Consider the following 55,565-nt stretch of genomic DNA (forward strand, 5'->3'; position numbering starts at 1 on the left):
TGCAATCAGTGCGGCCTTGCAAGACGGGGTGGACTATAGGCGCGGCACGGATGGTTCCCCGTCTGGCAGCGTGACCTTTACGGTTTCAGATGGCAACGCGACGGACACCGTCAACTTTGTCTTCCGGCAAACCAGTTCCGGCCCTGTCACTCTTTTGGCGACCGAAAAAAATGACGTTCTCATTGGCGGGGCCGGGCATGATTATTTTGTGTTCTCGTCCGACTCCGGACATGACGTCATCACAAATTTCGATCCAGTCCGCGACAAGATTGTGCTCAACGGATTGGCAAGCGTGCCCCAAGGAGACCACTGGTTCAGCGAATGGGCGCACGATGCTATCGTCCCGCAGGGTGAGGACACCCTCATTCACCTCGACGGAACGGACACCGTTCTGCTGAAGAACGTGAATGCAGCCAATCTTCATGCCAATGATTTCATCATTTACACTCCCGTCTAACAAAGGCGGCGTGCAATAACTGTTTGGTAGTCTCGGCCGTCGAGAGGTAAGGGTGGTGGCATAGTGGCTTTCCGTACAGCCACGTTTTTCAAGCCACAATGTTCACAAGTGCCGGCGGCATGGTCTCAGGTCTTCGTCGATGAAAGCTGCACACCCTTCGATTCCAGGCCATACGCCACGTTCTGAACTCGGCGGCGCGCTTCGCGCATGCCGGACCGCGTTTATCGGTGTGGGCGTGATGAGCATGGTCATCAACGTGCTGTACCTCACCGGCTCCTTCTTCATGCTCGAAGTCTATGATCGGGTGTTGCCGAGCCGGAGTATTCCGACCTTGGTGGGCCTGATCGTTCTGGCGGGCGGTCTCTACGTCGTGCAGGGCGTGTTGGACCTTATTCGGAACCGGATTCTGGTCCGGATCGGATCAACGCTGGATGAAATGCTCAGCCAACGCGTTTACGACGTGGTGGTGCGCTTGCCATTGATCGCCGGCAATCGTGGCGAAGGTCTTCAGCCGTTGCGAGATCTGGATAACATCCGTTCTTTCCTGTCAGGAATGGGACCGGGAGCCCTGTTCGATCTGCCGTGGCTGCCGCTTTATCTGGCGATCTGCTTTGCGTTTCATCCCTTGATCGGCATTACCGCGCTTGTCGGGGCTGTGTTGTTGATCACTTTGACTGTGTTGACCGAATATCTCAGTCACGAGCCGATGAAGCGGACCGCGGGCCTCGCCATGCGGCGGCAGGAGCTTGCGCTTGGCAGCCGGAGAAATGCCGAGGTGCTGGTCGCCATGGGAATGGCCGGGCGCGTCGGCCGTCATTGGGACCAGTCCAACCGTGCTTACCTCGCCAATAATCAGCGCGCGAGCGACGTTGCAGGCGGCCTGGGCTCCATCTCCAAAGTGATGCGGATGACGCTGCAATCCGCCGTCCTCGGCGTCGGCGCGTATCTTGTGATCAATCAACAAGCCACTGCGGGCATCATTATCGCAGGCTCCATCCTCAGTGCCCGTGCACTGGCTCCAGTGGATCTCGCGATTGCGCACTGGAAAGGGTTCGTCGCAGCGCGGCAGAGCTGGCGCCGGCTGAACGGCCTGTTGGGCAAGATGCCGGAACAAACCGTTCCAACGTTGCTCGAACCGCCACGTGCGAAGCTCTCAGTCGAGGGACTGACCATTGCGCCTCCCGGTGACCAACGCGTCGTGGTCCAGGACGTGACATTCGCAGTGGAAGCCGGGCAGGGCGTTGGCGTCATCGGTCCCAGCGGGTCGGGAAAATCCTCTCTTGTTCGCGCACTGGTCGGCGTATGGCACCCCATGCGGGGGAAGGTGCGCCTGGATGGCGCGGCACTCGACCAATGGTCCTCTGAAGTTCTCGGCCGCTACGTCGGCTATCTGCCCCAGGACGTCGAGCTCTTTGCCGGGACGATCGCCCAGAACATCTCGCGCTTTGAGGACGATCCTGATTCCGAGACGATTATTGCCGCGGCGAGAGAGGCCGGCGTGCACGATCTCATCACCAGTATGCGGGATGGCTACGATACCCAGATCGGCGATCAGGGCAGCGTTTTATCGGCGGGGCAGGCTCAACGCGTGGCGCTTGCCCGCGCGCTTTATCGCAATCCGTTTCTCCTTGTCCTCGATGAACCCAATTCAAATCTCGACAGCGACGGCGATATTGCCCTGAACCGGGCCATTTCATCCGTGCGTGCCCGCGGCGGGGTCGTTGTTGTCGTCGCGCATCGCCCCATCGGCATCGAGAGCGTTGACCTCGTTCTGGTGCTCAAGGACGGCCGGGCCCAGGCCTTTGGGCCGAAGGAAGCGATCCTTGGTCAGGTTCTGCAGCGGCCCGTGGCCGCGCCGCCTCCGATCAAGATCGTCTCTGAAGCGGGAGGATCAAAGTCATGACGCGATCCAGCTTGGCGACAACGGAAGACAAGGTTCGTGGCTTTTGGGGCACCCTGTTTGCGCCATTGGAGCGCACCTCGATGTTCAAGAGTCTGGATCAGCCGGGCTCGCGAAAATCCATCCGTCTCCACCTCATCGCGGGCCTTACGATTGTGGCGCTGCTAACCTTCGGCCTTGGAGGCTGGGCGTCGACCGCTCAGATATCAGGCGCCTTGATCGCGCCAGGCTCGATCGTGGTCGATTCCAACGTCAAGAAGGTTCAGCATCCGACAGGTGGGGTGGTGGGCGAAGTTCGTGCCCGCGACGGAGATCGCGTCAAAGCCGGCGATATCGTTGTCCGCCTCGACGACACCATCACAAAATCGAGCCTTGCGATCGTGACGAAGGGCCTGAACGGACTTTGGGCGCGCAGCGCACGGCTTCTGGCCGAACAGGACGGTGCGGAACGGATCACGTTTCCTCCGCAGCTCATGGAGTCCTTTGGCGATCCGGAGGTTCAAACCCTGATCGGAAACGAGATCAAGCTGTTTCAGGTCCGATCCTCGAGCAGGGTTGGTCAAAAGAACCAACTCAGGGAACGCATCAGTCAGCTCAAGGAGGAGATTAGCGGGCTCGACGCGCAGGAAAATGCCAAGTCCCGCGAGATCGATCTGATTCAAAAAGAGCTTGTCGGCGTCCGTGATCTGTATTCCAAAAACCTGGTTCAGCTTTCGCGATTGACGACACTCGAACGCGATGCCGCTCGCTTGGACGGCGATCGCGCGCAGTTCATCGCGCAAAAGGCTCAGGCCAAAGGCAAGATCACCGAAACGGAATTGCAGATCATCCAGATCGACAAGGATCTCTCCAGCGAGGTCTCCAAGGAGATGCGGGAGATCAACGACAAGATCGGCGAATACGTCGAGCGAAAGGTCGCTGCAGAAGATCAATTGCGCCGCGTTGACATCCGCGCACCCCAGGACGGCATGGTGCTGCAATCGACCGTCCATACGGTGGGCGGCGTGATCACTGCCGGTGACACCATCATGCTGATCGTCCCGGACACGGACAACCTTTCAGTGGAAGCCAAGGTCAATCCTCAGGATATCGACCAGCTGAAAATCGGGCAGAAGACCCTGCTGCGGCTATCTGCCTTTAATCAGCGCACAACTCCTGAATTGAACGGCACAGTCAGCCGTATTTCCCCCGACACGACGACTGATCAGCGAACCGGGCAGAGCTATTACACCATCAGAGTGTCGATGCCGCCCGAAGAAGTCGCCCGGCTGGGCGACGTAAAACTCATCCCGGGAATGCCGGTGGAGGCGTTCGTACAGACCGGCGAACGCACCATGCTATCCTATCTGGCGAAGCCGCTGAGCGATCAGCTCATGCGCGCCTTTCGCGAGAAGTGACAGAGGATTGGTCACGGGCTGACATGGTTCAAACGCAATGAAGCGACTTAAGCAATACGCGCGGCGTTTTGGCTATGCGCGGCTTCTGAGCATTCTCCTGCTGATCGTCCTGCTGGGCGTTCGCGTGGCTGATCCGCTGCCGTTGGAGGAGTTGCGTGTCCGGACCTTTGACATGTACCAGATCCTCCAGCCGCGCGTAACGACGCAGCGTCCGGTAGTGATCGTCGATATCGACGAAAAAAGCCTTGGCAAGCTCGGGCAATGGCCGTGGCCGCGGACGCGCGTGGCAGATCTTGTCAAACAACTGACGAACCTCGGTGCCGCCGCGATTGCGTTCGATATCGTGTTTGCCGAACCGGATCGCCTGTCGCCTGCGCTTGCAGCCGATACATTCGCCAACCTGGACGAGGACACGCGCACGAAACTGCGCGTGTTGCCGAGTAACGATCAGGTTCTCGCCAATGTCTTGAAGGCGTCACCGGTTGTTCTGGGTGAATCGGGTCTTCCTCGGGCGATGCCGCAGGTCGCGCTCAAGCTTCCTTCGACCGGCCTTGCGACGCTGGGCGGCGATCCTCGTCCGTTCATGCTGAACTTCCCAGGTCTGCTGCGAAATATCCCGGTGCTCGAAGAAGCGGCTCCCGGACGGGGCTTGTTCACGATCCGCACCGAGCGCGACGGCATTGTCCGCCGCGTCCCGATGATCATGCAGGCGCAGGGCGAGCTGATGCCGTCGCTGACCTTCGAGATGCTGCGCATCGTCACGAAGTCCGGCACCATCCTGATCAAATCTGACGAAGCTGGCGTGAAGAGTGTTGCTGTGCCCGGCTTCGAGGTCCCGACCGATCGTAATGGACAGCTCTGGGTTCACTTCAATCGTCACGATGCCGCGCGTTATGTTTCCGCAGTGGACGTTCTGGAGGGGCGGGTCGGCGCGGATATGATCTCCCGCAAGCTGATCTTGATCGGAACGTCGGCGGTGGGGTTACTCGACGTGAAAACCACACCGGTTGATCCGGTGATGCCAGGTGTCGAGGTGCATGCACAGGTGCTCGAGAGCGCGCTCACGCGTTCCGTTCTGTCTCAGCCGAATTACGCGCTCGGGGCGGAGCTATTGGCGGCCATTCTGTTTGGCATCGCGATCATCTGGCTCGCGCCAGTGCTGAGCGCCTTCGCACTGCTTGCCTTCGGCGCGGTGATTGTCTGCATCATGGTTGCGACGTCGTGGTATTTTTATACCCAATACCGAATTCTGATGGACTTCACGTTTCCGCTGCTGTCGAGCACGGCAATTTATCTCGTTCTGGTCTTCGGCAGTTACTTCCGGGAGCAGGCGCAACGTCGCCGCATCCGCTCAGCCTTCGGCCAGTATTTGTCACCAGCACTCGTGGAACAACTCGCCCAGTCGCCAGAGAAACTTGTTCTGGGCGGCGAGGAGCGGGACATGACCATCATGTTCAGCGACGTGCGCGGCTTTACCAGCATTTCGGAGTCGTTCAAGCACGACCCGCAGGGGCTGACATCGCTGATGAACCGCTTTCTGACGCCCCTCACCAACGCCATTCTCGATCGTAAGGGGACCATCGATAAATACATGGGGGACGCCATTATGGCGTTCTGGAATGCGCCGCTGAACGACAAAGCACATCAGATCAATGCCTGCGAAGCTGCGCTCGACATGATTGATCGTATTGAAGTGTTGAACGTCGAACGCGAGCAGGAAGCCAAGGCAAACGGCAAGCCGTTTATTCCCATGCATGTCGGCATTGGCCTGAACACAGGCACCTGTGTTGTCGGTAACATGGGATCCGACCTGCGTTTCGATTATTCGGTGTTGGGCGACGCCGTCAATCTGGCGTCGCGTCTGGAAGGACAGTCGAAATCTTACGGCGTTCCGATCATTGCCGGATCAAAAACCGCACTGGTTGCCAAGGACAAGTTCGCTATCCTCGAACTCGACTTCATCACGGTGAAGGGCAAGAAAGAGCCCGAGGTGATCTATGCCATCGCGGGGCGCGAGGATATGGCCCAGTCGCCTCACTTTCAGCGGCTGCGGAATCTCACCATCGAGATGTTATCTTGCTACCGCAACCGGGATTGGGACGGGGCGCTCGCAGCTATTGCGAAAGGCCGCACGGCCGATGAAACGCATAGTCTAAAAGCTTTGTTTGATCTCTATTCCGAGCGGATTGCTGCGTTCCGGGAGACGCCTCCGCCCGAAAATTGGGATGGCGTGTTTGCGCTGACCACAAAGTGAGCAAAACCGGCCGCTATCTCCTGACGTGAACATAAGCAAGGCGTTTTTTTGGTGAATGACGGCTTGCATCACGCTGGTGAAGGCGACGGACACGTGCAATTCTCGTGACGGGTTCTTTTGAGTTGTTTGATGCCGATGACAATGTCCGTACATTTCTGGGGAGTTCGTGGGAGCATCTCGTGTCCCGGCCCCAATACCTTGCGTTATGGCGGCAATACGTCATGCGTCGAAATTTGCTGTGGTGACCATCACCTCGTCTTCGATGCCGGTTCGGGATTACGCATACTCGGCAACGCGATGGATCGAGAGGACAGAATTGCCGATATCGATCTGTTTCTCAGTCATTGCCACATCGACCATCTGATTGGTCTGCCGTTTTTCGTGCCTGTTTTTGAGAAGGGCAGCCGTCTGCGCCTATGGGCCGGCAACCTGAAGCCGGCTGGCGGGGTCAGGCAAACGGTGCGAAAACTGATGAGCTATCCGCTGTTTCCGATCGAGATCGAAATGGCGCAGGGGAAAATCGAATATACGGATTTCGAACCCGGAGAGAGCTTGAAACCCCGGCCGGGAGTCGTGGTGCACACCGCTCCGCTGAAACATCCCGGCGGCGCGACCGGGTATCGCGTCGAATATGGCGGACGGGCTGTCGCCTACATCACGGACACCGAACTCAATGACGACGTCATCGATCCAGGCGTGCTGGCGTTGGCCAAGGATGCTGCGCTCCTGATCGTGGACTCGACTTACACAAACGCTGAATTGCCAGACCATGTGGGATGGGGACACGCGAGCTGGCAGCAGACGGTGAAATTGGCGAACGCAGCCGGCGCCGAGAAACTCTGCCTGTTTCATCACGATCCGGAGCATGACGATGCTGAAATGGATCGCATTGCAGCCGCCGCCGATCAAGCGCGTCCGGGCACGATCGTGGCCAAGGAAGGCCTGTCGATCGAAATCTAGGCGCCCGCAGCGACAAACTTGGGCGTGGACTCATAAATAGCCCTCCCGATGCGGGGTGATGTCCGCTTGGCCCCCGAGATCGGATATTGGGGGGAACGAAAGCATGTCCGCGAGGGGCCAATAGCAGACATTATTGTCGCAGATGGCTTAGTCGAGTATGCTCAACTCTTGGTTCTATCGGGCAAGGATAGCTAATGTTCGGCTGGCTGCGGAGGGCTCCCGCGCCTCCCACGGAGGAGCAGCGACACGTGTGGCAGGCGTTGTCTGAGTATCCGCCTTATGCGCCACCCGAGTGGGATCCGGACAACAAGTCGATGCATGATGCGTGTGTCGAGTATCAGAACTACTTTTTTGATAGCAAGCCACTACGGCTCGAAGCGTTGCGCACTTTTCTTGCGAAGTTCGATATCGCGTTAGGTTTCGACGATGCCGGCATTTTGGCCCTATCCGAATGGATGCATAGGTACGCGGACTTGCTTGTCCGCGATCTTACAGACCATGCTACTGGGGAAGCATACCACGGTTTCTCGACCCCGTGGACAGGCGCGCTGGCGGGCCTCAATCCCATATTCGATATCGGCGTATATCATGCCGAATGCCTTTGGTTGCGCCGGACAAAGCTCAAATGGATTGTGGGTAGGGGCCCTCAAAAAACTATATCGACGCACTTCATTTCCGGTCTTCCAGGCACCGGCAAGTTATTCGACCCAATATTCGACGCATACATGAACTGCTGGAGTATCTCCAACGCAAGAAAAGAAGTGCGAAAACGCTTCCCGGCTGTACACGCCGACGCTGCGTTGGAGATAAAGCGCGACAGGTTTTATCGTCTCATCCTGTCCCAAACTCCACCGGGCCGCAGAAGCCGCAAAACGTAGCTGCGGACGCCGTCGTCGCGGGGCCATCTGGTAACTTTGCGTCGGCCACATTACTTTACCTCGCCGGAATATCCGAAGAGACCACTATGTTTCGTCGGTTGCATCGCGATGCCAAGCGTTGTCGGCCATGGTCCGCAGTGGGTCATTTGCGGCCCGTCTCTCGCGACGAATTTCCATTCCATGTCCGCGTTCGTTCGAAAGCCGACCTGATTTTAATGCCGCGATCACCACATACTCCTCTTCTTCCTCACCGAGGAGTATGCCATGCGAGACCTAGCAAACTTGACCGCGGTACGCGTACCCTGGAACAAAGGCAAGGTAACCGGCGCGGAGCCGCCGCTTCAGCCCAAACATGTCTGGTCGATCCGGACAAAACTCCAGATCGAGGGTCGCGTTCGCGACCTCGCCATGTTCAATTTGGCGATTGATAGCAAGCTTCGAGGTTGTGACGTCGTCACCATAAAAGTCGAGGATGTCGCTGCCAACGGATATACGGCGAACCGAGCGACGGTCCGACAGAAGAAGACCGGTCGGCCGGTGAGGTTTGAATCGAGCGAACAGACCCGTCAGGCGGTCGATGATTATTTAAAGGTCGCCAAGAAAAGGCCGGCCGAGTTCTTGTTTACAGGGCGCCGTGGTCCTGCACGCAGCATGACAACACGCCAATATGCGCGCCTCGTTTCTGGGTGGATTAGCCGCGCTGGACTGGATCCGAGGCTTTTCGGCACACACTCGCTCCGGCGCACCAAGGCTACTTTGATCTACCGCCGCACTGGCAATCTAAGAGCCGTTCAGCTGTTACTCGGCCACACCAAGATCGAAAGTACGGTTAGGTATCTCGGCATCGAGGTGGACGATGCTTTGGCCATATCAGAACAAGTCGACGTCTGAACTATCTGGGCAGGGCGGACATGCTCTGCCCAGCCTCCAGCCGCCGATTAGGGCCACTAGGCGACATCTTTGGTCGCATTTGATATGAAGAGGCCGCCTGCCTTTGTCATAGAGGTTCGTATGATAACCGATCGAAATGCACTGTCCGTTGAGGTGGAATACGTCATTGACGGGAATGACACGAAAATTGTGTTGGTGGTCGAGACGAATTTGCAGCTCGACCCTCCCGAGGTTGATTTTGATAAGGCGGCAGTAAATGCACTTTGCTCTGATCTAGAACGACATCGCTCATCAAATCCATACATCGACGCTGTGCGGCTAGTCAGAAAGCGGCCCGGACCGGCGGAGCCGCTGAAGCTGACCGGAACGTTGGGGATTGGGACCGCACGCATATTGGAGCCGTAGGGTTACCTTGGAGTTTGCTGGTGATGATATCCGATGATGAGCTGGACCGCAGGATTCTTGAACTCGCGCATCCCACCTTCAGCCGGAAAGTTTTCCGCATCGTTACGGAGATCGGTCAATCTCTCCCGGAGGGCGGCGAGGCGAAATACCATCGGGTGAGGGACCGCGTGCTGGCGCTGGTGGCCGAGGGAAAGATGATCGGCGAGCGGGACTTAACCGACTGGAAATTCGGTGAAGTCCGACGGGGCGACCCGGCAGGGTAAGACGACTCCGAACTCAATATAGTGCGATGGTCATTCCGACCGGATGTTCGTTTTGGGCCAAACAGCGACATCACCGGAATTCAAAGGTCAATGATGGGCGAGCATGCGACCTTCGGCAACTCGCGCCACACCGCAGGCTCGTGCAACTCTATGCCAGAGCAGCCCTCATTAATTCGTTGTGACGGGTCTCGGTCGTCTCATCCGCCGGGAACATGCATTCAATGCGCAGTTCCTGTGCCGCGACCGTCTGCGGGGTACCCACAGTCGTTACCATTGAGAAGTAGTTCAGAAATTGATCGTCCTTGACAAAGCTCATGGGGATCACAGGCATGAAGCTCAAAGCCACGGGGTTCTTCCACTCGCTGTTCACATCGGGATAAGCGAGCAATGCCGTGAGCAGTTCTTTGGTCTTCTCGTCCACGACGCGTCCGATCGATTCCCGATAAACACGTTCGAACAAGCTCTTCGCAACGTCATCCCAATTGGCGATGAAGGAACGCATGCCTTTGGGGTCAAACATCAGATGCAGCATGTTTCGCGGGCCTTTGCGAGAAGCCATGTCGATGAAACAATTAAAGAAGCGAGGCGTGCATTCATTGGTCATGAGCACGTTCCAATATCGGTCCATCACCAATGCAGGAAACGGTTCGTGCTGCCGCAAGATGCGCTTCAGAGCGTCCGTTACGCTTTTCATTTCAATAGAGTCCCAGGGACTATCGGAGAAAATTGGAGCATAGCCGGCCGCCAGTAGCAGGGTATTCCGATCTCGCAACGGAATATCGAGAGCCTGAGCAATCGCCGTCAGCGTCGAGCGGCTCGGAACGCTCCGTCCACTCTCGACAAAGCTGATTTGCTTTTGGGATACGCCGGTGTCGAGTGACAAATCGAGCTGGCTCTTCCCACGTACATCGCGCCAATGACGCAATAGTACGCCAAGTTCGCTTGTCGTCTTTCTGAGATTCGGCGATTTCATCAAATCCACCTTGCTATGAAACCATCGAACGATTGACCGTTCCCCGTTCCGGGCATCGGCAGGGTAACAGCGGCAGCCACCCACTGCAGGCGCGCATGCCTGCAGTGGGTGGCGAGTTCGTCCATGGAACGGTACATCAATTATTCCACGTATAGGCTTGGAACGGAGCGTCTAACGCCGGCTTTGTGACGCTGCCCGTGTAGTTCGTTATGGTGGAGGCGGCAACGACCGCTATAACTTCAAGCACGAGATCTTTCCCGAAGCCGGCGTCGGTGAATTGGTCAACATCCCGATCGTCGAGTCGTCCGCGCTTCTCAATCAGGGTCCTCGCCAGGGTCGAGAGCGCCGCATACTGGCTGTCTTTCGGCGCACGACCCTCGCGAATAGCGCTCACATCTGTCGGATCAAGTCCTTCCTTAAGCGCGAGCGCCGTATGAAACGCGACTGCCCAGGAGCAGGCATTTGTTACAGCGTTGGTGAGAAGAAGGGTTTGAATCTGCGCTTCCGTGAAACTACCGCCGTGAACCCTCTGGAAAAGGCCCACTAGGCTATTGATCAAGACGGGGGACGTTGCCATCGCACCAGCGATGTTCGGAACCATGCCAAATGCAGCCTTCAGACTTTGTAGCGCGGGCTTTGACTGCTCGGGCGCCGATTCGATCGTATAGATGGGAAAGCGTTCCATTTTTTTGACCTTTCATTAGCGTTGAGAGACCGAACAAGCCCGTGCATCGAGAATGTCTTCTCTCTTGTTGGACAAGAAAATGAAACGTGCGAGCGATGAACTCAATTACATGAGATGTAATATCTTTCGAGATGGCCAGATCTTGCTTCACCGCCATGACGAACCGTCAGCGGCGCACGCTACCGCTAAACCCCCACGTTCCAGAAAACTTGCGATGCTGCCTCTGACGCACGACTTCCGAGATGGGGCATTTGCAGATGTTTCCGGCGGGGCATGCGATGTCTGCTCTCCCTCTAGAAGCGGACAGCTCGGATTTATGAGTACGCACTCTAGCTATCGTCCAGCTTGTTCAAATCGCGCACCGACTGCATCAACGGTTCAAAGTTCTCACGAGCATCGAGTGCATCGAAGAGCTGGCCGGTGTCGGCAAGCAAGGCGCGAGAGCGGGCGATGGCCAGATCGATATCATCATGCGGCGTGGTGGACAGCCGGCCGTGGCCCGGTAACAGGAGCTTCGCGTCAAGACCTCTCAGCTTCTCGAGCGATCCGATGTAGTCGCTGATGCTGCCTGACCCAAAGATCCCGCCCATGACGCCGCCAGCCATCAGGGTGTCAGCAGCAAAGAGCAGTCCACGATTTTGATCGAACAGACTGATGCATGCCGATGTATGCCCCGGCGTATAGAGAACTTTGAGCTGAAAATTGCCAAGATCGATGATGTTGCCTTCTTCGAGCCAAATGTCGATGTGAACAGCCTCGTTGGGTTCGTTGAACATCTTCCGCAGCATTGCGAAGTCATCGCGAAGGGCAATCTTGTTGGCGGCGAGGCGATGGGTTGCGATGATGGTCCGGCCCTTAAAGAGGTGTGCCGCACCGATGTGATCCAGATGTTCATGGGTCAGAATGACCATGTCCAGGTCTTCGGGCTTGCAAGAGAGGCGGGCGAGGCCCTTTTCGATGTAGGAATAAGTCGAAGCGAGGCCCACATCGATCAGCACAGTTCGAGAGGTGCCCTTGATGAAATAGGCGTTGGCCGCGCGGCTCTTGAAGCGGAATTGGTAGACATCCTCCGCAGCCTTGATCAGGGAAAAGAGATCTTCGTTCAGTATGGTTTCGAATTCGATTCTCTGATGAGTGTTCATTTCCTGATTACTCAAGAACGACCGGCTTGAAATTGGCATTGTTGGAGGCGCGCAAGCGTTTGCTCAGAGCATCCATGATCATCAATGCAAAGGCAGGCTGCTGACTGACCAGATAGACAAAGCGGGCGTGGTTGATCTGCATCACCCGCGTGTGGTCGGCGGCCGCAACCGCAGTGGCGGAGCGGGGAGAGGCATCGATAACGGCCATCTCGCCGAAAAATTCGCCCTTGCCGAGGGTGGCGATGACGTTCGACCGATCGCCGGTTACTTTGATGATGTTGACGCTGCCGGCAAGCACCACAAACAGCTCGCGCCCGACCGACCCTTCCTCGAAGATCACCTGCGAGGCTGCATACTCATTGATGCACTTTTCAATGGCCATGGCACCCGTCCCGGGGCTTTACGCAATCGTAGAGCACCCAGCCAGATTTCGCTAATGTTTCGCATGCTGCAGAGGCGAACTGAGGTTAAACGCTCCCGTTGCCCGCCGGACTTCACCGCTTCAGGGTAGCGGGGTAGGCCCAAGTCAGGTGCCGCTTGAGTGGAATGTGCCCAGAGTCTCACAGAAGCCAACAGATGGCTGGGGGAGCCCAAGGGGCTCCTCAACTTTGCGCCGTCGATCCCTGAACAGGCGGCGCCCTCGGGACGCGGTCGTCTTCGATGTTTCCGTCAACGGGCGTACATAGGAATTATGACAGTGCCGGCGGCTTCCTATGAAATACTTATGTTACCGGGAGCAGTGGAGCGAGTGGCTCGCCGTGATCTATATTGAGGTGCCTGGTGAGGGGCCCTTCACCTTGAAATTGCATCCCGGTGCCGGGGACCGTTGTTCAGAAACGTCCGGACCGGCATAATACAGCTATTCGAATATCCCTTATCTATCATCAGGTTGATTCCCATGGATGTATCAGGTCTCATCTCCGGTGCGGGTGGCTTTATTGCATCTGCATTCGTCGTTGCCGGATATACGATGCGAACGATGATCCCGCTTCGCATCTTCGGGATCCTCACCAACGTCTTCCTGATCGCGTACTCACTTCCGCACCACCACTACGCCATCATGGCGCTGCACCTCATTCTGCTGCCACTGAATATCTATCGGTTGCGCGAAATGCTGTTGCTGGTCCGCGAGGTCAAGAAGTCGGTGAACAGCGATCTATCCATGGCCTGGCTGAAGCCATTCATGACCGAGCGGAAGTGCAGAACGGGAGAAGTTCTGTTCTACAAGCACGAAAAAGCAGAGGAGATGTTCTACATCGTCAACGGCCGTTTTCGCCTCGTGGAATCGGGGATCGAACTGCCGACCGGAGCCATCGTTGGCGAGCTTGGCATGCTCTCTCCCTCCAACAAGAGAACGCAGACCCTTGAATGCATCGAGGGCGGCCTGGTGTTGAGCGTGACTTACCAGAAAGTGGAAGAGCTTTACGTCCAGAACCCTGAATTCGGATTCTATTTCCTTCGCCTGGTCAGTGCGCGATTATTCCAGAACGTGGGTCGGCTTGAGGCTCAACTTGCAGAGAGCAGTGCGCAGGCATCGTCGTGAAGGTCAGGGTCAAAGTTCCGCCATCTCCTTTCAGGCTGCTAAAAGAGCGCTATTTCGGCGAGGAGACGAGAAATCCGTGGGTGGCCCGGAATGCGCTGACGTCGTTGTCTGCGCGGCTGCCGGCGGATGTGGTCCCGATCGTGTCCCAGGCAGTCCATTCCTTGATTGAGTATCAGGATCCTGACTATGCGTTGCTCTATATCGAGCGTATCGAACGTTACATCGGACCAAGAGGGCCGCTGCTGCCGACGCTTGGAGAGCTTGCGAGTCTTTTATCGCAACGAATGCAGTTTGCAGATCCAATTCGGATCGCGCAGCTCAAGCTGACTGAGATAGGCGGTGCCTCAGCCAAGCCGGATCGCAACTCATCCATACAGGTTGAGAGATTTCGCTGGGACGAAATCATTCAAATGCTCCCTTCGGTCGCGGCAGCGAAAGCGCAGAATGTCTTTGCACGCTTGCGGTTGGCACGTTTGTCCAACAGAACCGTAACGTTGCGTTTCCGTGGGACCGGCTATTTTTCCCTTCTTCGATTGCGCGGGCTTACCGCGCTGCGGATCAGCCGACCTTTTTCGCAGCGTTTCAAGGCTGAACGGACATGGGTGGAGCGCTGGCTCCATATGGTCGATCGTACATTGGTGAAACAACCGGCCGCGGCAGCCGAAGTCGTCAAAACCGCCATGCTCGTCAGGGGCCATGGAGACCAGTATCAACATAGCCTGTCCAAATGGAACGTTATTATCGACAGTCTCGTGAAGCCCACCTGCGATGACACATTGCCACTGCAAAACTTGTCAGATGCGGTAAGGGACGCACGTCAGGCCGCAATGGAAGAGGCGGGAAATAGCCGCCTTTTACATGTCATCGAGCATATCAGGGCGGAGGCGAGGCGAGGGAGCGGCGCAGATACAGGCTCCGGCTTCGGAAGTTGAGCCGCGGAATGCGTAACGACATTACTTCCAATGTAACGCTCCTCAGATGGCCTATATTCCATAATTGCTCTAGAGTTCGCCGCGGCTTGGGACAGAGTCGCGACGCTGCGGTGTGGTGGAGATCAATAAAATGATGCGATTTTTTGGATTAGTTTCTGCTTTGACGCTCGTTCTTCTGGGAAGCATGGCTGCCGCGAGTGCCGCCGACGACATCAAGCTGAGCAACAATCAGCGCATTTCCTGCGGGCGCGGCCTCACGGCTGGTAAACTGCAGAACATCAACTGCAAGTCCTACGCCTATATCTTCAATTCCCGTACCTCGGAATTCTACCGTTGCCAGCTCAACGTCGCGGTGACGCGTGACAACAAGGAGGTTTTGAAGGTCGATACCGACGGCGGATGCACGCTCAAAGCCCGGATCTTCGCCGAGGATTCATCCTACGCGTTCGACGCCACCGAAACAGAGCCACCGAACACCAATGCCTTCTTCGGTTCGGGAGGAACGGCCATCTGGGTGAGCGACACAACCACACTGAAGGCGAGAGGGTGCATGATCATCAACGTCGGAATAGCTCCGGACGTCTTGAAGTGTGTCGATATGACGTTTGGAAAGTAGCCCCTCGCAAGGTCGGGGAGGAGAACTAAGGCGGGTTCAGTTCTGCTTCAACACAAGTATGACGACCAACACCGCTAGCCCGAGTACGACCGCGATACCGATCGCCCATGTCGTGACCCGAACGCTGCTGGCCAATTCGCGAGAAGCCTCGTTCCTGGCGATCTTCAGGTCCCGCGTCTTGTCGTCGTGCTCATGATCAGTCACGGTTTCTCCTGACCTTGACCATATCAACCCATCTGTCGGCGATCGCGATTGCCCAAACCAGCAGCGCGCCCAAGGCAACGATCAACCCGCAAAGCATAAACGAAAGATCTGCCGCACTCATCAACGGATCCATCGGAAACTCTCCTTCGAGGCCGCCCGCCTGCCGTTCACAAGATAGTCATTTCACCGAATAATGGCAGAGGCGCGCGAAAAACCCGGAATAATTGTTCGCTCTCCGGGTTTTGATCAAACACTTGCAAGCGCAGCTATAGTCTCATCACTCAGCTCATTTGAATCGAGGTCATTATGCGGAACGTAACTTTGGCTCTCCTGACACTGGCCGGGCTGCTGGCCTTCAATCAGGAAAAGGCGCACGCGGAGAAAGACTATCCGTATTGCATGAGTCACGTGATGGGCTGGGGCACCGGTATGGTCGAAGAATGTATGTATTCGACCATGGAGCAGTGCCGCGCGGCCGCAACTGGTTTGAACGGAATGTGCGACCCCAACTGGCGGCTTCAGTATAGAAGCGGCAATCCGGAGGCGCCGGTGAAGCACCCGCGGTCCCGCCGCCAAAGCTGAGCAATCCGGGCTTGCGGCCGCCAGGGCCAAAGCGGGGCAAACGAACCCGAGTTACTATCTTGAGAGGTGTGCCGCGGCTGGTAGCGACCGCAGGCGCACCTGCTATTCGTCTGTCCAGCCGAGAAGCTGCCTGACCAGCAGCGGACCAGCGACCAGCAGCAGAAGAACGATTGCAATGATGTCGAGCGCAGTGCTTTCCATTGTGCGCGACCGTTAATTTGTCTCAGGTCCGCGTGAGGAATTCGACGCCGATGATCGCGCCTTTGCGCCAAACCACCCGGCACCGGGTGGTCTTCCTGACGTCCTTGGAAAGCGCAAGATCGAGCTTGCTTGCAGTCAAACCGGAGTCAGAGAGCTGAAGGCGCGCTCCGCCGGCGGACAGATCGAGGATGGTGCAGTTTCGCTTCGCGAAGCCCCCATCGAGCGTGACCCACGCGTCGTGTTGCGTCCTGTGACGAGCTTTTCGGCTTTCTCGTTTGAAAACAGCCATGAGGTGCCTCCGTTTCTGATGCACCTCTATAGCCGCCAGAACTTTCGGAAAATTTGAATCAAAGCTCCAGACAAAGGGGCTTGTTGCAACGAACAATTAACCAAGGGCGATCGAGGGCGGATCTAAGGCTCTCTGATCGCAGGGCGATTTATCCGCGCTCAAATTGCAGGGGAGTTCGCCGCCGGAGCGCCGGCCTTCCTGCCAGCATCCGCGTGCAACCAACACTCACAGAACGAAAGTGGCAAACCTTCCGCTTGAGAGAGTGGCGAACTCATTGATTTCATTGAGGTTTGGCGGAAGGGGTGGGATTCGAACCCACGGTACCCTTGCGAGCACGCCGGTTTTCAAGACCGGTTCCTTAAACCACTCGGACACCCTTCCAAGTCGTTGGATTGTATAGCTAAACCCTAAAGAAGGGGGAGGCGGCCCCGTGCCGTCATCTTTGCTAGCCAACTTCCGACGTGCTTCTTTATTGCAGCACGTGGAGCTTCGTCAACGCGCCAACGTTTTCGTGCACAGACGGTCTGAAGGCGGATGGCTCGAACGGTTGCGCTATGACCCACACGCGGTCGGCCCGGCCGGGCGGTGTGGGTAGGGGGATGTCGCCCAACCGGGCCTCGCCGCTATGACCTCGAAGCGGCACAGGACAAATTCTGCCCAAGTTGTCCGTTCCATCATTCAATGGAATTAAAGGACTTTGGGATGAAAGGACTTTACGGATAGGTGAGCCCGCTGCCGACGTTCATCGCCGCGTGAAGATGGCGAGCCACAACCGCGTCGCGGCTAACGCTTATTCATTCGCGCGTTCCTTCGTGCGGTCCTTGGCTCTCTGCTCGAGCATCCGGAGTGCTGCTGCAGCTTCATTGGCTGCCGCTTGAAGATCGCTCGCCGATACGATCTTGAGCCCTGCAATATCCAATGCTTCCAGGATGGATTTTGCGGCCTCTAGTCCCATCACCCGGCCTTCATCTTCCGTGACGGGTTCAACGGCCGGAAGATGAGCAATAATGACCTTGGCAGTCTCGTTCATCGACGTGCCCCGCATTATCAGTTGGTCACAATAAAATTGGGCGCCTCAGCGCATGACGAAAATATTGAAATCAGAAATCGCAGCATGCAGTTGGTCGGGGCGGTTCGTGTTTAGCTTAAGAGCAGGAGCGCGCCGCCCAGCGCCATAAGCATAAGACCCAACCAATTCTCTTTCGCGTAAAAACCCGCCGCCGGCTTAGGAGGCTCCAACGTCGGCTCTCGCACCGCCGTAGACGTGTGCCTGGCGTCGCTCAGGCGGCCACGCCAAATCGGCAGAGCCACCATCAAGAGAAGACCCCCAAACACCAGCAGCGCGCCGAGCAAGGTGAGTCCCATTCAGTCCTCCGCACGACGAACAACACCGTCTAAGCACGAGAAGATCGAAATGTTCCATGAGGTCCAGTTGATTGATGACCGCGGCTTTTTGATTTGCCTTGCCAGATGTCCTGTCTAAACTTCGGATATGACTTGTTTTTTGGCCGGCCGCTTTCGCATGCACAGGGGTAAACATCGGCCGACAGATATCCCCAAAATCAACCCTTGGTTTACTACGTCTGGCGGCGCGCCATTTCCTAAGGCCGCGCGATAGGTTAGTTCTTAGCGTAGGAAGAAGTGATCTCTTAGCCTTAGCGTCGCGGTAGGCGGGCGGGCTTTGGGATGTTATTGGTGTTTTATGGGGAAGAGTGCCAACGGGTCGGGCAAAGGTGTCGCGCGCGCCGTGACGGCTGGCGTGGTGTGTCTGTTCGTCGCGAACTGCGCATCCTCCAACAAGTTTGCCAGCCGCGTCGATCCGAAATACGGCGTCTCATCCAGTCCCAGAGTGGTGGAATTCGGCGAGCCCGTTCCCAAGGGGGGCGGCACGTATCGCGTCGGAAAACCTTACGTTGTTGCCGGGCGAACCTATGTCCCGGAAGAAAACGCCCACTATCGCGCCGAAGGGCTTGCATCCTGGTACGGGGATGACTTCCACGGTCGCCTGACCGCCAACGGTGAAGTGTTCGACATGACGTCGCTGACGGCCGCACATCCGACCATGCCGCTTCCGAGCTATGCGCGCGTCACCAACCTTGCCAACGGCAAGTCCGTCATCGTTCGCGTCAATGACCGCGGTCCGTATCACGGCAACCGCATCATCGATGTCTCGAATACCGCGGCCCGGTTGCTCGAATTCCGCAACAACGGCATCGGGCGCGTGCGGGTCGAATATGTGGGACGGGCACCTCTCGAAGGGTCCGATGACCGTCAATTGATGGCGACGCTTCGGACGGGCGAACCGGCACCCGCACCATCCAATGTCAGAATTGCGTCCGCGCGTCCGTTCATTCCGGAAGCCGTATCGACGACCCGTGGCGTCGCCGCGGGCGATGTCCCGATGCCGCAGGGACGCCCTTACAGCCTCGGCCACACCGCGGAGGACGCCACTGCATCCAATCGCATGTCGGAAGTGTCGGCATCGGCGCGTGTCCGGGATCGGCGCTACAGCCAAACGATGGCATCAGCGACCAGCGAAGACGCCGTTGACGCGGCACCATCGGTCAAGCCGGTTGCCGCCTTTGCACCGGTCGCTCGTGACGGAAGCGCGAGCCTGATGTCCGCCCGGGGCCTCTACTAACTGATCGAACCGGCACTGACGTTTCTCAGCTCCTTGTCAGAGACTCCCGCAACGCTTCGAATCGCAATCATCCAGTGATCGAAAGCCGAGGCACTTTCTGACTCCGCGGCGATCGCGAAGCTCACATTGAACGAAGGATCTGCTGCGATGTCGCTGCTGACCTGGGGTGACAAGCAGGTGCTGACACTCGACCCGGAGGGGCCGGAGATCGACAACCCGCAACATGCAACTGACCTTATCGGTGAGGCGGCGTTTTTCGGCGCCGCGATGATCGCCGTGCCGGTCTCCCGCCTCGGATCTGCATTCTTCCAGCTCCGCACCGGTCTGGCCGGCGAGATCGTTCAGAAGGCAGTCAATTACCGGCTGCAGCTCGCAGTAATTGGCGACATCTCGGAGCACCTCGCGGCCAGCAACGCATTTCGCGACTGGGTGCGAGAGGCGAATGGCGGCCGAGATATCTGGTTTGAGCCGAGCATGGACAGCCTGGCGGCACGGTTGCACCACCACGTTGAAACCTGACAGAGGTTCGCCTCATTCATCCAGGCGATGAGCTTGCCGTTCAGTTTGAGACTTCCTTCAAGAAGTCGATCAGCGCGGAGTTCACTTCGGCCGGGCGCTCCTGCTGGATCCAGTGACCAGCCCCGTCGATGATGAGTTTGCGCTTCAGGTTCGGCAGCACACGCTCCATTTCACTGACGCGCTTGCCACCGATAATGCCGGTGATGACGGCATCCTTGGCGCCGGCGATAAAGATCGAAGGCTGCTCAATCTTCGCGTCCTGCCAGGGCGCCGTCAGGTCCCAATTCCGATCGAGATTGCGATACCAGTTCAGGCCGCCGCGAAAGCCAGAGCGCGTGTAGTTTTCGACCACATGGGCCTGATCTTCCGGCGTGAGCCATCTGGCCAATTTGCGTTCGATCGTCGTGTCACCGAGAAAGCCGAAGCCTTCCTTCAGGAAGAGGGTATCAACGCCGTAGGCAATGGCGCGCATGCTATAGTCGACGTCGCGCTCGAACTCTTTCTCCGCGACGCCCGGTGTCTGGAAATACTGCCAATAAAAGTTGGTGATGCCGTTCTTGGCGAGCGCCTCCATCGGACGTTCACGTCCCCGGAATGGAGGCGGAACGCTGAGGCCACCCACGGCCTTGAAGATATCGGGCCTGAACAAAGCCGCGTGCCAAGCCACCGGAGCACCCCAGTCGTGACCGATGATGATGGCCTTGCTCTCGCCGAGAGCGGCGACCAACGCCACCATGTCGCCGACCAGGTGGAAAATCGAATAGGCCTCGACATCCTGCGGTGCGGACGTTCGCCCGAACCCGCGCATGTCGGGGGCAACAACGCGGAAACCCTCAGCGGCGAGGGCAGGGAGTTGATGTCGCCATGAATGGGATAGTTCCGGCCAGCCATGGCAGAGCAACACCAGCGGACCGGAGCCCTGCTCGGTGACGAACATGTCAATACCGTTGGCCGAGATCATCCTCGATGTGGACATCTAGTCTCCGTCGCGTTGAACTGGATTGGAACGTCAGAAAAGGCCCGCGGGATAGCCGAAAACACCGCGTTGTTTGCCATTATGCCAACTGTTACAACGCCGTCCTTAGGAATCGACGCATGGCAGCCATTTCGCTCCTCTCCCGGATCTGCAGCCGCCCGATGGGGCGCGCTTGGCGCGTGGTCGCGGTTGGTCTGCTCTTGGGCGCAGTGGCGTTTGGCAGCACCGTCAAAGCGGCCAACCAGAGCGTTCAGGGTGCCAAGAAAGAGGAAGGCGGCTTCGACAGCGGTGCGCCGACCGCGATTCTGATCGAGGCGAAGTCCGGCAGCATCCTGTTTGAAAAGAATGCGGACGAACTCCGCGCCCCGTCCAGCATGATGAAGCTGATGACGGTCGAAGTGGCCTTCGATGCTCTCAAGAAGGGCGAGATCAAGCTCGAGGACGAGTACAAGATCAGCGAGAATGCCTGGCGCAAGGGCGGAGCGCCCTCCGGCGGCTCAACGATGTTCGCAGCCATCAACAGCCGGGTGAAGGTCGACGATCTCCTGCACGGGGCCATCATCCAGAGTGGCAATGACTCCTGTATCGCACTCGCCGAGGGCATCTCGGGCAACGAGCGAGATTTCGTGGACCGGATGACCAAGCGCGCACGCGAGCTCGGGCTGACCAAATCCACGTTCGGCAACGTGAATGGCCTGCCGGATCCCGGAAACAAAATGACCGTCCGCGAGCTTGGTATGCTCGCTCGCCATATCATTTTGACCTATCCGGACTTCTACAAACTGTTCGGCGAACGTGAATTCACCTGGAATAAAATCCGGCAGCAGAACCGTAATCCGCTTCTGAACTCGCTCGAAGGCGCCGACGGCCTGAAAACGGGCTACACCAAGGAAGGCGGCTACGGCATGGTCGGCTCGGCCGTGCAGAACGGCATCCGGCTCATCGTGGTGGTCAATGGCCTGGAAGACTCTGAGGATCGGGCCTCTGAGGCAAAGCGACTATTAGAGTGGGGCTTCCGCAGCTTCGAAATCCGGACGCTGTTCGCACAGGACCAGACGATCGGTTACGCCAAGGTGTTCGGGGGAGACAGCGGCTCGGTCAAACTGACGACATCCGAGCCGGTCAAAGTGATGGTGCAGCGAAACGGTAACGACAAGCTGCTCGCGCGCATGGTCTACAACGGCCCGGTCAAGGCGCCGATCCGGGCTGGTCAGGAAATCGGGACATTGAAGGTATGGCGCGGTAGCCACCTTGCGCTCGAAATGCCACTTTTCGCGGGTGACGCGGTCGACAGAGGTTCGACCACGCGCCGCGCGCTGGATGGCGTCAGCGAACTCGTCATTGGACTGTTCAGGGCGGGCGTCGAGAAGCTTTAAGCATGGCCAATCTCGCGAAAGGATTGAGAGCAGCACGCGGACGCTTCATTACGTTTGAAGGCGGCGAGGGCGCTGGCAAATCTACACAGATCAAGCTGCTGGCCGAACGTCTCAATGCCAGTAAAATACCCGCCATCACGACGCGCGAACCCGGCGGATCGCCCGGCGCCGAAATCGTTCGCCACCTGCTGCTGTCCGGTCTCGCCAAGGCGCTGGGAGCGGAAGCGGAATCCTTGTTATTCGCCGCCGCACGTGACGATCACGTCACAACAGTCATCAAGCCGGCCCTTGAGCAAGGCAAATGGGTGTTGTGTGATCGTTTCACCGATTCCACGCGCGTCTATCAGGGTGAACTCGGCCATGTGGACCCGCAGCTCATTCGCGCGATGGAGCGGGTCACGATCGGAAATCTGAAACCCGATTTGACGTTCATCCTCGACGTGCCCGTTGCTGTCGGCCTGAAAAGAGCGATCGAACGGCGCGGAACGGCAACGGCTGATCGCTTCGAAGGCGAGGGCATCGAGTTTCACGAGAAGCTCCGCAATGCCTATTTGGGGATCGCGGCGAACGAACCCAAGCGATGCGTCTTGATCGACGCGAACGCCGACACAGAAACCGTCGCATCCCGTATCTGGACTGCGTTACGGGATCACCTTTTTTCTGCGGCAATCGCAGGCGATAACAGCAAGACATGAGTTCGAAATCGGCCGAAAGAGAAATATCCACGCTCGCTCCTCGCGAGACAAACGTCCTGTTTGGTCATCGCGAGGCGGAAGCCACGCTGCTTGGCGCATATCGCAGCGGGCGGATCCCTCATGCGTGGCTGATCGGGGGGGCTCAGGGAATCGGCAAAGCGACGCTGGCGTATCGGATGGCGAAGTTCGTGCTGGCACACCCCGATCCGTCGTCCTCGTTCGTCCAGAGTGCAACAACGCTTGCGGTCGATCCGGATCATCCGGTGGTGCGTCAGGTGGTCGCCGGCAGTCATGGCGGTTTGTTGACGCTGGAGCGAACCGCAAACGAGAAGGGCACACTGCGAACTGTCATCACGGTCGATGAATCTCGCGAAACCATCGGCTTCTTCGGCTCCACCGCCGCCGTCGCTGGCTGGCGCATCTGTGTGGTCGACACCGTCGATGAGTTGAACGCCAACGCGTCCAACGCACTTCTGAAGATTCTGGAAGAGCCGCCGGCGCGCGCGCTGTTTTTGTTGCTCAGTCATGCCCCGGCCCGCGTGATGGCGACGATCCAGTCGCGTTGCCGCAAGCTGCCGCTGCGGCCTCTCAGCACCAACGACGTCATGGCAGCGGCGTCCGAGGCGGCCGGTCTTGATGCCAGTGATCCGGGCCTGCGCCAGGCCGCTGCCGAATCCGACGGCAGCGTGTCACGGGCACTCACATTGCTGGGTGGCGATGCGTTGGGTCTTCAGCAGCGCACCCTCGAACTCCTGAACGCGTTGCCGCGTGTCGACCCGCGAGCGCTTCATGCGTTGGGGGACGCATTGGGTCTCAACGACCGTGTCGGGTTGAGGGCGTTCGTCGACACCATCGACCGCTGGCTGACGGGACATCTGCACGCGCCGGATGCCGGCGCAAACCTGCCGCGCCTTGCACGGCTTGCCGAGGTATGGGAAAAGATCAACGGTGCCGCGCGCGAGACTGAAGCATTCAATCTTGAGCGAAAACCTTTGGTATTTTCGGTATTTGGCATGCTCGCTGATGCGACCGCAGGTTCCCCGTCGCAGGTTCGATAACTGGACATTTGCCGGCTTTACAGCGCCGCTTCGAGTGAAAGCGATGTCGTCGGTATTGGTATGAAATTCTAAGGAAGCGTGATGGCCAAAAAGAAAAAGACAGCGAAGAAAACGACCGCGAAGAAGCAAAAAAAGGCCGTCAAGAAAGCCGGCAAGGCGGCGACGGTAAGCGCGTCGAAAAAGAGCGGCGGCAAATCCGCGGTGAACAAGAAGGCCGCCAAGAAGACGGCGGCAAAAAAAGTGTCGTCGAAAAAGACCGCGGCCAAAAAAGCAGCCACGAAGAAAACCGCGAGCAAGAAGACAGCGAGCAAGGCGACCGCGACCAAGAAGGCTGCGACCAAGAAAAAAGCGGGCAAGGTTGAGACTCGACCGTCCAAAACGGCCGCCAAAGCAGCAACGCCGGAGAAGAAGCCCGCAACGAAGCCGGTTGAAAAATCGAGGAAGGTCGCAGCCAAGGCGATCGAGACATCACCCGCGGTTCCGTCGGAGACTCCGGCCGTCGTCACCACGCCTGAAGTGAAGGGCGCCGAAGCGCGCGCGCAAAATACGTTCTACATCACCACGGCGATCGCCTATCCGAATGGCGCCCCGCACATCGGGCACGCCTATGAGGCAATCGCGACCGATGCTCTGGCGCGCTTTCAGCGCCTCGATGGCAAGGATGTATTCTTCCTGACGGGAACGGACGAACACGGCCTGAAGATGGTTCAGACCGCGCAAAAGGAAAATATGACGCCGGCCGAGCTTGCGACGCGCAATGCGGCGCGGTTCAAGGAGATGGACCAGCGCTTGAACATTTCGTTCGATCGCTTCATCCGCACGTCGGAGAAGCAGCATCACGAGTCCAGCCAGGAAATCTGGCGCCGCATGGTTGCCAACGGCGACATCTATTCCGACACCTATGCCGGCTGGTACTCGGTCCGCGACGAAGCCTATTACGCCGAGGATGAAACCACCGTCGGCGAGGACAACGTGCGGCGAGGGCCGCAGGGAACGCCGGTCGAGTGGGTTGAAGAGAAGAGCTATTTCTTCGAGCTCTCCGCCTACGAAGAGAAGCTGCTCGCGCTCTATGAAAGTCAGCCTGATTTTATCGGTCCGGACGTCCGCAAGAACGAAGTCATCAGCTTCGTCAAAGGCGGACTGAAGGACCTGTCGATTTCGCGCACCACCTTCGAGTGGGGCGTCAAAGTGCCCGGCGACGAAGAGCATGTGATGTATGTCTGGGTCGATGCGCTCACCAACTACATCACCGGCGTCGGCTTCCCCGATGAGTCCGACAAGAACTGGCGGTACTGGCCGGCTGACGTTCACATTATCGGCAAGGACATCATCCGCTTCCATGCGGTGTATTGGCCTGCGTTCCTGATGTCGGCCGGCATACCGATCCAGAAGCGGGTCTATGCGCATGGCTTCCTGTTCAACCGCGGCGAGAAGATGTCGAAGTCGGTCGGCAACGTCGTCGATCCGTTCAATCTGGCGGATCAGTACGGCGTCGACCAGCTTCGTTACTTCCTGCTGCGCGAAGTGCCGTTCGGCCAGGACGGCAACTACAATCACGAGGCTATCGTTGCGCGCACCAACGCGGATCTCGCCAACGACCTCGGCAATTTGGCGCAGCGCTCGCTGTCCATGATCGGCAAGCAATACAGCGGCGTGCTGCCGGAGCCGGGCGCCTTCACCGACAATGACAAGGCGATCCTTGCCATGGCCGATGGCATGCTTGCGCCGGCGCGCGAGGCCATGAACACACAGCAGATCCATCAGGCCTTGAATGCGATCTGGGCCGTGGTTGCGGAGGCCAACCGCTACTTCGCGGGAGAGGCGCCTTGGGCGCTCGCGAAGACCGACCCGGCACGGCAGCGGACGGTGCTCTACGTCACGGCGGAGGTCGTCCGTCAGATCGCCATCATGGCTCAGCCGGCCATCCCGGAAGCAGCTGGCAAGCTGCTCGACATTCTCGGGATCGGGCAGGACGAGCGGGACTTTGCCGCGCTTGCAACCCGGATCAAGGCAGGCAGCCAACTGCCTCCACCGGCACCGGTTTTCCCGCGTTACGTCGAGCCTGCGGACGACAAGGGCAAAGCCTGATGCTGGTTGATAGTCACTGCCATCTCGATTTCCCCGACTTCGCGGACGACCTCGACGGGATCGTGGCGCGCGCGGAGGCCGCCGGCGTCGGGCGCATTGTGACGATCTCGACCCGCGTCCGGCGCATCGACACGCTGCTGGCGCTCGCGCAGGGATATCCCAATGTTTACTGCTCGGTGGGGACGCATCCGCATCAAGCGGATGAGGAGGATGGCATCACGGCCGACGAACTCATCGCGCTGACCAAGCATCCCAAAGTCGTAGCGCTTGGTGAAGCAGGGCTCGACAATTTCTACAAGGATGGTTCGCCGGAGGCGCAGGAGCGGGGCTTTCGCGCCCACATCGCGGCGGCGCGGGCGACTGGCCTCCCGCTGGTGATCCATACCCGCGAGGCGGACGAGGGCTGCGGCCGCATCCTGGATGAGGAGATGGCCAAGGGTCCGTTCAAGGCCGTCCTCCACTGCTACACCGGCGGTCGGGATCTCGCGATGAAGGCGATCGGCCACGGCCTGTCGATCTCCTTCACGGGAATCCTGACGTTCAAGAACTCGCAGGCCATCCGCGACATCGCCGCCGAATTGCCGGCCGATCGCATCATGGTCGAGACCGATGCACCGTTCCTCGCGCCCGGCAAGCACCGTGGCAAACGCAATGAACCGTCATTCGTGGTGGAAACCGCGCGGGTGCTGGCCGAAACGCGCGGCGTGTCGCTTGAAGAAATTTCACAACAAACGACCGAGAACTTCTTCCGTTTGTTCAACAAAGTACCCCGTCCGGACGCAAAGGCCGCATGACCGTTACGCTCACCATTCTGGGCTCCGGATCCTCAGCCGGCGTGCCACGGCCAGCGCTCGGGTGGGGCGCCTGTGATCCGAACAACCCGAAGAACCGCCGCCGCCGCTGCTCGCTGCTGGCCGAGAAAGCGGGCGCGGAAGGCATCACAAGGGTTCTGATCGACACGTCACCCGATCTGCGCGAGCAGCTGATCGATGCCAACGTCGATCATCTCGAAGCCGTCTTCCTGACCCACGAACATGCCGACCAGACCCACGGTATCGACGACCTGCGCTCAGTGGTGCTGCATCAGCGCAGTCGCATTCCTGTTTTCCTGAACGCGTCGACCGCGAAGGACATCCTGCTTCGTTTCGCATACTGCTTTCAGCAGGCGCCCGGCAGCGATTATCCGGCGATCCTGAGCAATCACTGGATCGAGGCGGGCCAAACCAAGACCATCGACGGGAAGGGCGGCTCCCTCGCCTTGACCGCGTTTCTGGTTCAGCACGGCAACATTCCTGCGCTCGGCTATCGCATCGGTGATGCCGCCTACACGCCGGACGCCAACGATATCCCTGAGCAAAGCTGGCCGTCGCTGGAGAACCTCGATCTCTGGGTCATAGATGCCTTGCGCTACACCGACCATCCCAGCCACTTCAGCGTCAAAGACGCGCTGTCGTGGATCGAGAAGTTCAAGCCGCGCCGCGCGGTGCTGACGAACCTGCATTCCGATCTGGACTACGACGAATTACGCGCGAAGCTGCCGCCGGGCATCGTGCCAGGATACGACGGCATGCGGTTGACACTGGATATCTAGAGCTTCAAAACCGAAGCTCTAGATATTTGTTTTGACGCGTTTTCTTCACGCGAACCGGTACCCACTTCGCTTGAAAACGCTTCCAAAGCTAGGCGGAAATCGCTTTCGCGGAATCAAGCTCTGCCCGCAGCGTGAACTTCTGAATTTTTCCGGTCGAGGTCTTGGGAATAGGGCCGAACACCACGGCTTTCGGCGATTTGAATCCCGGCAGCCTTGCTTTGCAGTAGCTCAGGATGTCCGCCTCGGTCGCTTCGGCACCTTGCTTGAGCTCGATGAAAGCGCAGGGCACCTCGCCCCATTTGGCGTCGGGCTTCGCCACCACGGCCGCGAACAGCACCGCCGGATGCTTGTACAGCACATCTTCGACTTCCACCGACGAGATGTTCTCGCCGCCGGAAATGATGATGTCCTTTGAACGATCCTTGATGATGACGTAGCCGTCCGTATCGAGCACGCCAAGGTCGCCGGTGTGAAACCAGCCCCCAGCGAACGCCTCCTGCGTCGCCTTTTCGTTCTTCAGATAGCCCTTCATCACGATGTTGCCGCGGAACATGACCTCACCGATGGTTTCGCCATCCCGCGGCACTTCCTGCATGGTCTCTGGATCGATCACAGTGACCGCTTCCTGAAGCGGGTAGGACACGCCCTGCCGGCGCTTGAGCTGCGCGCGCTCCTCCGCAGGAAGGTCATCCCAGCCGGGCTGCTCGGCGCAGACGGAGGCGGGGCCATAGACTTCGGTCAACCCGTATACGTGGGTGATCTTGATGCCGATCCTTTCCGCACCCTCCAGGACCGCCACAGGCGGCGCCGCGCCTGCGATAAGTCCTGTTACAGGTTTTGCCGCCTGGCCCTTCGGCGCGTCCGGCGCGTTGATCAGCGTGTTGTAGACGATCGGCGCGCCGCACATGTGGGTCACGCCGTGGTCTGCGATGAGTTGGAAAATCTTCGTCGGATCGACCTTGCGCAGGCAGACATTCACGCCGGCGCTTGCCGCCACCGTCCATGGAAAGCACCAGCCGTTGCAGTGAAACATCGGCAGCGTCCAAAGATAGATCGGATGCGTGCCGAGATTGCCCGCAAGGATGTTGCTGACGGCATTAAGATAGGCGCCACGGTGATGGGTGACGACGCCCTTGGGATTACCCGTGGTGCCGGACGTATAGCCGAGCGCAATGGCATCCCATTCGTCCTGCGGGGTCAGCCAGGCAAAGTCCGGATCGCCGGACGCGACCGCGGCTTCGTACTCGAGTTCGCCGATCCGCTGCCCGCCGCTGAACGTCACATCGTCCACGTCGATGACCAGCGGCTTGGGACCGGTCATGAGGTTTAGGGCTTCTGCGATGACGCCGGCGAACTCGGGATCGACCAGGATGATCTTGGCGCCGCCATGATCGAGCTGGAATGCAATCGAGGCCGCGTCCAGCCGGATGTTGAGCGCGTTGAGGACAGCGCCGGCCATGGGTACGGCAAAATGAGCCTCATTCATCGCCGGGAGGTTCGGCAGCATCGCTGCGACCGTATCGCCGCGGCCAATCCCACGGCTTGCCAGAAACGATGCGAAGCGTTTGCAGCGCTCGAAGGTCTCAGCCCAAGTAAAGACCCGGCCTTCGTAAACGGCGCTCGGGAGCTGTGGGTAGACCGTGGCGCTGCGGACCAGGAAGCTCAATGGAGACAGCGGCACATAGTTGGCCGGGGTCTTATCCAGCCCGATGCTGTAGTGACCCTGATGGATACTCATTGGCGTTCCTCGGAATGTTTTTTTGGCCGCAGCTTATGCTTTGTAACGACGTTCTACAGTCGGCGCACATACGGTCAATTGCGCGCTGTGGAGACGATCACTGTGGTGCCGATCGCACCAGATTTCTAGATCATTTTATCGATGATTTGGCCGATCCTCCTGATATCGCTACGGTAATTTATTAGCCGAAGTAGGCGGTTTCGGTCGTGTAGCTGGGTGAGTGAATGATGAGCGAGGCCTAGAAACAGACAAAACCGGGGAGGCCTTACTAGTAGGGTGTTGCACTCGTTTTTCGATGCATTTGTTGCTGTGAAGGCGCGTCGACGCAACAGGCCAGAATAGCGCGGGCTGCATCTATATACCGTCTGTTGCTCTGCAGATGAGCCAATAAGAAAGCAGCTGGCTGATCGGACCTTATGAGTGTGGATCAATCCCTCGGAAAACTCTTCCTAACGTACCGGGCGTTGATTTTGCTGAAGCCGAGTCGGGGGACCGCGCAAAACTCACGAAGATCAAACAGATCCGAAATCTCAGCGTCGGGAATTGCCAGCCCGCACGATCCTTCGTGCGCGAAACGGGTAGCGCCCGATACTCAATTTCGGCAGAGAAGTGGAGCTCGGCAAGGTCGGTGGGGCCGTGGAAGTTGGATTGAGCGCGTTGACAGCCCGTGTCCGACGCCGAGCCGCATGCGATTGGGGCCTATTGTCATCCGACCGCCTGGCGATAGCGGTCGTTAAGTAGTTGTACCGAGTATCTACAAGGAGAGGGCTTGTTATGGTGCAAGGCGATCCACGAGCCGTAGCGTCACCTGAGGTGCCGAAAATTACTACGGCTGAAGCAGAGGCGATGGGGCGCGCCGTGGTCAAACTGCTTGAGAGACGGGGCTTAAGTGACGGAGATGCGCGTGAGATTCTTGGCGGTTTGTCGGCCAGCACCTACGCTCGCTGGAAGGCCGGCGATCCGGGACGCATCTATGGGAGCCGCCCGGACAATGTCATGATGTCATTCAGGCGACGCCAGCGTTCAAGCTCCCGGCGTAAAGAAGCATTCTCCGCCATGAGACGGAGATTCAGAGATTCCAGTTGAGCGCGTTCGGCATCGACTTTTGCGTTTCGCTCCCGGGAGGCTTCAGCCACCTCGATCTTGCTCAAGCTAGCGGGCCGACTGCCCTTCTCCGCCTCCTCAAGCAATCGCCGGCATCGAGGGTTGGTTTGAAACACCTTTCGGTCGAAGCCGCAGGCCTTGGCGATCGCGCTTTGGTTGAGTTCGACGCCATAGCGGGGAAGTGATTTTCCCTGGTGCGATTCAAGATAAGTCTTGAGGGCATTGTAGTTAGCCTGCGCTAGCTGAATGCCGCTTCTCCTGGAGGACTTTCCCATAAGCTCACTCAGGCCGCTGATGAGGAACGACGTCCGCAACTGGAAGTGCTCCCAACCTTCCCAAGACATCAAGCGAGGTTTGCTGCTTATCGAAGAATTTCTTCCAGATGTTAAAGCCACCCATCTCCGTGATAGCGAGAAATGTAGCACGGTGCGAAGCGACCAATAGCTCAATCTTGCCTTTGAGGGAGCTAATTTCGGCGTTCTTCAATGCAATGAGCCGTTCCAGTTCAGACCGAGATGACTTCGTAGTCCTCTCTATCGCGCGACCAATGGTCGCCTGCTGTGTGACATATTTATTCAGAAGCGAGCGCCTTTTATCATTGCGAGTTAGATCCGTGGGATGCTTGAACACTCGATCAGATCGTCGGATGACGGCGCGCGTCGTGATCTTTTCATTCTCCATCAGCATTGCTTCAAGAATTTTTTCCAGCAACTCTAGTTTCTCGGTCATTAGCGTTCGATCTTCCTGTCGAGTACCGACGTGCCAAGCGTGCTTTCTGCAGATCGATAGAGATCGGCACCATGGGGGAAGGGCTTAGTCCCGGGGCGAGCCTCCAGAGTCCGAAGGATATTAATGTGTCTGACCTTCGCGTGCTCAATCTGATTGCGCCATCCCACGGGACGTTTGTCCTCCGATAATGCCTCTAATCTAGTTAGTGCTGCCTTGGTGCGTTCCGACAGCCGTTCAAGATGAACGCGCTCGTCGTCGACGTCCGTCCTCGCCAAATGCCTACAGCCGTTAAAACATTCCAGGTGCTTTGGGCACGGGTCAACAGCAAAGCTGTTCACGCAGAACCCATAGGGCGTAACATGCAGACCATCGGCTTCAGCATTCAGGAAATCAAATGCAACTTTGTCACCGTGTTCCGCTTGAATCCGCCGAAACTCGTCGATGATTGGACCGCTCGCCTTGCCCTTCAGAACCATCGCATAGACGTCTCGGGCGTTGTCCGTGAGTACCTCTTGCGCCTCATCTGGAACATCAATATCGCGCAAGTCTTCAATTAAGCTTCGATGATCGTACGCATGACTTTGCACAACGTCATTTCTGTTGAACCTCCTGGTGATAACCGTGTCGGATACCCCGAGACGAAACATTTCGGCATTCTGCAGATGTCGCAATTCATGAGGTAAGAGCTTCATTGACTTACCATTTTCACCCGAGCCGTACCGATAGAAAATGGAGTCGGTATTGCGCCCATCAAGTGCCCTATGAAGACTTGCGGGGGAGATCGGAGCAGATACTACATAGCGCGTAGTATCGAGAAGCCCTCCGTTTCGCCCCTCAATAAGGCCTCGATATGGAACAAGAAACATGAGATCATGTGGAAGTATCTGGGATCCATCCGAAAGATTTGCCGAAGACATTTCTGGCAGCTTCACGGGTGTATGCGTACGGATATCTTCTTCGACATCGCCGACTCTTACATAGGCATGAGCCCAATCCGTAGTCTTTAACACAATGTCGCCGAATGAATCTCGCCTGGGGACAGATCCTCTTCTTTCAACAAAGTACCTCGCGACCGACTTTAAGCTAGGCTTACCTGCTAGTTGCGACGCTCTAATCTGTTCAAAGATGTCGGCATCAAACGTCTGGCGATACTGCGCGTCGAGAGCGGCATCGAAACGCTCAAGCGATGATAGATAGGCATTTCCAGTTAGCATCGTGTAAATCTCGTACGCCGGCACAATGGCGTCAGGCTCAAACTCAGGAAAAAGACGATTTGATTGGTGTTGCTTACGCAGTCGCTCGCGCAAGGGCGCGGTGAGCTTTTTCACTTTTGTAAGAATTTCGACGACCGTTTCTTCAAACATCGTCGGCACGTATTGTGAAGCCTCAACTAAGCACAAGCCATCTTCAAGCTCATCTTCGTCCTTCTTTTCGGCGAAGAACCGAAGCGACAGCGCTCGCGAAATCCCACCTTTCTTTCCGGCAACTTCGCCATCTGCATCGACGTAACTATGCCAGCGATCGCAATCTAAAGGGAGCGAAGCAATTTCGTTGATGCGCAATCCTGTGATGATCAATAATTGCAGAGCTGCAAAACGGATCGCGTCTGAGAACGTGCGTGGATGCTCTGTAAAACATATTCGCACAAGCTCCCAGAATTCGCTTTCACCTGGAAGCTTAGCTGCCGATTTACGGTCAGACAGACGCTTCCTCGTATTGCCAATGCTATCGGCGCCACCATTTACTTCAAGCCGGCGATTGAGAGCGACCTGGTGGACCTCGCGCAAATTGTCAGAATCGAATGGAATGCAATGCTGGGAGAGCGTTGGTATCTCGACGATGTAGTTCCTCTCCAATATCATTACAATTGCTACTCTGAGGTCGTCGGCGGTTTTCCCGGATCCTCCGGCTAGCAATAGACTGTTGTATGCTTGCCGCACATGTTCCGGCGAGACGCTCCAAGGAGGTGTATTGTGTGCAGCTAGGGCAAGGTCTTTAATCGATCGAGCGTTCACCATTACGCTTTGCGGCTTCATCCTTTTGTGGAGGAGGCCATCGATCACGACCGCCTTGTAAAAGTCGCGCCAATGCTGCGTCAGCTGACCGGCCTCAAGCTCGGGCTGACCGATCTGGCGCCTTATGGTATTCATGATACGCAATCGATCGACGTCAAATCCGAAATCGGAAACGTACGAATTGGGGGGGCGAGCGCCCACTATGGCATTTAAGTTCCAGCGCTCATCATGCGATACCTTGCCAAGCCGATCGAAGGGAATATCCCACGTGAGGCCGCGCTTACGTGCAGTAGCTTTGGCTTCCAAGATAAATGACGTATATCCGGGGGTAGTCATCAGGAGTTCTTCTCGATCTTGAGCGATTCGGTTAGTCGCCGGATGCTATCGAGCGTCGACCGTAGTTGGACGTACGCTGGGGATTTCTGGTTGCCACGCGAAGACTTTGCGAACTCGACGACCATAGGCCTTAGATCGTTGAGAACTTGTTCGTGGATTGCCGGCTCACTAACTGGCATGAAGCGCCGACAAGTGTAACACGAGAGAACGGGGTTCTTGGTGCAGGTCCTTTGACCGACTTCACATCGGCCGATCCCGGTAATGGGAATTCCGTGCGGTACCCCTCCAATCTGTTCCTCCGGTGGCGCGTCATGCAAGGCAGCCGAGTCTATTGTTCGTTCCTTGGCGACCTTCGCGACGCGCGAGTAGATCTCTGAAATTGCAAGAGCTTGGTTTACGATAAGAGCCTGCGCCGGAGACGCCCAGTGATACTGTAACGCGGTTCGCGATCGCGTATGATTCAGAAACTCGGATATTACGACGCTAGCGACTCCAGCGTCAGCCAAGCGCTGTGCTGCCGTATGTCTTAGGTCGTTGGCACTCCATGAAGTGCCAGTTAGACCAGCACACGTTCTAAGCACCATGAGGCTGACTTCGTTTGGGATCAGCTTGAAGAGACGACGTTCAGGCGCTCGGATATTATTGGGGTGATCATGAGAACCGGTCCGTCGTTTCAAGAGCTCAATGAATAGCGAAACCCATTCGCGCTTAATACGACGGGTTACTCGAGTTTTCTTTTTAATGTCGTGCTGTTTGATGATGACAACTGATACGTGAACGATTTCCTCGCGAAATATTCGAAGATCTGCTGTATCAATGCGCGCAATCTGACCTGGCCGGAACCCGTACTGGAAGCAGAGCGCGATTATGCACGCACTCCAAACGTTGTAACTACTGACGGCCTCTGGCGATGCAATTACGCGCTCACACATATCATCAAGGTAGGTGATGATCGCAGTCTGATCGTCGATTGGTAGAAAGCACTCGCCCTCTCGTACGGTTTTGTATTGGTCTTTCTTTGGTCCTTTTAGCCTACGAAGAAGAGGCACATCCTCTGGCATCCAAGATCCGATCGAATGGCTACACAATGCGTGAAGCATCAACCGAAGGAAATCAGCGTGCTCGAGTGCGTGGACCCGCACGTAAGAATTCCAATAGCGGTGCACCTCCCGCGCCGATGACGCAATCAATACTGAGAGTGCGGAGATTCCGTGGTTCGCGACGAACTTTTCAAGCGCCGAAAATGCAGTGAACACCGACGACGTATCTTTGCGAGGAAGCCAGTGTGCAAGAATGAGCCTGAGTATTGGAGATGCGATTCCAAAGAATTCGATCTTGATCGTTTGGCGTAGTCCGTCGAGATGCACCTGTATCTTCGGGAGAGCAGGGAAATTCGTGATAGAGCGATACTCATCGGTGAAGTCGTCGTAGTACCGAACGGTGGAAGGTGGATGCGGAACGGCTTTCGCTAAAGATATGATCGTTGCGATCGCTTCGGAATCTCTTTTCTGTTCGGAGGCCGGCTTCATGCAATTTCTCGATGAACGCAATCGCGCAATGCATTGACGAATTTGTCAAAGGTTTCGTTCCACACTTCGGCGCTAGTCGTCTCAAAGTACGCACGTCCGTACAGTCGCGGCATCTCTGAATTGGGAGTCCATCCAAAAAACATGCGCAGCTTCTCCATGGCACGATCTAGGTCTACTCCTGCGTCTTTATACAATCTCATCCGTGTCACAGCGCAGGTGTGCCTCAATTCGTGACATGACACGCTGAAAAGTCCCTGCTTTTCCAGCGAGCGGCGCGCGCTTATTGATAGGGCCCGCGTAGCAACCTCAAATATCTCGCTAAGGCCTCGGAGCGAGAGGGGATTTCCCTTCTGAGACATCAACAGTTGCGGGTGATGGGTCCTGCCGCGAAAATTGTTAGTATAGTGGTCGTATACCGCGACGAGATCGGATGGAACGGGAAGCTGTCGTTTTGCGAGATAGGTTTTAAGGCCGGGTCTCTCGCGTCGAGGATCGTCATCATCGTCCGGGGCGCCTTCGACATCGAGCCAGTATATTGTTTTGCCTGTCGATAGATCGTCCTCGTCCTTAATGGCGTTTGCCAGCAAGATGTCAGCTTCTCCACGTCTTAGGCCAAGGCGAAGCAGCAAGGTGAAGATAAGAAAGTTGCGCCAGCGCTGAGGAGTGGATCTGAACGGGTTCCGATCTGATGCTGGGTTGAAAATTGCGTAGAGGTCTTCGACTACATTAGGTGGGAGCGCGCGTATCGGAGGAGGGGCACGAGGTGGGGAAGGGCAGAGCTGACCGTACATTTGTTCTAAACGAAGTAGCCGAGCTTGAAGTGCCCCTGCCCGAGGACCAGCGGTGCTACTTCCGAACCTTAGGATATCCATCACGAATGCAAGAGCGGTGGTCCACGTTGCAGTTCGATCTTTGCCATCCATCGCGGTTTCGTTGCGAAGGCTTGCGAGAAACCCGATGAGCACGCGTTCAAGAGCATCGACGTCCAGTTCACTTAGAATTCTGTCGAGGCAATCGATGCCGGCATGCTGAGCCTGGGCGGCGGCATACAAGCGATTGATAGCGCGAAGATGTCTTTCCCTTGTGGAAGGTCGCGCGGCGATTTTTAGAGTATCGATCCATACTGACGGCCAAAACCGCGGAAGATACAATTCTGACAAGCAGACACTGCCGCTGAGCTCCTTGGGGACCAGTTCCGAGCGGAAAGCGAGGATGGTGGCTTGTGTCATTCAGTTTCCCAGTAAGAATAGCGTCACGAGCTTCGTCGCATGTGATCATGTGCACGCCGTCGTGCGCGAGGGTGATCGTGAACACGGACAAGAACAGATGGTCGTGCGATCAACCCGCTTGGACTGAGTGCTGTGAACTCCAGTAGTGTGCACCATCACCCCAAACCCAACCCCCTAGCCATTACGGGCGCTGTCCTCAGCGGCGACGAGGTCACGACCCCGTTTGAAGAGACCCATCGATGCCACATCACTCGACCAGAGTCGATTCAAAAGTTCAGCTAACTAATTGATGGTACTTGTGTTTTTCAAGGATTCGTTTGGACTCGATTTCAAGGATTCATTCGCCGTTTCAAGAACTGAGTTCTCGAATTGCTCCCTCGAATTCTTGAAATTCTGAAAAAGCGCTGGAGTGAGTCGTTCCGCATCAATCCCAAAGGTGGACCACACCGCATTTGTGGAGCAAATGGATCGTCGGCTGATGTCATGCATCGATATCCACTCGGAATAGCGGATCGAAGAGCGGATTTTCATCCCCGTAACCGATTGGGTTTGAAATCAAACGGGTCCGACCGCGCTTTAAGTTCATAGAAAAGTGCGTGTGTCCTGAGACCCAAAGGTCAGGTTGATAGCGATCTATGATGGTCAGAAGATCGGAGCCATAAGCTGCGGATAGGATGTCGTTGTTGCGGAATGGCGCGATCGCTTCCAAACAAGGCGCGTGATGCGTAAGGACAAGCGTAGGTCCTTCGTGCGGCTTGGCAAGCTCTCGCTCGATGAACGCCCTGGATTCGCGGTGTAGGATCTGGGCCTGGTTCGGAAGAAAAGGCTGTGAGGGTTCTTGCTGCCAAACGATGCGAGAGTGATCAATCATGGCATGCTGCGCTGTTCGCATCGCTGGAGCGCGTAGCTCCGCGCCAAAGAGCTCATAGTCAGTCCATAAAGTTGCGCCGATCACGCGCAACCGACCAACTGTCACGGTATCGTTCTCCAGAAGGTGGATGCCAAGCCGCAAAGCCGCCAGCTTTCCAGCTTCGAGCTCATCGGACCATGTGGTTCCAAAAAATTCGTGGTTACCGGCCACGACGACGATTTCAGCTGACGGAGGATACTTACGCCGAAGGGCGCTCACTGCTCCTATCAGACCCTCACATGTGTCTCCAGCAACAACAACGACGCGCGCTCCTGCTGTAAGTGGAGGAAGGCCACGCGCACCGGGATAGTCGATGTGTGCATCAGAGAAGATCTGGAGTCGCATGAAGGGAGTCTGTTCTGGCGGAGGTGGACTATTTCTGGTTTGAACTCGGCGCCCAGCGGTCGGTTAGAACGAGCCAACTATTGGCAGGCGTGCTGGACAACGGGGCGAAGGCATATTGCGCTTAGAGCGCCCCGAAGAGCAACAAGCCGCGGCGTTACCCGAATTGAAGCGAGCGAGTATGTCACCATTTCCGAATGGCATTGTAATCAGCGCGCCGATGGGTTGATGACTTCGCCGTCCTCCTTCACGAACTCGCCGATGTCCGTATTGGGAGGGATGTCGAGCCTCCGACGGGCGGCAGAGTTTGACGCCCTTGGGTGTCACGACGATTGGCGATTGATCAGGATCGGATGGGCGAGCATCGCGTCGATCAGCTAATCGTCCGACGGCGAAGTATCCGGAGAAATGCGGACTGCCCGTCAGGCTTTCCGCTTGGAGCTTTTTTTTGACGGCGCTTGTGACCTGGATTTGGCGGGAGGGCAGCAGGCTTTGCTGACGTCCTCGACAACCAAGTTACAGAGTTCCGGGTGCCCGTCACAGCACTCGCTGATCAGAAAACCTATCACCGCGCGCATGCCTTCCACGTTTGAGCGATAGATGATCGTCCGTCCCTCGCGGGTGCTGCGCAGAAGGCCTGCCCGCACCAAGATGGCCAGGTGGGACGAAAGTGTGTTGTGCGGCGCGCCAATGGTATCGGCGATCACGCCGGGCGGTAATACCGACAGGCTCGTGCTTGATCAGCAACCTGAAGATCGCGAGACGCGTAGGTTGCGCAAGCGCGGCCAGAGCGGAAATCGCATGGGGCTCGGACATCTCACCCTGGACTGGCCGGGTACTGGCGTGGCTGGTTACGGCAAGCATCGATTTCCGCATTCCTTAGTCTCCGCGCGAATTGTCCAACTGCGTCATCTTTAACCTACAGATTAGGTGACAAGCCAGCACGCTTCGATTATTGAATATGTCGAGACGTCTCGACACATCGTACTCCCTCGATGTGAAGGGAGTGCGACAGAAGCGAGCGCTCCGGCCGGTAGGCGTACCGGGCCGATCTCGAGGAAACAGCCAGTAGGCGTACTGGCGAACCCGAGGAGCATTCACCATGTCGCGCTGCGATCGTATGGTCGATGTCGGCCGCCGTCGCTTCATGAGCGGGGCGGGTCTTGCCGCCGCCGGCGTTGCCGTCAGCTCATTCTCGCAATCCCCCACACAAGCTGCGCCGGCCTCCGCCAGGGTCGATTATCCAGTCAATCGTCTGGCGAACGTCAAGGATCTCAAACTCAACGAGCCACTTAACGTCACCTATCCCGACGACAACGCTCCCGGTGTGCTCCTGAAGCTCGGTAAGCAAGTGCCGGGCGGGATCGGCGCCGATGGTGACATTGTCGGCTTCACGACGATATGTCCGCACAAAGGTTTTCCTCTCAATTACAGCGCGGCCGATCGGACCATGAACTGTCCCGGCCATTACTCTCGGTTCGACTGTGAGGCAGGTGGTCAGCAGATCTGGGGCTAGGCCACGCAAAACCTCCCGCAGTATGTGCTCCGCGTGGACGGCAAGGGCGATATCTACGCCGAAGGCGTGGACGAACTGCTCTACGGCCGCCTTTCCAACGTACTCTAAGGGGGAGGAACGACCATGGCCTACAAGCGTCAAATCGATCGGCTGCCGATCGTCCCTGCGGATGCCAAGGAATTCAATGTAGCCTGCCACTATTGCATCGTTGGATGCGGCTACAAGGCGTACACTTGGTCCACCAGCAAGCAGGGCGGCACGGCGCCCGATCAGAACAAGTTCGGTACGGATCTGAGTAAGCAGCAGGGCGCGGAGACTGCAGCCTGGTATTCGCCTTCGATGTACAACGTCGTTCGCCAGGACGGACAGGATGTGCACATTGTCATTAAGCCCGACAAAGACTGCGTTGTGAATTCGGGCTTGGGATCGGTCCGCGGCGCGCGCATGGCCGAAATGAGCTACTCCCAGCAACGCAATACGCAACTGCAGCGCCTCACCGAACCCATGGTCTGGCGCTATGGACAGATGCAGCCCACAAGCTGGGACGATGCGGTTGATCTCGTTGCGCGCGTGACCGTCACAGTGATGAGCGATATGGGCGAAGACGGCGTGTTCGTCTCAGCATTCGACCACGGCGGCGCTGGTGGCGGATATGAGAACACATGGGGCACTGGGAAGCTCTACTTCGGTGCTATGAAGGTGAAGAATATCCGGATACACAATCGTCCGGCGTACAACTCGGAAGTCCACGCCACGCGCGACATGGGCGTGGGAGAGCTTAACAACTGCTACGAGGATGCCGAGTTGGCCGACACGCTCGTCGCTGTTGGAACCAACGCGCTCGAGACCCAGACCAATTACTTCCTGAACCACTGGGTCGCTAACCTGCGCGGGACTTCGCTGGACAAGAAGAAGGCCGAGTTTGGCTCGGAGTCAGTGGAGCGCGCCAAGATCATTATCATCGATCCGCGTCGAACGGTGACCGTTAATGCCTGCGAGGTCGAAGCCGGGAAAGACAACGTTATGCATCTGGCGATCAATTCAAGCACTGACCTTGCGCTGTTCAACGCGTGGATGACGTACATCGCGGACAAGGGCTGGGTCGATAGAGCCTTCATCGAAGCCTCGACGACAAATTTCGATAAGATGAAGGCCGCCAACAAGATCAGCTTGGACGACGCTGCGCGGATTACGGGTTTGACCTCCGAACAAATTCGCAAATCTGCCGAATGGATTGCTCAACCCAAGGCAGGCAATGCCCGTCGTCGAACCATGTTCGCATATGAGAAGGGTCTCATCTGGGGCAACGACAACTATCGCACAAATGGCGCTCTGGTGAACGTGGCGCTCGCAACAGGCAATATCGGTCGGCCCGGTGGCGGATGCGTCCGCATGGGCGGACACCAGGAAGGCTATTCCCGGCCATCCGATGCGCATGTGGGACAGCCTGCTCCTTATGTCGACCAGCTCCTGATCGACGGCAAGGGCGGTGTTCATCACATCTGGGGATGCGACCACTACAAGACGACGTTGAACGCATTCAAGTTCAAGCAGGCGTACAAGAAGCGCACCGACATTGTGAAGGACGCCATGATGACGGTGCCCTATGGTGATCGTCCGGCGATGATCAACGCGATCGTGGGGGCGATCAAACAAGGCGGCCTGTTTGCGGTCGACGTCGATACGTAATTGGGCGAACCGCGTGGCACGTGATAGCTCGGTGCGAAGGTCGCGACCAGAAGGTACGGACACGTGCGCTTGTGGGGAGACGGTAACGGCGCCCTTCAGTTCGAGCTACACCCCGGAAGCAGTAGTGAACAAATGGCGATGCAGCGCTTGTGGTCGACGATGGAAAACTACCGTCGGCATTTAGCGAACTCGTTCCTTGGAAGGAACCGAGGGTCACCTCCAAAAGATGCATTGCCACCATCACAGTATTTTACTCAATCCATCTAAAGTGGAGGAAAGCCACGTGATCTCTTACAAAACAAACGCTCGCAAAGCTCTTCTTCCTAAAGCGCGGATCGATCAACCGCGCAGTCTAGACGCAGAGCTAGCAGAACTGGCGCTGTTACGAGAAAAAATTCGATTGGCTGAGGCGCGAATCCGCCAAAGAAGGTCCTCGACATTATTTCCCGCGCCAAGATGTTCTCCGCGCTCATGAGGCCTGTCCTCTCCTTCGCGACCATGATGGGTCTTTTAACCGTCACCGCAGACGCTCAGGAACTGAACTGCGCGGATTTCCAACGGATTCCAAATGGCTCGTGGATCCCAATCAAACAACTTCTAATTATCAAGCCTGCCGGCCATGTCTCCATCGGACCCGGCAATGCCTTCGATCCGGGCATTCCTTTTAAAGGAATTGATTTCGCCACCCTGCTGAATGCAAAGTGCAGATAACACGGATAGCCCTTATCCCCCCGGTGGAAAACATCTCGCGGCACATGATCCTTTGATCAGGCATGGCGCTAGTCGCTTTGCTGCGTAAGACGAGAAAAATCCGCAAGCACCGCCGCGATAAGATCGCGGTGACGCGAATCTTGCGGCCCTAACGAAGTGGCGTAAAGATTCAGCACGTAGCGTGCCTTGGCAGCGGCCTCGGGCCACGTTGTTGCAAGCGTTTCTATCAATTGTGTTTCGATTTGCGCCTCACGTTCACGAACCAGCTCTGAATGCCTTTCAGCTTCCGCCAACACCCGCCGAAGATCAGTAGCCTTCTGCGCAGCCATCCCACGATGAGTGTCAAGATCAACCGGGTCGTCCGTCATATGGCATACTCGCATCGGTCAGGCGGAAGCCACGATGATGCGCCTTAATCAATCGGGATGCACGTAGAAAAGCGCTCGGCTCATCATCATCCCACCGAATAGAAGGCAGGCTGCGGGTCATGTGTGAGGGTAACGTGCGCCTTTGTGTCGTCTTGCTGAAGGGCGGGTTCGCCAATCAAAAAAAGGCCCGCAGCCGTTGCCGGCGCGGGCCAGTTCGCCAGTCCGCGCAGATTGGATAGCGCTGCGGTTGACGCTTCTCTATTGATTTTGAGAGGCTGACGCAACCCACGCCACGCTAGAGTACTTCATACAATGCCAGTGTCAGAGATTCTCAAGATGCGGGATTGACGCAAGTTCTCGGTCATTGGCACGACGAAGAGATCGAGGAAGCTGAGATGTCCAGGCCGCCGACACGGAGGAACCAATGGTGTCACGCGAACGAGAGATAACGGATCGCTATGCCAAGAAGATGCACGCTCACATCAGGTGGATTAACAGTTTGTCACCCCTGCAATCTATTGTCGTTCGGAAACGCGATATCCTGCGCCATTGCCTTCTCCTCAGACGATTGATCAGAGACGGCTACCGCTCGTCGGATCTCCATGCCGATGATTTCCTCATGCGCGCACAATGGGGTTTGGTCCAACTTCGCAGGGAGCGCGCGCTTGCTAGGAAAACCATGCACTAACATTTCGAAGGTTGACCCAGATCACTGCCCACACCTCACTATCGCTATGCGGGATATCCGGATTGAACCGCAACGATGCTCAAATTACGCCATTGTTTTTTTGCATTGCCTAATTTCTCAACCGGCCGCCTTAACTCATGGGTAAGGACACCGCACCTAGAACGTTGATACAACTCCTTTGCCTAGGAATGGACAACGTTCAGTTGAATTGTCCGCCACCGGTGGGGAGTTGGAATGCAAGGCTACAGATCAAACGCGCCGGTCGCGAGTTTGTCGTTACGTCGGTGACAGTGAGATCCTCAAATGCGCGACGAAACGAGAAGCGCAGAAAGCAATTAGCTATGCGCGGCACGGCCCCCCTGGTCATTCTATGACCAAGAAACAATCCGTTAGCTTCGGTTGGATTCTCGGCGGCGGTTTGGTTCTGGCCCTCGCACTGCTTTATACGTACCATTTGAGCAACGTGCATGTCGCGCTTTAGTCCAGTCCATTCTACCATTCACAAGATCGGGCTGAGCTGATCTTCTGTCACAATCCGCTCAACGTTGTCGCTCTTGCTCCTGATGCGGTAGCGTATGCGCATATCAGCCTCGATCGGCATCCTTGAGATCACGGTGTAGATGTTGGATCGAACGTTGTCCGAGCGACCCTGCGGCCCCTGGCGTTGATGATAGACATCTTCATCTTTCAGAAAAACCTGCGCCATTTATCTCACTCCCGCTGTCCGAGTTGGTGCTAAAACTCCATACAAGCAAAAAACCCCGTCACTGCTGACGAGGTTTTATCAAATCGTTCCAGTACATCCGTGAAACGACTTTAAGCCAGCTTGAAGCGCTATTCCGGTACATCCGCGTAATAGCGTCCAATCTGTCCGCTAGACTAGGGCGAGATTCTCCGCGCTGACTTTGCCTCGCATCTGGTCGACCTTAGTTTCATAAGAGACTTTTTGACCTTCAGCGAGGCCGGTCAGGCCCGCGCGCTCAACTGCGCTGATATGAACGAACACATCGGCGCCGCTGCCATTCGGCTGAATGAAACCAAAGCCTTTTTGGCCGTTGAACCACTTTACTGTACCTGTTGTCATTTGCTTTCCTCTAGGCGCACAGATGCCCGTTGTCGCACAAGATTGCGCGAACCTATCCAATTTCAGCGATGTCTTTGGAAAGGGGCCGGAGGCGCGTTAACAAAAATCAGTGCCAGCAATCGAATGAGGACAGCTTAACAGGTTAAGCCGGGAAAGCCACAACTCAATTGTGTTCATGGCAAGGCCCTTGTTTCTTCGCTTTCCTCGTAATGTGGCCCGGATACCCTTATATAAGAGACTACGACAACAGAAAGCGGGTGAGATGATAAAGCAACCGACGGCCACCCACATCGCGCGCGTCGAGCGCATGCGTATCGCGGCTCAAGCCGGCGCTGAAGCGCGCGCTCACTTCCAGGCTCAAGATATTGCTATCCGTAAGAATATGGAGCGGCTGCGTGCAATCCGCCTGGCCAAGGAGGCCGAAGACGCTGCTATCGCACCGAAGCTGGCGGCGACGCCCCGCCCATCGAGGAAACGAAAATCGAAACTTGTATAGCTCGTCAAAGCTCCGACGGTTTCGCATCTCATCCGAGGGAAGAAGCTATTCCGTAACAGCGGCTCGGATCGCATTCTTAAAAATTTGCGCACAAGCTTCCATTGCGCTCGGCTTCGGCCCGCTGGTAATAAGTTCCAGACTCCCAGGAATTCTTTCAACTAGCCTCGCTCTTCTTTGAAGCGCATAGTCGTTCATCGCCGCAAGGATCCTGGCATCCGGTGACTGAGAGACCGCTCGCGCTCCCGGCTGCAAAGGGAGTGCAGCCATGACGGCCATTGTTTATCCGATCCATTTTCAGCGAAGATTCGAACGACGTTGGGCAAACCGAGTGGCGCGCTATGCGGTCGTTCGAAAGTCACGGCCGGAAGGCACTGACACATGTGCTTGTGGACACGATGTGACGGCGCCTTACAGTTCCAAATATACACCAAAAGCGGTGATCAATCGTTGGCACTGCTCGGCTTGCGGTGCGGATTGGAGGACGAGCGCTGATGTTCGTCGTCGTGTTTCGGATTTGAGCGAATGAGAAGCCGGGCGTGGACCGCCGCGGAAACCGAACAATTACGAAAACTAGTTCAAGATGGCATCAGTCCCGCCAGGGCCTCGGTGTACTTCGATCGACCGACAGCTTCAGTGCAGCACTATGCTGCCCGATCTGGATTTCCGTTCACTCACATCCGTGAATTGAAGCGGGACAGACTAAAGAAAGAGGACGCAATCAGGGCCAAGCTGGGATTGCCACGGCTACACCGATGAAGCCGAACCTGGTCTGCGAGACTCCAACCAACCGAGGAGAAACTCATGCCTTTCGTCGAAATATCGCGGGACCAGTTCGCCAAAATTGCCGACCAAGTTGAGGATCGCGCCTACACGCTGCCTGCTGGTCCCGAACGGACAGACGTGCTCCTGCAAGCTTACAGCATGCAGACATTGGTAAACCGAGCCCAATGGGACGACGAGATTGTATTCAGAACCGAAACGTTCGCGAGGCCTGATAAGTTGAAGCCCTCATGAACCCGCGTGTTCGACGGTCAAGTCTCTGATGCAAAGTCCGCTTCGAAAAGCCGACCTCGCGAAAGGCGTTTTGCTGGGACTCGTCGTAGGCTTGTTACTAGTCGCTGGGATCACAGGCGTGGCGGTTTATTTCTTCCCCGAGCTAATTGTTGGCTCACCACCACCTCGCTAGGGGCACGGGCTGGAGCGCCCCCTCTATTAACCGTCATTCGCTGCGGTTACGTGGGTTTTGGCTGGAACTAAGTTCCGCTCTGGGATTTGAATCTGCCGAAAAAATCCATCGCTAAGATCGCAGCAATGAAAACGTCAGATATCTACCGAGAGAACGCTGAGAACTGCCTGCAGCTTTCAGAGCATGCAACGTCCGAACCGGCTGCGAAGCGCTATCGACGAATGGCGGAGGCTTGGATAGCCCTCGCCGACGAACAAGATTGGCTCGACGGCGAAATCGGGTTAGGAGCATCCGCGGTCCCCTCTCGGGAGACGAGGCCGCAATGAAACATCCAACGAGCAGAAGCTGGACGCCCGACGATATCGAGAAGCTGCGTCACTTCGTTGAGACCGGCGTATCGCCTGCGCGAGCGGCGGCGCACTTCAAGCGGTCGATGGTTTCGGTTCAGGCGAGAGCGCGGCAGGAAGGCTTTCCGTTTCCGGATCGGCGGTATTTGCAAAGAGAACGGCGCGCGAAAGGGCAAGCCATGACGGAATTCAATGAGACGGCTTAATCCGAAGGATGCAGCGCCAGCTTTTCGGCTTCAAGTTCTTGAGTAAGCTTGATGAGCGCGTCCAATGTCCGCCGATCACCGATCTGGCGACCGAGGCTTTGATACTGCTCGATCCGACGTTCAATGATTTTGCACCGTTCGCACATAACGTCTCCGATCTGGCGGGAGCTCGCTATGTCTCTCAGTCACCGGCTGCCATAAGCCGAACGGTGATACCGTCCAATACCGTACTTTCAAATAAGTTCAATCTACGTGGAATTGCCAGTTCGCCAGTCTGTTGATGCCAGTGCATGCCGCATTCTGGCAAAAAGTTCCGCTCGCTTTTAAATATTTCAAGCTCCTGTTCTTCCTGTACGGAGTGCATACTCGTAACCATCGGAGAAAGGAGCGGTGACTGAGCATCAGTCGTCCTGCTAGTGGTGCCCATGCGTCGGAGAGTCCGATGGCCCAGATTCGGGGGTACCTATCGAGAGCAGATTCTCATTGAGGCAGCGCAGTTGCGAATCGAAGCAGCAAAGCTTCCCCCTGGCCGAGCGCGCGACGCCGTACTCCAGAGAATCGGCAGGCTGGAATTATCTGCAAATATCGATGGCTGGATCAATTCGCCCGGCCTTCGATGCCCTGAGGATAAGCCGGATGAGAGTTCTCGTCGCGAGTTGCGGGATCGCACTAGACCTCGAGCAACTTAAAGATAGTCACAACCGGCTTATCTACCCAGGAACTGCAGTTTCGGCGAAGATTCAGGGAGGACGCTTTGTCGAGCGCGTACTGAGCGTCAGCTGCGGGGAGCACGCTAATAATCTATTCCTTGCATGTGGATGCCTATCGCCTCCAGCTCCTCACCTAAACTGAAAAATGTACTTGCCTCGCCGGAGCGCAAGCAACAATCCAACGACACATCCCTTCAGTTCATGGGCGGAATATTGCGCTGAGCTAGAGAAACTAAACAGCGGTAGTTAGCCGAGCGGTTCGGCTAAACCGTCTCATAGGTCGAGGAGCATATGAGCAAATCCGTTCTGAAGCGGAATAACGTACAGGTCCGAGGCTCCGGACCGCGAGCCATGGTCTTCGCGCATGGCTTTGGTTGCGACCAGAACATGTGGCGATGGGTAGCGCCGGCATTCGAGCATGACTTCACCACCGTGCTGTTCGACCATGTCGGCGCTGGCGGCTCCGATCTCACCGCCTACGACAAAGTGAAGTATTCAAGCCTGTCAGGCTACGCGGACGACATTGTTGAAATTGGCCGCGAACTCGGTCTCGACGAGGCGGTATTCGTCGGACATTCCGTTAGCGCCATGATCGGGGTGCTGGCTGCTCAAAAAGCGCCGGGGTTGTTCGGCAGGCTGGTTCTCGTTGGTCCCTCCGCTCGCTACATCAACGACGGCGATTATTTTGGCGGCTTCAGCTCGGCACAGATCGAGGAGTTGCTGGAGTTCCTTGAATCTAATCACATGGGCTGGTCGGTTCAGATGGCGCCCATGATCATGGCTAATCCAGAGCGGCCCGAGCTCGCTGAGGAGCTTACGAACAGCTTCTGCCGCACCGACCCCGACATCGCCAAGGAGTTCGCGCGCGTCACGTTCACCTCCGATAACCGCAACGATCTGCGCAAAGTCGCGGTCCCGACGCTCATCTTGCAATGCAGCGAGGACATTATCGCCTCTAGCGAGGTTGGCGAATTCGTTCATCGCAATATTCCTGGCAGCCGCATGATCACCCTCGACGCGTTTGGCCATTGTCCAAACCTTAGCGCGCCCGAGGAAGTTATCTCGGCCATGCGGACATTCGTATGAACGACGAAGGCGGACCTGACTTCAATGATTTAATCGAGAATGCACCCTGCGGTTATCTCAGCCTGCGGCCGGGCGGCCAAATTGACTTCGCCAATCGCACCTTTCTGGAGTGGAGCGGCTACACGATGGAGCATCTCCACCGAAAGCGTTTCAGCGACCTTGTGAACGTGGCGGGCCGGATCTACTACGAGACGCATATCGCGCCTTTGCTTCGCATGCAGGGCTTCTTCAATGAATTCGCCATTGACGTGGTGAGGTCAGACGGCGTCCCCCTGCAGATGATCGCGAACGCCAACGAAGGGCGCGGTTCCGATGGCAAGGCGCAAGTTATTCGGATCGCCTTGATCAAGGCCACCGACCGCAGGCGCTATGAACGCCAACTTCTTGATGCCCGCGAAGCTGCTCGCACTGCCGAACAGAACACATCGGAGGACCTCTACCGGGAACGCGAAACTTCCGATCTCAGAGAACAATTCATCGCGGTCCTTGGCCACGATCTGCGAAACCCTCTCGCCTCGATCAGCGCGGGTGCGCGCATTCTTGGCCGCACGGTGCAAACAGAAAAGGAGCAGCAGGTCATTGCGATGATGCAGACGACCGTGAACCGGATGGCGTCGTTAATAAACGACATCCTGGACTTCGCGCGGGGTAGGCTTGGAGGTGGCATGACGCTCGAACGCGAGCCGAGCAGGCCGCTGGAGCCGACGCTTGCCCAGGTCGTGGACGAACTAAGATTGGCTTCCCCAGGCAGGATTATCGAGACCGAATTTCACATTGAAGCGCCGGTCCCTTGCGACCATGTCCGCATCGGTCAACTCGCTTCGAATCTTCTTGGCAACGCGTTGACGCACGGTGCAGCCAACCAGCCGGTTTATCTTCGCGCGGAAACAAGGGACACGACTTTCACGCTATCCGTCTCCAATACGGGCGAGCCGATACCGGAGGCCGCGATGGAGAAATTGTTTGAGCCGTTTTTCCGTGGCGTAGCGCGGCCGAGCAGGCAGGGTCTTGGCCTGGGCCTCCACATATCTTCGCAGATTGCCAAGGCGCACGGGGGAGAGCTCTCGGTCATTTCCACACCGGAAGAAACGCGCTTCACGTTCTCGATGCCGGTGACCTCCTGCGAAGCGCAGTGATGCTGCCTCCATCTTCTTGGATGCCCGGAACCGAACGGACGATCGGCATTACTACCGTCGAGGAGCCCATAGCCCAGAATGCCGAAATACTTTTTCATTCATCATGACCGGCTGATTGACGACCCGGAAGACGGTGTGAGCGTCGCCAAGGAGCTTGAGCTGGAGAGGACAAGCTCGAAAACATGGGCGTACAGATGCGCTGCCGAAGGCGTATGGCCGTTTTTTTCGAGATGCTTTTTGATCAGGCAAGCCGCGCTCCTTAACCGGGGAGCGACTTTTTATTCGCGCATAGCGAAGAAACAATTTCTCAGACTCCACGATCGCTTTGAGCGCGCGTATCGCATTGATTTACCAATGCCGAGCATCGCGGTAAACGCGTCGCTAATGTTCCTGCATGGCATTGAGCGGGATATTGACCTCGCAGATCAATCCACTGGGATCAAATCTCAAGCGGGCTTCACCCTTTAGCTGGCCTGGCAAAGCTTGCTCGATGAGCCGGCTGCCGAAGCTTTTACGCAAGGGCTCTTGAACGGGGGGGCCGCCGCTTTCTCTCCAATGCAGGATGAAGCGCTTCGGATTGTCTTCCGAAATGGTCCATTCAATCCATACGCGACCACCCGACACCGATAGCGCGCCATACTTGGTGGCATTCGTGCAGAGTTCGTGAATGACCATTGACAGCGACATGGCCGGACCGGCTGAGATCGCAATGTTCTCACCATCGATTTCAAACTGATCAAGACTTTTAGACTGAAAAGCCTTGACTGCATTTTCGATCAACGTTCGGCAGCCGGCTCCGGTCCAACGCTCGCGGATGAGAAGATCTTGAGCCGTTCCCAGGGCCAGCAACCGATCACCGATCGTCTTGGCGGCTTCCTCCAGACTATTCGCAGTCCTTAACGTTTGGGATGTAATTGCTGAAGCAATAGCGAGAGTGTTTTTGACACGATGGTGCAACTCGCGGATAACCACTTCCTGAAGCGTCGCTGCTATGGCGCTCGCCTGCGCATCGACGCCGGCTTTCGCAAGCAACTCCCTTAGATAGTCTGGATCGCTCTCAGGCGAAGAAATTGCCATCATTCATAATAATACCCGGAACTTCTGGCTTCGTACACGGACGTTGTGCTATGCTGTAGTGGCACTTAGCCGCGTTCCTTAACCGGGGCGCGGCTTTTTAATTGAGCTTACTCTGCGCAGCTTCCTGAGCAGAATTCGCGCGCAACGGCCGGCCCGGGTCCATGGAATCGCGAGCCCGAGCCGACCTTTGCCACCCGCTGCGTTCCCAGGCGGCAAACAAAACGAGGCACGCGCCAATTGCTTAGTGCAGGGAACGCTTAGCAAGTGCACGCGTCTTGCGAAGCAGAACCAGGCACTCTTGCGCGTGGAGGAGAAATTGAACGGCGGGAAGGTTGGGCGAACGGTATCCGCCCCTGATTATTTCGCGGAGTAGGAGGCACTGTCGCAAGATATCGCGCCTCCGGACCGCGATGGATTGCATCGGCGGCAGAGTACCGAGCCACTTCACGTGGGCCAGTGTCTTTTTGGTATAGCGCTTAGCTATCTCTTTTTCTCGTGAGGCCATCAGTTCCTCCGCGTAAGCGGCCCCGTGACGCGGGAGGGCAGCGCTCTATGTTCCGTTAAGATGCAAGGCGCAAAGATTTCTGAAGAACGTCAGGATCGAAGCGGGTTTCGGTGTATAGGTCTTCTTCGTCCCACTCGAGCCTCGCGGTCGCGACCACTTGCCAGACCGCGGGGTTTATCTCGCTGTAAATCTCTCCGGGTCCTGGCGGTGCTACCCAAATGTCAAAGGTGTCGGAGTCGGCAAGAGCGTGAGCAAAAGCATACAGACGCTGCGTGGCGGCGTAGATCGCATCAAAATCAAACATCGTATGCTCTCGGAGTATCGTGTTTACGATGTCTCTCCGGCCTGGCTGATTTGCGACTGCATGCGTGATGATCATCAATTCAGCGGAAACCTGCGGTACTATCATCGGGTATTCCCCCGGCAACTAAGCATCAGCGTCTAGCGAATAAAAGGTCAGGACCGGTGACCATTAGGCAGCGCGCAGGTTCGAACGAACTTCACTCCGCTTGCATCATGTAGGTGCTTGCCGATGTTCTCCGGCTTGCGCATGTCGAAGCGCTCGGCGCACGCCGACCACAGCATCCAGTGGTCGTCCTCGTTGAAAGGTTCCCACTCGGTCGGAAAGCCTTCGTTCGGTTCAATCAATGGGCCGAGGTTTTCTCGCTCGCTTGACTGCCGCTCGCCTCAACACGCGCTCCTCCGGGAATGGGGTTCAAGGCGTTTCGCTTGAGTAACGCCACTAATCGTCTGATGGAAAAACACCCTGCGCGCAGCGGGCACACGTTGCTGTACCATTCTCTTCAACCGTTCACAGCGATGCGAGTCAATCGTCGTGATCATTAGACGGCCGGAGCTCGGAAGACTCTATCCAGCTTTCTGTGGTGGCGGCTGCACTTTCGATGCTTTGGGCTTCCAGAAGCAGCCCGTCACGAATTGCGCCAAGTGGCACCATTTCCATCTGTCTGCGAAGTAGCTCAGCCTCAGCGCGCAAGTGCATCTGACCCTTTAACTGCCTTTGGGACATCGGTCGCTCCATTCTTCGAAAGAGGCGGGAGCACGACCGGTCTCTCTGTCACCGATGCCAAACTTTGCGGCGATGAGGTGAGTGTCACACCGGCCCCCGCCAATAGCCAGTCGTTTATTTGCCGACATCCATGGAACAATCTGTGAAAACGCGAAGTCGTTCAGGCCAGATTGCCTGTGCGGTTTCTCAAGCTTCAATGGCCTATACGAAAGATATGGCGCCATCTTTTCTCGGGATGAAGCGCAGGTAAATATGAGCCCCCCAGTGAACACAATTGAGTTCTGGCCTCTTGGGCCAAAGATGCTAAAATACTTCTATTCGATTGCTGGCGCTGCTTTTGTTAATGCGCCTATGGCCCCTTTCCAAAGACATCGCTGAAGATTGGATAGGTCCGCGCGATGCTGCGCGAGAACGCGCATTCGTGCGCCTGGAGGAAAGCAATATGACAACAGGTACAGTGAAGTGGTTCAACGGCCAAAAGGGCTTTGGCTTCATCCAACCAAATGACGGTGGGACCGATGTGTTCGTTCACATCAGCGCAGTGGAGCGCGCAGGCCTGACCGGCCTCGCCGAAGGTCAGAAGGTCTCCTACGAGATCAAGACCGACAGGATGCGCGGTAAGTCGAGCGCGGAGAATCTCTCCCTGATCTAACAGGCGACGCCATTCCGCGGATGTAGCGGAATGGTGTTCCTCAAACTCGTTTACGGATCTAATAAAACGATAAAACCTCGCAGCAGGGGCGGGCAGTGACGCTCTGATCGGTGCCGGCCATTGCCCGCCAACGCCGTGACCACCTTTGGTATGTTGGCTTTCCGACCGCACAGCAGCTTGCCCCAGTGACAGACAAAGGGTCTTGGCTTGCTCAAATTGATTGGAGAGCGAGATTACCCGCGAGCCTTTGGCAATCGACGGCGAGTCGCAACTAAGACGTTGGACCGCCTTCGGGCTCTAATGCGAGGTCGAAGTCATCAATCAAGGTGTGCTTTCCGACGTTCGTCTCGGTCGAATCTCGAACCTCTCGGGGATACTGCCAAATGCGAGAGGCAAGCGGCCCCAGCGTTGGATGATTGACCCTTCCCTCGAAATAAACCTCGTTCTTCGCCCCAAAACGGGAGTCCATTCCCATGTGACCTGGGCCGGCGAAATCGCGAACTGCTCTTTGCTTTCGTGGTGTTCGATCTTCGCAGAGCCCTTGGCGGCTGGATGCGGCGGCAATGCGCTTCCTCCCCAAAAACTTTGAACGTTGGGAGGCTGTTTTGGTGCCTCACGTTCGTTCTTTTAGTCAACCTTCGGGATGCGGACCACGACCCGCGAGCCTTCCCAGACTTCGACATCGCCGTTCTTAGCGAGATCGAGTACGGCGTCGCTTGCCTCAGTGTCGTCCTCAGCCTGAAGATCGATCGCCTTCACGATGTGGCTGTTTCTATCGAGCAGATACGCCCGGAATTCTTTTGGCATCGCGAGGCCCTCTGGAGGCGAACGTACCTCAGAGTTCCACGCGAGTCTTTAGGCTAGAAATCAATTCTCTCGCGGTCGGCAAACCGGTCTATTCCGGCGCCCCGAATCCGAATGAAACGGCGGGAGGCCGAGGTGGACAAGGCCATCAAAAAAGTGAGATGTTGAGAAGTCTTTCGGCTTCATTTCGATCGATGCGTTCATCGGCCGTCTGTCTAAATAAAGATGCCTCTTCCTGCGTAAAGGCTGCTTAGTGAATTGTGGAGCGCGAATGACGTTCTCGGTGCCACGCAAAGCAACTAGTTTTTCTCAGTGATCTTCGCCAAGGTTCTCGTTGTCGTGACCTTCGGGGTGCTGTGGCTGCTTGTTGATGCTCGAGCGGCGGTCATGATCAATGCCCGCGGCTAGGGCGTAGTGGGATTGGTCGTGACCGCTCTCATTCTCTCTGGCGTCCGACTGTCTGGAAAAGCCCGCTGGGATGAAGCGCGGTGATCTCGGCGTCTAGTTCAACGATCAGGCCGTCGATTGCCTCTGAGGTCTGCCGGTCCGATACTGCGCGTCTAATGCAGCGATACTTGGCAATTCGCGCGATGTTTTCTGCGCATTTTTCGCACATGGCGGGTCCATTACGTTAAGGCGGGACCGAAGCGCGATCTCATCACCGATAGAAGCCAATGGCGGGGCGGTGATGCTCACCAACTAACATGTTGGGTTTGGGTTCGATCGGGCGCTTGTCCAACAGAAAATTGGCCTCTGGAAACCACCCAGCGCTGAAGTGTCCCGGTTTTTGCTCGTGGGGTATTCACGAGAAAGGTGTACAATTGTCCTTTCCGGCTTGCCTTATTTGATGACGTTAGCCGCGCTCCTTGACCGGAGCGCGGCTTTTTATTGCAGGGCCTCGACGCCGCTCCTCCTGAAATCCCGAGCCATGATCAGGATGCGCTGCTCAGATTTCAGACATTCGATGACCTGCGCGCGGGATTGCCCGTCAATGTTGGCAGCGACGAGGGATCGAAGTACCGTGCAGCGTTCCAGGATGTTTTTACGCAATTGGTCGGCAAGTTCTTGTGGCGACAGCGCGTCCGCCCGTCCAAGGATATCGCGGAATTCATTCGCAAGACGGAGGGCTGTCGTCGTCTGAATTTCGAACGCCATCACATCCTCCGCGTTGCCGAGCTAAAAGGTTTTGACTGCCTAGGCTCCAAGATCCCGAAGTACTTCATTGTGCCAACCACGTGTGAGGAGTGCGGGGTTGCTAACGGTCTCACTCTCCGTTCGCATCGAATTTTGCGACTTGACGGCCGCCCTGCCAGAGCTCGATGCTGAGCCCGTCAATAAGTTGTTTGGCCGTTTTGATCGCATCCTCGTCATCAGGGCAGAGTAAATCTGCTGCTTTGATGAAATGGCCATCATGACCAATGAAATACGCTCTGTATTCTTGCACAATTAGCTCCCTGATCGGCGGGAGCGCAAAACTCCCAGTCACCAGTAATTGCCGGTGTGCAGGGTGATGGTTGACCATGCGCCCACGGGCCTTCAGAATGCGAGTCTTTAGTGTTCAATGCCGATAGAGTGATCGCGGAACTTGGCGTAGGAGAACCCCTCTACTTGCCTTATTTGGGATGCGCGCCGCGCTCTTAACCGGGCGTCCTCTTTTTGGTTAATTGAACTCGTTTAACGCCTGTTTTGGCGAATCTTTCGAAGATCCAACATGGTCTGCTGCGTGTCCTGCAGAAGCTCGCGCAATGTAGCGTGGGCCGTGCGCGAAGTTCTACGTAGCTCCAAGCAATATCGCAGCGAAGCACGGGAGATTGCCGCCCGTTCCCAATGCGGGATGCTGCTAAGCCGACGGATCAGAGCGGCAAAGCGATCCCATTCAGGAGTTCGACATTAGAGTGGTCCGTTTTGAGCCTTTAGAATCGCGGGTAGGCTGGCCGAATGCTGCTCGCTTCCACGAGAATACTCGGAGATCCGTGGCCTTCTATGCTGATCACCTGCGCATCCGGGATGGCTCACGGTATACTCGCGTCGGCCAATTGCGCGTCCGATAAATCAACGGATCCGATAGATATCATCTCCATCGATGAGCCGTGCTCGCTTGGTAATAGGATCAACGTGGCAACGCGCCGATAAACGGGGAAGGAAATTCCCTCGATCATTTCTTCATCGGTGACCACTTCATAGCTTCCGGCGGGGATGGTTCGATCAACTCCCTTGATGCGTGCTGGATGCTTGAAGGTGACCAATTCCCGTCGCGTTCTAGTACTCATTGACCCGCTCCGCTCTACGTGACCATCGAAATACGCGTCGTGTCGCCTGATGCAGGCTCAATCCAACAGCTGGAACTTAGTTCCGTCACTACATCGATGGGAGAAGGTTGCCGAATGCGGCGTGAGACCAAGGCGGTTAGCACCATTTTGTCAGCGATATTTTTAAAACGAGCGCCCTCCCATTGTAATCTGGATCATAGACCTACAGCTGTATAAAGCACCTGAAGATCGTTTTCTTGAAAGAAGCGGTCTTGCGATTTTGAAGCAGGCCGAATGAAGTGCGAATTCAGCCGCTCAAAGCGAAGCCAAGCTCGTCATTCAAGACGATAGGGCGATCTAGTCAGCGCCAAGCACGACGCCTACCACGGTGCGCAAGAAGAGCTTCGTAAACCGCAGGCTCGGGGAGATTTCGTATGTCACATGAAGGACTATTCCGCATCCGAGATTGGCTCGTCCCTCCGATTATTATCCCCCTGTGCTGCGGCTTGGTCGTTTTGGGAATGGCATTGCTCTCGTGACGACTGATCGGCGCAAGGATCTCCCGCCCCCGGTCACAAAA

The 55,565-nt window shown here is 56.7% G+C and carries 59 protein-coding genes, 1 tRNA gene and 2 pseudogenes (2 of these 62 running past the window's edge); 32 read left to right on the plus strand and 30 right to left on the minus strand.

What is annotated here, in order from left to right:
* From ACP0KA_RS24925 to ACP0KA_RS24960, 8 genes are all read left to right on the plus strand, one after another.
* Positions 1–457, plus strand: the 3' portion of a protein-coding gene (locus tag ACP0KA_RS24925; RefSeq protein ID WP_424631381.1) for a VCBS domain-containing protein. The gene continues 4,187 nt to the left of window position 1, outside the view; 457 of the gene's 4,644 nt are visible here — the last part of the coding sequence; its start codon lies off the left edge, out of view; the stop codon is at positions 455–457.
* A 139-nt stretch (positions 458–596) separates the two neighbouring features.
* Entirely contained in the window at positions 597–2,360 is a 1,764-nt protein-coding gene (locus ACP0KA_RS24930) for a type I secretion system permease/ATPase (protein ID WP_424631382.1), read from the plus strand.
* An 80-nt stretch (positions 2,361–2,440) separates the two neighbouring features.
* The gene (locus ACP0KA_RS24935; RefSeq protein ID WP_424631714.1) at positions 2,441–3,754 is read left to right on the plus strand and encodes an HlyD family type I secretion periplasmic adaptor subunit; all 1,314 of its coding nucleotides are present in this window, start codon (positions 2,441–2,443) and stop codon (positions 3,752–3,754) included.
* A 37-nt stretch (positions 3,755–3,791) separates the two neighbouring features.
* Positions 3,792–6,008, plus strand: coding sequence for a CHASE2 domain-containing protein (locus ACP0KA_RS24940; protein WP_424631383.1), 2,217 nt, complete (start codon positions 3,792–3,794; stop codon positions 6,006–6,008).
* Between the two features lie 129 nt (positions 6,009–6,137).
* Entirely contained in the window at positions 6,138–6,968 is an 831-nt protein-coding gene (locus tag ACP0KA_RS24945; protein WP_424631384.1) for an MBL fold metallo-hydrolase, read from the plus strand.
* A gap of 248 nt (positions 6,969–7,216) precedes the next feature.
* Positions 7,217–7,846 (plus strand): hypothetical protein, encoded by a 630-nt coding sequence (locus ACP0KA_RS24950; protein ID WP_424631385.1) that lies wholly within the window; start codon positions 7,217–7,219, stop codon positions 7,844–7,846.
* Between the two features lie 264 nt (positions 7,847–8,110).
* Positions 8,111–8,737, plus strand: a complete 627-nt coding sequence (locus ACP0KA_RS24955) for a tyrosine-type recombinase/integrase (RefSeq protein WP_424631386.1) — start codon at positions 8,111–8,113, stop codon at positions 8,735–8,737.
* Between the two features lie 425 nt (positions 8,738–9,162).
* Positions 9,163–9,405, plus strand: a complete 243-nt coding sequence (locus ACP0KA_RS24960; RefSeq protein WP_424631387.1) for a hypothetical protein — start codon at positions 9,163–9,165, stop codon at positions 9,403–9,405.
* A 148-nt stretch (positions 9,406–9,553) separates the two neighbouring features.
* Here the strand turns inward: ACP0KA_RS24960 and ACP0KA_RS24965 are convergent, their stop codons facing one another.
* The 4 genes from ACP0KA_RS24965 to ACP0KA_RS24980 form a co-directional block, all read right to left on the minus strand.
* Positions 9,554–10,378 (minus strand): helix-turn-helix domain-containing protein, encoded by an 825-nt coding sequence (locus tag ACP0KA_RS24965; protein WP_424631388.1) that lies wholly within the window; start codon positions 10,376–10,378, stop codon positions 9,554–9,556.
* A 136-nt stretch (positions 10,379–10,514) separates the two neighbouring features.
* A complete protein-coding gene (locus tag ACP0KA_RS24970; RefSeq protein ID WP_424631389.1) occupies positions 10,515–11,063 on the minus strand; it encodes a carboxymuconolactone decarboxylase family protein in 549 nt (182 codons plus the stop codon).
* Positions 11,064–11,392: 329 nt separating this feature from the next.
* Positions 11,393–12,205 (minus strand): MBL fold metallo-hydrolase, encoded by an 813-nt coding sequence (locus ACP0KA_RS24975; protein ID WP_424631390.1) that lies wholly within the window; start codon positions 12,203–12,205, stop codon positions 11,393–11,395.
* Positions 12,206–12,212: 7 nt separating this feature from the next.
* The gene (locus ACP0KA_RS24980; RefSeq protein WP_424631391.1) at positions 12,213–12,587 is read right to left on the minus strand and encodes a Crp/Fnr family transcriptional regulator; all 375 of its coding nucleotides are present in this window, start codon (positions 12,585–12,587) and stop codon (positions 12,213–12,215) included.
* 516 nt (positions 12,588–13,103) lie between these two features.
* On the opposite strand from ACP0KA_RS24980, the gene ACP0KA_RS24985 reads away from it, so the two are divergent.
* From ACP0KA_RS24985 to ACP0KA_RS24995, 3 genes are all read left to right on the plus strand, one after another.
* Positions 13,104–13,748 (plus strand): Crp/Fnr family transcriptional regulator, encoded by a 645-nt coding sequence (locus tag ACP0KA_RS24985; protein ID WP_424631392.1) that lies wholly within the window; start codon positions 13,104–13,106, stop codon positions 13,746–13,748.
* Entirely contained in the window at positions 13,745–14,680 is a 936-nt protein-coding gene (locus ACP0KA_RS24990; protein WP_424631393.1) for a DUF6537 domain-containing protein, read from the plus strand. Before ACP0KA_RS24985 ends, ACP0KA_RS24990 begins: the two co-directional genes overlap by 4 nt.
* 130 nt (positions 14,681–14,810) lie before the next feature.
* Positions 14,811–15,296 carry a hypothetical protein gene (locus tag ACP0KA_RS24995; protein WP_424631394.1) on the plus strand — a complete coding sequence of 162 codons (486 nt, stop codon included), beginning with the start codon at positions 14,811–14,813 and terminating at the stop codon, positions 15,294–15,296.
* A gap of 36 nt (positions 15,297–15,332) precedes the next feature.
* On the opposite strand, the gene ACP0KA_RS25000 is transcribed toward ACP0KA_RS24995, so the two are convergent.
* Both ACP0KA_RS25000 and ACP0KA_RS25005 read right to left on the minus strand, forming a co-directional pair.
* Complete coding sequence (locus ACP0KA_RS25000; RefSeq protein ID WP_424631395.1) at positions 15,333–15,500, minus strand: hypothetical protein; 168 nt, start codon at positions 15,498–15,500, stop codon at positions 15,333–15,335.
* Positions 15,493–15,633, minus strand: coding sequence for a hypothetical protein (locus ACP0KA_RS25005; RefSeq protein ID WP_424631396.1), 141 nt, complete (start codon positions 15,631–15,633; stop codon positions 15,493–15,495). The genes ACP0KA_RS25000 and ACP0KA_RS25005 overlap by 8 nt, the downstream gene beginning before the upstream one ends.
* A gap of 173 nt (positions 15,634–15,806) precedes the next feature.
* Here ACP0KA_RS25005 and ACP0KA_RS25010 point away from each other — a divergent pair, with 173 nt between their 5' ends.
* On the plus strand, positions 15,807–16,082 hold the full coding sequence (locus ACP0KA_RS25010; RefSeq protein WP_424631397.1) for a DUF3551 domain-containing protein: 276 nt from the start codon (positions 15,807–15,809) through the stop codon (positions 16,080–16,082).
* A gap of 223 nt (positions 16,083–16,305) precedes the next feature.
* Here ACP0KA_RS25010 and ACP0KA_RS25015 read toward each other — a convergent pair whose 3' ends face one another.
* The 4 genes from ACP0KA_RS25015 to ACP0KA_RS25030 form a co-directional block, all read right to left on the minus strand.
* Positions 16,306–16,572, minus strand: coding sequence for a PilZ domain-containing protein (locus ACP0KA_RS25015; RefSeq protein WP_424631398.1), 267 nt, complete (start codon positions 16,570–16,572; stop codon positions 16,306–16,308).
* A 291-nt stretch (positions 16,573–16,863) separates the two neighbouring features.
* Positions 16,864–16,953 (minus strand) — tRNA-Ser (locus ACP0KA_RS25020).
* Between the two features lie 409 nt (positions 16,954–17,362).
* Complete coding sequence (locus ACP0KA_RS25025; RefSeq protein ID WP_424631399.1) at positions 17,363–17,602, minus strand: hypothetical protein; 240 nt, start codon at positions 17,600–17,602, stop codon at positions 17,363–17,365.
* Between the two features lie 110 nt (positions 17,603–17,712).
* Positions 17,713–17,937: a hypothetical protein gene (locus ACP0KA_RS25030; RefSeq protein ID WP_424631400.1), complete on the minus strand. Its 225-nt coding sequence runs from the start codon at positions 17,935–17,937 to the stop codon at positions 17,713–17,715.
* A 337-nt stretch (positions 17,938–18,274) separates the two neighbouring features.
* Between ACP0KA_RS25030 and ACP0KA_RS25035 the strand changes: the two genes are divergently transcribed.
* Positions 18,275–19,213 (plus strand): septal ring lytic transglycosylase RlpA family protein, encoded by a 939-nt coding sequence (locus tag ACP0KA_RS25035; protein ID WP_424631401.1) that lies wholly within the window; start codon positions 18,275–18,277, stop codon positions 19,211–19,213.
* 147 nt (positions 19,214–19,360) lie between these two features.
* The gene (locus tag ACP0KA_RS25040) at positions 19,361–19,732 is read left to right on the plus strand and encodes a DUF4180 domain-containing protein (RefSeq protein ID WP_424631402.1); all 372 of its coding nucleotides are present in this window, start codon (positions 19,361–19,363) and stop codon (positions 19,730–19,732) included.
* Between the two features lie 40 nt (positions 19,733–19,772).
* Here the strand turns inward: ACP0KA_RS25040 and ACP0KA_RS25045 are convergent, their stop codons facing one another.
* Positions 19,773–20,708, minus strand: coding sequence for an alpha/beta fold hydrolase (locus tag ACP0KA_RS25045; RefSeq protein WP_424631403.1), 936 nt, complete (start codon positions 20,706–20,708; stop codon positions 19,773–19,775).
* Between the two features lie 119 nt (positions 20,709–20,827).
* On the opposite strand from ACP0KA_RS25045, the gene ACP0KA_RS25050 reads away from it, so the two are divergent.
* From ACP0KA_RS25050 to ACP0KA_RS25075, 6 genes are all read left to right on the plus strand, one after another.
* Complete coding sequence (locus ACP0KA_RS25050) at positions 20,828–22,084, plus strand: D-alanyl-D-alanine carboxypeptidase family protein (protein ID WP_424631404.1); 1,257 nt, start codon at positions 20,828–20,830, stop codon at positions 22,082–22,084.
* A gap of 2 nt (positions 22,085–22,086) precedes the next feature.
* A complete protein-coding gene (gene tmk / locus ACP0KA_RS25055; RefSeq protein ID WP_424631405.1) occupies positions 22,087–22,779 on the plus strand; it encodes a dTMP kinase in 693 nt (230 codons plus the stop codon).
* Complete coding sequence (locus ACP0KA_RS25060; RefSeq protein ID WP_424631406.1) at positions 22,776–23,837, plus strand: DNA polymerase III subunit delta'; 1,062 nt, start codon at positions 22,776–22,778, stop codon at positions 23,835–23,837. Before tmk ends, ACP0KA_RS25060 begins: the two co-directional genes overlap by 4 nt.
* Positions 23,838–23,918: 81 nt before the next feature.
* Positions 23,919–25,925, plus strand: coding sequence for a methionine--tRNA ligase (gene metG / locus ACP0KA_RS25065; RefSeq protein ID WP_424631407.1), 2,007 nt, complete (start codon positions 23,919–23,921; stop codon positions 25,923–25,925).
* The gene (locus tag ACP0KA_RS25070) at positions 25,925–26,719 is read left to right on the plus strand and encodes a TatD family hydrolase (protein WP_424631408.1); all 795 of its coding nucleotides are present in this window, start codon (positions 25,925–25,927) and stop codon (positions 26,717–26,719) included. The genes metG and ACP0KA_RS25070 overlap by 1 nt, the downstream gene beginning before the upstream one ends.
* A complete protein-coding gene (locus ACP0KA_RS25075; RefSeq protein ID WP_424631409.1) occupies positions 26,716–27,516 on the plus strand; it encodes an MBL fold metallo-hydrolase in 801 nt (266 codons plus the stop codon). The genes ACP0KA_RS25070 and ACP0KA_RS25075 overlap by 4 nt, the downstream gene beginning before the upstream one ends.
* 88 nt (positions 27,517–27,604) lie before the next feature.
* Here the strand turns inward: ACP0KA_RS25075 and ACP0KA_RS25080 are convergent, their stop codons facing one another.
* Positions 27,605–29,254 (minus strand): acyl-CoA synthetase, encoded by a 1,650-nt coding sequence (locus ACP0KA_RS25080; RefSeq protein WP_424631410.1) that lies wholly within the window; start codon positions 29,252–29,254, stop codon positions 27,605–27,607.
* 774 nt (positions 29,255–30,028) lie between these two features.
* Here ACP0KA_RS25080 and ACP0KA_RS25085 point away from each other — a divergent pair.
* A complete protein-coding gene (locus ACP0KA_RS25085) occupies positions 30,029–30,340 on the plus strand; it encodes an antitoxin Xre-like helix-turn-helix domain-containing protein (protein ID WP_424631411.1) in 312 nt (103 codons plus the stop codon).
* On the opposite strand, the gene ACP0KA_RS25090 is transcribed toward ACP0KA_RS25085, so the two are convergent.
* The 7 genes from ACP0KA_RS25090 to ACP0KA_RS25120 form a co-directional block, all read right to left on the minus strand.
* Positions 30,226–30,633 (minus strand): hypothetical protein, encoded by a 408-nt coding sequence (locus ACP0KA_RS25090; RefSeq protein ID WP_424631412.1) that lies wholly within the window; start codon positions 30,631–30,633, stop codon positions 30,226–30,228. The two genes, ACP0KA_RS25085 and ACP0KA_RS25090, sit on opposite strands and share 115 nt — an antisense overlap.
* Positions 30,634–30,637: 4 nt before the next feature.
* Complete coding sequence (locus ACP0KA_RS25095) at positions 30,638–31,087, minus strand: hypothetical protein (RefSeq protein WP_424631413.1); 450 nt, start codon at positions 31,085–31,087, stop codon at positions 30,638–30,640.
* Positions 31,087–33,438: a hypothetical protein gene (locus ACP0KA_RS25100; RefSeq protein ID WP_424631414.1), complete on the minus strand. Its 2,352-nt coding sequence runs from the start codon at positions 33,436–33,438 to the stop codon at positions 31,087–31,089. The genes ACP0KA_RS25095 and ACP0KA_RS25100 overlap by 1 nt, the downstream gene beginning before the upstream one ends.
* On the minus strand, positions 33,438–34,967 hold the full coding sequence (locus ACP0KA_RS25105) for a site-specific integrase (RefSeq protein WP_424631415.1): 1,530 nt from the start codon (positions 34,965–34,967) through the stop codon (positions 33,438–33,440). Before ACP0KA_RS25105 ends, ACP0KA_RS25100 begins: the two co-directional genes overlap by 1 nt.
* Positions 34,964–36,196 (minus strand): site-specific recombinase, encoded by a 1,233-nt coding sequence (locus ACP0KA_RS25110; RefSeq protein ID WP_424631416.1) that lies wholly within the window; start codon positions 36,194–36,196, stop codon positions 34,964–34,966. The genes ACP0KA_RS25105 and ACP0KA_RS25110 overlap by 4 nt, the downstream gene beginning before the upstream one ends.
* Before the next feature lie 481 nt (positions 36,197–36,677).
* The gene (locus ACP0KA_RS25115; protein WP_424631417.1) at positions 36,678–37,451 is read right to left on the minus strand and encodes a metallophosphoesterase; all 774 of its coding nucleotides are present in this window, start codon (positions 37,449–37,451) and stop codon (positions 36,678–36,680) included.
* 419 nt (positions 37,452–37,870) lie between these two features.
* Entirely contained in the window at positions 37,871–38,155 is a 285-nt protein-coding gene (locus tag ACP0KA_RS25120; RefSeq protein ID WP_424631418.1) for an ArsR/SmtB family transcription factor, read from the minus strand.
* Here ACP0KA_RS25120 and ACP0KA_RS25125 point away from each other — a divergent pair.
* The 4 genes and pseudogenes from ACP0KA_RS25125 to ACP0KA_RS25140 all read left to right on the plus strand — a co-directional run bounded on the left by ACP0KA_RS25125 (position 38,049) and on the right by ACP0KA_RS25140 (position 41,364).
* Positions 38,049–38,366: a hypothetical protein gene (locus ACP0KA_RS25125; RefSeq protein ID WP_424631721.1), complete on the plus strand. Its 318-nt coding sequence runs from the start codon at positions 38,049–38,051 to the stop codon at positions 38,364–38,366. The genes ACP0KA_RS25120 and ACP0KA_RS25125 overlap by 107 nt on opposite strands.
* A 184-nt stretch (positions 38,367–38,550) precedes the next feature.
* Positions 38,551–39,072: pseudogene (locus ACP0KA_RS25130) on the plus strand (arsenate reductase (azurin) small subunit).
* Between the two features lie 15 nt (positions 39,073–39,087).
* Positions 39,088–40,647, plus strand: a pseudogene (locus ACP0KA_RS25135) (arsenate reductase (azurin) large subunit); the annotation flags it as partial.
* Positions 40,648–41,124: 477 nt separating this feature from the next.
* Entirely contained in the window at positions 41,125–41,364 is a 240-nt protein-coding gene (locus tag ACP0KA_RS25140; protein WP_424631419.1) for a hypothetical protein, read from the plus strand.
* Positions 41,365–41,432: 68 nt separating this feature from the next.
* Here the strand turns inward: ACP0KA_RS25140 and ACP0KA_RS25145 are convergent, their stop codons facing one another.
* The 4 genes from ACP0KA_RS25145 to ACP0KA_RS25160 all read right to left on the minus strand — a co-directional run bounded on the left by ACP0KA_RS25145 (position 41,433) and on the right by ACP0KA_RS25160 (position 43,865).
* Positions 41,433–41,732 carry a hypothetical protein gene (locus tag ACP0KA_RS25145; RefSeq protein WP_424631420.1) on the minus strand — a complete coding sequence of 100 codons (300 nt, stop codon included), beginning with the start codon at positions 41,730–41,732 and terminating at the stop codon, positions 41,433–41,435.
* Between the two features lie 1,187 nt (positions 41,733–42,919).
* Complete coding sequence (locus tag ACP0KA_RS25150) at positions 42,920–43,126, minus strand: hypothetical protein (RefSeq protein ID WP_424631421.1); 207 nt, start codon at positions 43,124–43,126, stop codon at positions 42,920–42,922.
* Positions 43,127–43,294: 168 nt separating this feature from the next.
* Positions 43,295–43,504 (minus strand): cold-shock protein, encoded by a 210-nt coding sequence (locus ACP0KA_RS25155; protein WP_424631422.1) that lies wholly within the window; start codon positions 43,502–43,504, stop codon positions 43,295–43,297.
* Between the two features lie 238 nt (positions 43,505–43,742).
* Entirely contained in the window at positions 43,743–43,865 is a 123-nt protein-coding gene (locus ACP0KA_RS25160) for a hypothetical protein (RefSeq protein WP_424631423.1), read from the minus strand.
* Between the two features lie 936 nt (positions 43,866–44,801).
* Between ACP0KA_RS25160 and ACP0KA_RS25165 the strand changes: the two genes are divergently transcribed.
* The 5 genes from ACP0KA_RS25165 (at position 44,802) to ACP0KA_RS25185 (ending at position 48,671) form a co-directional block, all read left to right on the plus strand.
* Positions 44,802–45,014, plus strand: a complete 213-nt coding sequence (locus tag ACP0KA_RS25165; protein ID WP_424631424.1) for a hypothetical protein — start codon at positions 44,802–44,804, stop codon at positions 45,012–45,014.
* Positions 45,015–45,508: 494 nt separating this feature from the next.
* Positions 45,509–45,739, plus strand: coding sequence for a hypothetical protein (locus ACP0KA_RS25170; RefSeq protein ID WP_424631425.1), 231 nt, complete (start codon positions 45,509–45,511; stop codon positions 45,737–45,739).
* Between the two features lie 8 nt (positions 45,740–45,747).
* Positions 45,748–46,020 carry a hypothetical protein gene (locus ACP0KA_RS25175; RefSeq protein WP_424631426.1) on the plus strand — a complete coding sequence of 91 codons (273 nt, stop codon included), beginning with the start codon at positions 45,748–45,750 and terminating at the stop codon, positions 46,018–46,020.
* Positions 46,021–46,740: 720 nt separating this feature from the next.
* Positions 46,741–47,535 carry an alpha/beta fold hydrolase gene (locus ACP0KA_RS25180; RefSeq protein WP_424631427.1) on the plus strand — a complete coding sequence of 265 codons (795 nt, stop codon included), beginning with the start codon at positions 46,741–46,743 and terminating at the stop codon, positions 47,533–47,535.
* The gene (locus tag ACP0KA_RS25185) at positions 47,532–48,671 is read left to right on the plus strand and encodes an ATP-binding protein (RefSeq protein WP_424631428.1); all 1,140 of its coding nucleotides are present in this window, start codon (positions 47,532–47,534) and stop codon (positions 48,669–48,671) included. Before ACP0KA_RS25180 ends, ACP0KA_RS25185 begins: the two co-directional genes overlap by 4 nt.
* 381 nt (positions 48,672–49,052) lie before the next feature.
* Here the strand turns inward: ACP0KA_RS25185 and ACP0KA_RS25190 are convergent, their stop codons facing one another.
* From ACP0KA_RS25190 to ACP0KA_RS25200, 3 genes are all read right to left on the minus strand, one after another.
* A complete protein-coding gene (locus ACP0KA_RS25190) occupies positions 49,053–49,751 on the minus strand; it encodes a sensor histidine kinase (RefSeq protein ID WP_424631429.1) in 699 nt (232 codons plus the stop codon).
* A gap of 557 nt (positions 49,752–50,308) precedes the next feature.
* Positions 50,309–50,557 (minus strand): hypothetical protein, encoded by a 249-nt coding sequence (locus ACP0KA_RS25195; protein ID WP_424631430.1) that lies wholly within the window; start codon positions 50,555–50,557, stop codon positions 50,309–50,311.
* A gap of 152 nt (positions 50,558–50,709) precedes the next feature.
* A complete protein-coding gene (locus ACP0KA_RS25200; RefSeq protein WP_424631431.1) occupies positions 50,710–50,901 on the minus strand; it encodes a hypothetical protein in 192 nt (63 codons plus the stop codon).
* A gap of 821 nt (positions 50,902–51,722) precedes the next feature.
* Here ACP0KA_RS25200 and ACP0KA_RS25205 point away from each other — a divergent pair.
* A complete protein-coding gene (locus ACP0KA_RS25205) occupies positions 51,723–51,932 on the plus strand; it encodes a cold-shock protein (protein ID WP_424631432.1) in 210 nt (69 codons plus the stop codon).
* A 627-nt stretch (positions 51,933–52,559) separates the two neighbouring features.
* Here ACP0KA_RS25205 and ACP0KA_RS25210 read toward each other — a convergent pair.
* From ACP0KA_RS25210 to ACP0KA_RS25225, 4 genes are all read right to left on the minus strand, one after another.
* Positions 52,560–52,739: a hypothetical protein gene (locus ACP0KA_RS25210; RefSeq protein ID WP_424631433.1), complete on the minus strand. Its 180-nt coding sequence runs from the start codon at positions 52,737–52,739 to the stop codon at positions 52,560–52,562.
* A gap of 882 nt (positions 52,740–53,621) precedes the next feature.
* Positions 53,622–53,891 (minus strand): hypothetical protein, encoded by a 270-nt coding sequence (locus tag ACP0KA_RS25215; RefSeq protein WP_424631434.1) that lies wholly within the window; start codon positions 53,889–53,891, stop codon positions 53,622–53,624.
* A gap of 109 nt (positions 53,892–54,000) precedes the next feature.
* Positions 54,001–54,258, minus strand: a complete 258-nt coding sequence (locus tag ACP0KA_RS25220) for a hypothetical protein (RefSeq protein WP_424631435.1) — start codon at positions 54,256–54,258, stop codon at positions 54,001–54,003.
* A 490-nt stretch (positions 54,259–54,748) separates the two neighbouring features.
* Positions 54,749–55,006, minus strand: coding sequence for a hypothetical protein (locus ACP0KA_RS25225; protein WP_424631436.1), 258 nt, complete (start codon positions 55,004–55,006; stop codon positions 54,749–54,751).
* Positions 55,007–55,451: 445 nt separating this feature from the next.
* On the opposite strand from ACP0KA_RS25225, the gene ACP0KA_RS25230 reads away from it, so the two are divergent.
* Positions 55,452–55,565, plus strand: the 5' portion of a protein-coding gene (locus ACP0KA_RS25230; protein ID WP_424631437.1) for a hypothetical protein. It continues 213 nt past the right edge of the window; only the first 114 of its 327 coding nucleotides appear in the window; its start codon is at positions 55,452–55,454; the stop codon falls past the right edge of the window.

This window comes from Bradyrhizobium sp. SYSU BS000235 (assembly GCF_049747295.1).
GTDB lineage: Bacteria > Pseudomonadota > Alphaproteobacteria > Rhizobiales > Xanthobacteraceae > Afipia.

Bases quoted from the DNA above. Each gene is read 5' to 3' on its own strand.
- ACP0KA_RS25075 (WP_424631409.1), top strand. From the start codon at position 26,716: ATGACCGTTACGCTCACCATTCTGGGCTCCGGATCCTCAGCCGGCGTG.
- ACP0KA_RS25060 (WP_424631406.1), top strand. From the start codon at position 22,776: ATGAGTTCGAAATCGGCCGAAAGAGAAATATCCACGCTCGCTCCTCGC.
- ACP0KA_RS24985 (WP_424631392.1), top strand. From the start codon at position 13,104: ATGGATGTATCAGGTCTCATCTCCGGTGCGGGTGGCTTTATTGCATCT.
- ACP0KA_RS25005 (WP_424631396.1), bottom strand. From the start codon at position 15,633: ATGGATCCGTTGATGAGTGCGGCAGATCTTTCGTTTATGCTTTGCGGG.
- ACP0KA_RS25015 (WP_424631398.1), bottom strand. From the start codon at position 16,572: ATGGCTGTTTTCAAACGAGAAAGCCGAAAAGCTCGTCACAGGACGCAA.
- ACP0KA_RS25030 (WP_424631400.1), bottom strand. From the start codon at position 17,937: ATGGGACTCACCTTGCTCGGCGCGCTGCTGGTGTTTGGGGGTCTTCTC.
- ACP0KA_RS25140 (WP_424631419.1), top strand. From the start codon at position 41,125: ATGAGGCCTGTCCTCTCCTTCGCGACCATGATGGGTCTTTTAACCGTC.
- ACP0KA_RS25085 (WP_424631411.1), top strand. From the start codon at position 30,029: ATGGTGCAAGGCGATCCACGAGCCGTAGCGTCACCTGAGGTGCCGAAA.
- ACP0KA_RS25175 (WP_424631426.1), top strand. From the start codon at position 45,748: ATGCAGCGCCAGCTTTTCGGCTTCAAGTTCTTGAGTAAGCTTGATGAG.
- ACP0KA_RS25125 (WP_424631721.1), top strand. From the start codon at position 38,049: ATGATCGTCCGTCCCTCGCGGGTGCTGCGCAGAAGGCCTGCCCGCACC.
- ACP0KA_RS25035 (WP_424631401.1), top strand. From the start codon at position 18,275: ATGGGGAAGAGTGCCAACGGGTCGGGCAAAGGTGTCGCGCGCGCCGTG.
- ACP0KA_RS25155 (WP_424631422.1), bottom strand. From the start codon at position 43,504: ATGACAACAGGTACAGTAAAGTGGTTCAACGGCCAAAAAGGCTTTGGT.
- ACP0KA_RS24940 (WP_424631383.1), top strand. From the start codon at position 3,792: ATGAAGCGACTTAAGCAATACGCGCGGCGTTTTGGCTATGCGCGGCTT.
- ACP0KA_RS24975 (WP_424631390.1), bottom strand. From the start codon at position 12,205: ATGAACACTCATCAGAGAATCGAATTCGAAACCATACTGAACGAAGAT.
- ACP0KA_RS25050 (WP_424631404.1), top strand. From the start codon at position 20,828: ATGGCAGCCATTTCGCTCCTCTCCCGGATCTGCAGCCGCCCGATGGGG.
- ACP0KA_RS24935 (WP_424631714.1), top strand. From the start codon at position 2,441: ATGTTCAAGAGTCTGGATCAGCCGGGCTCGCGAAAATCCATCCGTCTC.
- ACP0KA_RS25095 (WP_424631413.1), bottom strand. From the start codon at position 31,087: ATGACCGAGAAACTAGAGTTGCTGGAAAAAATTCTTGAAGCAATGCTG.
- ACP0KA_RS24955 (WP_424631386.1), top strand. From the start codon at position 8,111: ATGCGAGACCTAGCAAACTTGACCGCGGTACGCGTACCCTGGAACAAA.
- ACP0KA_RS25195 (WP_424631430.1), bottom strand. From the start codon at position 50,557: ATGTTTGATTTTGATGCGATCTACGCCGCCACGCAGCGTCTGTATGCT.
- ACP0KA_RS25070 (WP_424631408.1), top strand. From the start codon at position 25,925: ATGCTGGTTGATAGTCACTGCCATCTCGATTTCCCCGACTTCGCGGAC.
- ACP0KA_RS25220 (WP_424631435.1), bottom strand. From the start codon at position 54,258: ATGGTCAACCATCACCCTGCACACCGGCAATTACTGGTGACTGGGAGT.
- ACP0KA_RS25190 (WP_424631429.1), bottom strand. From the start codon at position 49,751: ATGATGGCAATTTCTTCGCCTGAGAGCGATCCAGACTATCTAAGGGAG.
- ACP0KA_RS25090 (WP_424631412.1), bottom strand. From the start codon at position 30,633: ATGGGAAAGTCCTCCAGGAGAAGCGGCATTCAGCTAGCGCAGGCTAAC.
- ACP0KA_RS24945 (WP_424631384.1), top strand. From the start codon at position 6,138: ATGCCGATGACAATGTCCGTACATTTCTGGGGAGTTCGTGGGAGCATC.
- ACP0KA_RS24970 (WP_424631389.1), bottom strand. From the start codon at position 11,063: ATGGAACGCTTTCCCATCTATACGATCGAATCGGCGCCCGAGCAGTCA.
- ACP0KA_RS25110 (WP_424631416.1), bottom strand. From the start codon at position 36,196: ATGACACAAGCCACCATCCTCGCTTTCCGCTCGGAACTGGTCCCCAAG.
- ACP0KA_RS25150 (WP_424631421.1), bottom strand. From the start codon at position 43,126: ATGGCGCAGGTTTTTCTGAAAGATGAAGATGTCTATCATCAACGCCAG.
- ACP0KA_RS24980 (WP_424631391.1), bottom strand. From the start codon at position 12,587: ATGGCCATTGAAAAGTGCATCAATGAGTATGCAGCCTCGCAGGTGATC.
- ACP0KA_RS25205 (WP_424631432.1), top strand. From the start codon at position 51,723: ATGACAACAGGTACAGTGAAGTGGTTCAACGGCCAAAAGGGCTTTGGC.
- ACP0KA_RS25025 (WP_424631399.1), bottom strand. From the start codon at position 17,602: ATGAACGAGACTGCCAAGGTCATTATTGCTCATCTTCCGGCCGTTGAA.
- ACP0KA_RS25145 (WP_424631420.1), bottom strand. From the start codon at position 41,732: ATGACGGACGACCCGGTTGATCTTGACACTCATCGTGGGATGGCTGCG.
- ACP0KA_RS25170 (WP_424631425.1), top strand. From the start codon at position 45,509: ATGAAACATCCAACGAGCAGAAGCTGGACGCCCGACGATATCGAGAAG.
- ACP0KA_RS25225 (WP_424631436.1), bottom strand. From the start codon at position 55,006: ATGAGTACTAGAACGCGACGGGAATTGGTCACCTTCAAGCATCCAGCA.
- tmk (WP_424631405.1), top strand. From the start codon at position 22,087: ATGGCCAATCTCGCGAAAGGATTGAGAGCAGCACGCGGACGCTTCATT.
- metG (WP_424631407.1), top strand. From the start codon at position 23,919: ATGGCCAAAAAGAAAAAGACAGCGAAGAAAACGACCGCGAAGAAGCAA.
- ACP0KA_RS25105 (WP_424631415.1), bottom strand. From the start codon at position 34,967: ATGAAGCCGGCCTCCGAACAGAAAAGAGATTCCGAAGCGATCGCAACG.
- ACP0KA_RS25080 (WP_424631410.1), bottom strand. From the start codon at position 29,254: ATGAGTATCCATCAGGGTCACTACAGCATCGGGCTGGATAAGACCCCG.
- ACP0KA_RS24930 (WP_424631382.1), top strand. From the start codon at position 597: ATGAAAGCTGCACACCCTTCGATTCCAGGCCATACGCCACGTTCTGAA.
- ACP0KA_RS25165 (WP_424631424.1), top strand. From the start codon at position 44,802: ATGCCTTTCGTCGAAATATCGCGGGACCAGTTCGCCAAAATTGCCGAC.
- ACP0KA_RS25215 (WP_424631434.1), bottom strand. From the start codon at position 53,891: ATGGCGTTCGAAATTCAGACGACGACAGCCCTCCGTCTTGCGAATGAA.
- ACP0KA_RS25010 (WP_424631397.1), top strand. From the start codon at position 15,807: ATGCGGAACGTAACTTTGGCTCTCCTGACACTGGCCGGGCTGCTGGCC.
- ACP0KA_RS25185 (WP_424631428.1), top strand. From the start codon at position 47,532: ATGAACGACGAAGGCGGACCTGACTTCAATGATTTAATCGAGAATGCA.
- ACP0KA_RS24965 (WP_424631388.1), bottom strand. From the start codon at position 10,378: ATGAAATCGCCGAATCTCAGAAAGACGACAAGCGAACTTGGCGTACTA.
- ACP0KA_RS25045 (WP_424631403.1), bottom strand. From the start codon at position 20,708: ATGTCCACATCGAGGATGATCTCGGCCAACGGTATTGACATGTTCGTC.
- ACP0KA_RS25040 (WP_424631402.1), top strand. From the start codon at position 19,361: ATGTCGCTGCTGACCTGGGGTGACAAGCAGGTGCTGACACTCGACCCG.
- ACP0KA_RS25115 (WP_424631417.1), bottom strand. From the start codon at position 37,451: ATGCGACTCCAGATCTTCTCTGATGCACACATCGACTATCCCGGTGCG.
- ACP0KA_RS25180 (WP_424631427.1), top strand. From the start codon at position 46,741: ATGAGCAAATCCGTTCTGAAGCGGAATAACGTACAGGTCCGAGGCTCC.
- ACP0KA_RS25210 (WP_424631433.1), bottom strand. From the start codon at position 52,739: ATGCCAAAAGAATTCCGGGCGTATCTGCTCGATAGAAACAGCCACATC.
- ACP0KA_RS25100 (WP_424631414.1), bottom strand. From the start codon at position 33,438: ATGACTACCCCCGGATATACGTCATTTATCTTGGAAGCCAAAGCTACT.
- ACP0KA_RS24995 (WP_424631394.1), top strand. From the start codon at position 14,811: ATGATGCGATTTTTTGGATTAGTTTCTGCTTTGACGCTCGTTCTTCTG.